This is a genomic window from Komagataeibacter sp. SM21 (assembly GCF_041402665.1).
Taxonomy (GTDB): Bacteria; Pseudomonadota; Alphaproteobacteria; order Acetobacterales; family Acetobacteraceae; genus Komagataeibacter; species Komagataeibacter saccharivorans.
Window position 1 is genome coordinate 226,175 of the sequence record NZ_JBGLOV010000003.1, and the last position, 55,857, is coordinate 282,031.

A 55,857-nucleotide genomic window follows, 5' to 3' on the forward strand; every position below is an offset into this window, starting at 1 on the left:
CCGTTGTCCTGTCGGCGGCGACGGGGCGTGTGGGCTGGCTGGAAGGGCGGGACCCTGTCGTGCCCCATACCGGCGACCTGCTGGCGCGTGACCGGGCATGGATGCGCACCGGAAAGGGCGTGCAGACCGGCGATGTGATACTGATCGAGCCACAGGCGGATGGCGGCGGCGTCGCCGTGCGGCAGATACCGCATGTGGAAGGCGCGCTGGCCACCATTGACGTGCATACCGGGCGCGTCATGGCCATGGTCGGGGGCTGGTCGTTCAAGGAATCGCAGTTCAACCGCGCGACACAGGCGGCGCGCCAGCCGGGTTCGTCATTCAAGCCCTTCGTCTATCTCGCGGCGATGGAAAACGGTATCTCGCCATCGCAGAAATTCGACGATTCCCCGGTCAGCTACGGCGAATGGCATCCCAGCAATTATGAAAAGGATTTCTGGGGCCCCACCACGCTGCATGACGCCCTGCGCGAATCCCGCAATCTTGTCACGATCCGCCTTGCCGCCCAGATCGGCATGAAGCCTGTCGCCCAGCTTGCCCAGACGCTGGGCCTTGCCCATTCCATGCCGCTGGTACTGCCTGCGGCACTCGGGGCCGTGGAAACCACCGTGATGCGGGAGGCCGGGGCCTACGCCACCATCGCCAATGGCGGCAGGCTGGTTACGCCCACCCTGATTGACGACATCAAGGACCGCAACGGCAATGTCATGTGGCGGCCCGACGGGATCGCGTGGCAGCCCAACGCAACGCCCGCAACCGGCCCGCAGATGGCCGATACCCGCCCGCAGGTCGTTTCCGCCGCCAGCGCCAGCCAGATCGTGGCGATGATGCAGGATGTCATACGCCGTGGCACCGGCGTGCGTGCGGGTGCCGGTATCGACCGGCCCATCGCGGGCAAGACCGGCACCAGCCAGGATTTCAACGATGCCTGGTTCGCGGGCTTTTCCCCTGATCTGGTGACCGTAGTCTGGATCGGCTTCGACACCCCGCAGTCACTGGGCAAGAACGAGACGGGCGGCGTCATCGCGGGGCCGATCTGGAATCAGGTGATGAAGACGGCGCTCGCCAGCCGCCCGCGTCTGGATTTCCCGGTGCCTGATGGCGTAAGGCTGGCCCGCTACGATACGGGCATGGGCATGGCGATCGACGCCTTCAAGCCCGGTCAGGAACCGGGTATGAGCGTGGATCTGGGCGCCGGGTCCGGTACGGGCCTGACGGCTGCGGATACGGGGGCCGAGAACATGCCTGATTCTGAAAACGATATGGCCGCAACCCCGGGTAACCCCACCACCCCGGCGGAGGGCACGGCCCCGGTCGCGCACCCGGCGGCCCCTGCCGATACCGGTCCGGCTCCGTCTTCCGGGGGTGACATTGGCATGGGCGGCCTGTATTGACGCCCCTTATCGCCGGGCATGGCGGCGCGCATGCCCGCACAGTTTACTGTTGACCAAGGAGCAAGCCCATGTCTGCCGAGACAGAGGCCCTGAACGACCAGATCAAGCAGTCGGTGGCACTGCTGAGGAGGCATCTTTGACTGGGATGTCGCAATTGACCGCCTCGCGGAACTGAACAACCGGGCGGAAGACCCGGAGTTGTGGAACGACTCCGACGCCGCCCAGAAGCTCATGCGTGAACGCACGCTGCTGGCCAACCAGATCGAGGGCGTGCAGCGACTTGAGGCCGATGTGCGCGATACGATCGAACTGGCCGAGCTTGCCGAAATGGAAGGCGATTCGGCCGTTGTGGGCGAAGCGCTGGGCGTGCTGCGCGCACTGGCCGATGAAGCCAAGCGGCGCGAGACCGAAAGCCTGCTTTCGGGCGAGGCTGACAGCAATGACTGCTACCTTGAAGTCAATGCCGGCGCAGGCGGGACGGAGGCGCAGGACTGGGCGGAAATGCTGCTGCGCATGTACACCCGCTGGGCCGAGCAGCATGGCTACAAGGTCACGATGATGGAAAGCTCGGAAGGGGAACAGGCCGGGCTGAAATCCGCGACCATCCAGGTCAGCGGACCCAACGCCTATGGCTGGCTCAAGACCGAGGCCGGTGTCCATCGCCTTGTCCGTATCTCCCCCTTCGATGCGGCGGCACGGCGGCAGACATCCTTTGCGTCCGTCTGGGTCTATCCCGTGGTGGATGATTCGATCGAGATCGAGATCAATGAAGCCGACCTGCGTGTGGATACGTTCCGCGCGTCCGGCGCTGGCGGGCAGCACGTCAACAAGACGGAATCGGCCATCCGTATCACCCACATCCCCACCGGGATCGTGGTGGCGTGCCAGACCGACCGTTCCCAGCATCGTAACCGTGCCACGGCCATGACCATGCTGAAGGCGCGCATGTACGAGCAGGAACTGCAACGGCGTGAAGCCGCCGCCGCCCAGACCGAGGCGAGCAAGACCGATATCGGCTGGGGGCACCAGATTCGTTCCTACGTGCTGGCGCCCTACCAGTTGGTCAAGGATCTGCGCACCAACGTCGAGAAAACCAATCCGGGTGCCATTCTCGATGGCGATCTGGATGACTTCATGGCCGCAGCCCTTGCCGCCCGCGTGGGGGCCACCCGATCGGAAGCAAGCGCGCAGGCGCAGTAACGATCCGGCACGGCCGTCGTGTTCCAGCCCCGCGACCCCCGGTCGCGGGGTTTTTGCGTATTCGGGGCTGGAGCCTTGTTACGTAATAATAAATTTGTTTCGCCCCTGCTGCATATCCTGCTTGACACACACGCCCCGACCACGCCCAATTCATGATCTGGCAACAAATGGCGGTAAGGGCCGCGCGGGGTATGCGCGCGGTGGCCTCTGGACAGGAATGGCATGTGGTCTGACGAAGTCATGGGACTGGATTACGCTGCGCGGCAGCGGCGACGCACGCCGTACCTGCGCATCATCGGCGTGATCGTGCTTGTGCATGTCGTTGTCGTGGGCGTGCTGGCCTACGGGCTGCGGCCCAAGGCCAAACCCATGTTCCCCGAGCCATACCGCCCGCTTCCCCCCCTTACGATAAAGATCATCCGTGAGCCGCCGCCCTTCCTTGCGGCGCCACCCCCCATGCCGCTGCCGGTCATGGTCCAGCCGGAGGTGCCGGTCATTCCGGCCCCCGTCATCGGGCGGGACAGGCGGGTGCGTCAGCCGGAAATTGTTCCGAAAACGTTACAGGTGGATTGATTTTCAGTGCCCGGACTGGTCAGATAACAGTCGTGAAATGTGTTGCAGGCCAGAACCATGGCCCTATTCGTCAGAGGATTTCAGGTAAATGACCCGACACCATCGTAATATAGCCGTCGCAGCCGCGCTGCTGACCGCACTGCCGGCGTTTGCGTACGCAAAGGGCGCTGCGGCTGAAGCCAACCCGTACGGGTTGGAAGCATTGTGGACGAACGGTGATTTCATCGCCCGCACCGTGCTGCTGATCATGGTCGTGATGTCTGTCGGGACATGGTACATCATGCTGTCCAAGTTCGTGGAACAGGCCCGCATGATGAAGGCCGCCAAGGAAGTGAAGGCAAAGTTCTGGCAGGCCTCCGATCTCCGTCAGGGCGCGGCCCTGCTCGATACGGCGTCCCCGTTCCGCTATATCGCCGATACCGGCATCAAGGCCGCCGAGCACCATGAAGGCACGATGCAGGAATCCATCGACCTGTATTCCTGGACGACCATGTCCATCCAGCGTTCCGTCGATTTCATCCAGAACCGCCTGCAGGGTGGCCTGGCCTTCCTCGGCACGGTGGGTTCGACTTCCCCGTTCGTGGGTCTGTTCGGTACCGTGTGGGGTATCTACCACGCGCTGACCGCCATCGGCATCGCGGGTCAGGCTTCGATTGACAAGGTCGCGGGCCCGGTTGGTGAATCACTGATCATGACGGCCATCGGCCTTGGCACCGCGGTACCTGCGGTTCTGGGCTACAACATGCTGGTCCGCCGCAACAAGGGCGCGCTGGACGAAGTGCGCGATTTCGCGGCTGACGTGCAGTCCATCCTGATCGGTGGCTACCGCCATGAGTCGCATACCCCCGCCGAATAAAAACCATCCACACGTGACCTGATTTCAAGTCAGGCACGGCAGGCGCCTGTCGGGAGCCTGCCGTGCCTCCGGTCAGAGCCGATTGATTGATGGACCGTGTGGGTCCATCGTGATGCCCTGGCCGATCATTCGGGCCATGACCCGTTCATGGAAGGACATCCAGTTGAAAAACATCACATCCAAATCGCTGTTCCGGTTGCGCGGCCGCCTGCTGGCCGGTGCCATGATGGTGCTGCCTGTCGCCATGACGGTCGTGCCGCTGCACGGCGTCCATGCGGCTGATGTGCTGGGGCAGAAGGTGGGCACGTCCCTCCAGCAGGCGCAGACGGCGCTGGCTGCCCATAAATACCCGCAGGCCATGGCGGCGATTGATGCGGCGGATGCGGTTACGGGCAAGACCGAATACGAATCCTATACCATCGAACAGATGCGCGCCGCCGTTGCCGCGCAGTCGGGCAATGTGCCCGCGGCGATTTCCGCCTATGACAAGCTGATCGCATCGTCCCGCACACCTGCGGCGACGAAGGAACAGATGGCGCTGGCCGAGGGCAGCATGGCCTTCACCGCCAAGGACTACCCGCAGGCGATTGCCGTAACGGAAAAATACATCAAGGCGGGTGGCAAGAACCCGCAGATGCTCACGATCCTGATTCAGGCGTACTACCTGCAGCATGACTACGCCAATGCGGCGCGCGTGCAGCAGGGCCAGATCGACGCCACGATCAAGGCGGGCGCCAGGCCGACCGAAAACCAGCTTCAGCTTCTGGCCGCCTGCCAGTCGCAGCTTCATGACACGACGGGTCTGACCAGGACCTATGTCCAGCTCGCCACCTATTATCCCAAGCCCGATTACTGGGCGCAGGTGGTCCATTCCGTGCTGAGCAATCCCAACATGGCGCCGGGACTGCGGCTGGATATCGACCGCGTGCGGCTGGAAGCCGGGCTGGTCAAGACTTCGGCTGAATACATGGACATCACCGAACTGGCCATGCAGGCGGGCCTGCCGCAGCTTGCGCTGGATATAATCAACCAGGGTTATTCCAGTGGCGTGCTGGGGCATGACGCCACCGCGCCGCGCACGGAGAAGCTGAAGGCGCTGGTGACGCAGGGCGTGGCCGAACGCAAGGCGGGTCTTGATGCCGCGACGGCGCAGGCCACCACGGGTAACGCGCTGCTGACGGCGGGTTACAACTACGTGCTGTTCGGTCAGGCCGACAAGGGGCTGGCCGTGATGAAGCAGGGCATTGCCAAGGGGCCGACGGACATCAACATCGCCCGCCTGCATCTGGGTCTGGCACAGGCTGCTGCGGGCCAGAAGGATGCCGCCATCGCCACGCTGAACAGCGTGGAGGGGACCAATGGCGCGCGTGATATCGCGCAGTTCTGGGTGCTCAAGCTGAACGCGGCGCCTGCCGCGCACTGACCGGGCTGTTCTTCCGGGCATGCGGGGCGCTGGGTATCCAGCGCCCCGTTTCTGTTTGCGGTCCCTGTCGTGCAGACACTTTATGATAAGAATGAGAGTCTTATCCCGCCCCGGTGCGTTGGATATGGTACGGATTGTCGAAATGGCATCGTAACTGCCCTCAACCGAGACATGGCCGAGAGAATGACACAGATACCTGCCACTGCCGATCTGCCCGCCCGCATCCTTGTGGTGGAAGATGACCCTGGCATGCGCACCCTGATCGTCCGTGCCCTTCAGGGTGACGGTTATCGGGTGCGCGGCGTGCAGGGCGGACCGGAAATGTGGGACGCGCTGAAGGTGCAGTCCGCCGATCTCATCATCCTTGATGTCATGCTGCCCGGAACCAACGGGCTGGATCTGTGTCGCGGCCTGCGCGCGCATGCGGAACCCCTTGCGCCGGACGAACAGCCGCTGCGTGAGGTTCCGGTCATTATCGTTTCCGCCCGGGGGGAGGAGCTTGATCGCGTGCAGGGGCTTGAACTGGGCGCGGATGATTACGTGCCCAAACCTTTTGGCCAGAAGGAACTGCTGGCCCGCGTGCGCGCGGTGCTGCGGCGGCGTGGCGGCGGGGTCACCACCCCCATTGCCGGACGGCCACGTAAGGAAACCGTGCGCTTTTCGGGCTGGACGCTGGATCTGCGGCGGCGCGAACTGAGTGACCCGTCCGGCATGGCGGTCGAGATTTCGGGCGCGGAACACGATCTGCTCACCAGTTTTCTGGATAATCCCCAGCGCGTGATCGGGCGCGACCGCCTGCTGGAACTGTCGCGCACCCGTCTGGGCGACGTGTCGGACCGTAGCGTGGATGTGCTGGTCAGTCGCCTGCGCCGCAAGCTGGGACCGGATTCGGACGGGCTGATCCGTACCGTGCGCGGCATGGGATATATCTTCACATCAGAGGTCGAACGGGTCTGAACCCGACCATGATGCCGGGGCCAGCCCAGCCCGCACGCCAGCCAGCACCGGTCACGCGCCGCATCACGCTATGGCCGCGCGGTCTGGTCGGGCGCGTCATGTTCGTGCTGCTGGTGGCGGTCGCGCTCGTTTTTGTCGGCAGTTCCGCTTTTTATGAGGAAGCCGAGACCTACACCATAGATGACGCCCAACTGGAGCAGGTGGGCGAGCGACTGGTGATCGACGCCCGCGTGCTGGCCGCCACCCCCACCTCCCAGCGCATGGTGCTGGCGGCCATGCTGTCCACGGGCGATCTGACGGTGGACTGGCGCACACCGGCACAGATGGGCGTGATGAAGGTGCAGCCTGCATCCCTGCGGAAGCTGCACGACCGGATGGCAGGCACGCTGAGTGCGCTGCAGGGCGACGCGCTGAACCTGTCGGGCACAATCGCGGAAACGACGGATGTGCGTGGCACGCTGCGTCTGCCCGATGGCAGCTATATGGGGTTTCTGGCCCCGGACATCCTTCAGCCCCACCACATGCGGCGCGGCATCGTCTCGGCGGCGATACTGGCGGGTGCGGTGCTGCTGGCCGCTGGCATGCTGGTGCGTGCGCTGAGCATGCCGCTGCGCGCTCTGGCCGATGTGGCGGATACGGTCGGTTCGGGCCGCTGGGTGCCGCTGGCGGACAAGGGACCAAGGGAAGTGCGCTACCTTGCCCAGGCCATCAACAAGATGCAGGACCGCATCAACCGCCTGATCGCGGACCGGACCGAGGCGCTGGCCGCCGTATCGCATGACCTGCGCACGCCGCTGGCCCGGTTGCGGTTACGCGCGGGCTTTCTGGACGATCCGGACGCGCAGAAGGAAATCGAGGCCGACGTAAGTGAAATGGAGGCCATGATCGCAGGCGTGCTGGCCTACTTGTCGGGAGAGAAAGACCCCGAACCGGCGCGGTCGGTCAACCTCGCCTCCATTCTGGCGACAAGGGTGGATGATGAGGCGGATCAGGGCCGCGATGTCACCTATGACGGGCCGGACCAGGTGCAGGCGGTCGTGCGTCCGCTGGCCATGAAGCGTGTGGTGGGCAATCTGATCGACAATGCCCTGAACTACGGGGGCAATGCGCATGTAAGCCTGAAGGTCAGTGACCAGACGCTGTGCATCCGCGTGGAGGATAATGGTCCCGGCCTGCCGGAGGCCGAAATCAGCCGTGTGACCACCCCGTTTTACCGGGTGGAAAGCTCGCGTTCGCGCAGTACGGGCGGGCTGGGGCTGGGCCTTGCGATCGTCAGCCGCGAGGTGGCGCGTGATGGCGGCGCGTTCAATCTGTTCAATCGCCCCGAGGGCGGCCTGTGTGCCGAGATTGTCCTGCCCCGCAGGGCCGTGATACGGCAGGCTGGCTAAAAGCGGGCTTTGCGCCCGCATGGGGTTGGATTCGCGCTCAGGTCGATCATATAACAGGACTTGGGAAGTACTTTTGCATCTCTCCCTTTCCCGTCATGTCTGGAAGACCGAGCAATGTTCATTGAAACAGAAGACACACCCAATCCCGCCACGCTGAAATTCCTGCCGGGACGTGAAATCATGGCCGATGGGGCCACGGCCGATTTCATCAACCCCGATTCGGTAGCGGGACGTTCGCGTCTGGCGGAACTGCTGTTCGATCTGGAAGGGGTGGCGCGCGTCTTTTTTGGCAACGATTTTGTCGCCGTGACCCGTAGCGACGCAACCGGCTGGGATGAACTGCGCCCGCAGGTCCTGTCCGTTCTGGCGGATTATCTGGCCACCGGTCAGGCCGTGGTGGAAACCGATGCCCAGGTGGTCGAGGATACGGTCGCGCCGGGGGATGAGGAAATCGTGCAGCAGATCAAGGAACTGCTCGATACCCGCGTGCGTCCGGCCGTGGCGGGGGACGGGGGCGACATCGTGTTCCGTGGCTATCGGGACGGGGTGGTGCGGCTGACCATGCAGGGCGCATGCTCGGGCTGCCCGTCATCGGGGGCGACGCTGAAGCACGGGGTGGAGAACATGCTGCGCCATTACGTACCGGAAGTGGTATCGGTGGAGCAGGTGGAGGCCTGATCGGCAGGCCGGTGTGTAATTCGGGAATGTTTCATGGCGCTTGATGACGCTGGGCTTGATCTTCTGTTTCGCAAGGCGCGCACGCCGGTTGCATGGAATGACCGGCCCGTAGGGGCCGATACGCTGCGGCAGTTGTACGAACTGGTCAGTCTGGGGCCGACTTCAGGCAACTGCTGTCCGGGGCGGTTCGTGTTCATCACCACGGAAAGCTGTCGTGAGCGGCTGCGCCCCGCCCTGTCGGCGGGGAACGTGCAGCGTGTTATGACAGCGCCCGTTACCGTGATCGTGGCGCATGATCCGCTGTTCTTCGATCATATGGAAACGCTCAGCCCCATTCCCGACATACGCCAGTGGTTCGCCGCCGATGTGGGACTGGCGGAAGAAACGGCCTTTCGCAACGGCACGCTTGAGGGCGGGTACCTGATCATGGCGGCGCGGGCGCTTGGCCTGTCCGCGCTGCCCCTGTCGGGTTTTGACGCGGCCATGGTGGAGGATGCCTTCCTTGCGCAGCAGGGATGGCAGGCCAATTTCCTGATCAGTCTTGGCTATACGGATGGGCCACCCCCCACGCCGCGCGCGTCCCGTCCCGCTTTCGATGATGCCTGCGTGGTCATATAGGCCATGCGGATTCTGGTAATGGATGGCGCGGCGACCGGCGCGCAGGCGCAGGCTGTCATCGCCTGCATCGTGCTGCACGGGGACAGCCTGTCCGTTCTGGCCACCCGCGTGGCGGAAGGGCGTGGTGCCGCGGAGCAGTTTCCGCTTCTGGCGACCGAACTCTTTGCCGAATGTGGCTGGACACACGGCATGCCCGAACTGGTGAGTGTTATCGTCGGGCCGGGATCGTTTACCGGGCTGCGGGCTTCGCTGGCGTTCGCGCATGGACTTGCCGCCGGTTCTGGCTGCGCCGTGGTGGGTGTAACGGCGGGAGAGGCGATGGCGGCGGCGCTGCAGGAAGCGGCCCGTCCGCTCGGGGCTTCCCCCCTGTGCTGCACCATTGCCCGGCGCGAACGCGTGTTTATCGAGACGCTGGAGGCCAGTGGCGCATCGGGCACGGTATCGGCCCATATGCGCGATACGCTTGACCTGCCCGATGGTCCGCTGATGCTGGCGGGCAACGGTGCGCAATGGGTGGCGGGCGTACTGCCGCAGCGGCACGATATCCATCAGGCCGACCTGCCTGCATCCGATCCGCTGGCCATTGCTACGGTTGCCCTGCGTCGCCTGCGCGGTGAACTGCCACCGCGTGCGGCCCAGCCGCTTTATGTCGATGCACCGGAAGCCAAACTGCCAGCGGCAGGGCTGCGACCGCCCCCGGTCATGGCCACCCCATGACGCAGGCTGGCATGGACGTGCCGCCCGCACATGCAGGGCTGGCGGCCATGCTGGCGCGTATCCACGCCCTGTCCTTTCCGCCTGCCCATCGGTGGGACGTGGCGGCAATGACGACCTTGCTGGGCATGGCGGGTGTGTCGGTGCTGGTCGCTGACGCGGCGGAGGGGCAGGACAGCGCCGGGTTCATCATGGCCCGGACCCTGTTTGACGAAGCCGAGATCCTGACATTCGCGGTTGTGCCAGCCGCCCGGCGGCAGGGGTTGGGGCGCGACCTGCTGGAACGCTGCGTGCGACAGGTGGCTGGGACCGGTGCGACAACGCTGTTTCTGGAAGTGGCGGACGATAACCGGCCTGCCATGACGTTATATCACGCGGCAGGATTTACGCAGGTGGGCCTGCGTCGCAACTATTATCCCGATGGCGCGGATGCGTGTGTCATGCAGCGGAAGCTTTAAGCACCGTCAGCCGGTGTGTCACGCCATCCGGTTCCGTGTGCATTTCTTCCACGGTATGACCAAGCAACTTCAGGCTACGTGAAACATTCTCCAGCGGAGTGGAACCACGCAGACGTACACACAGTCTTGCACCCGCCGAAAGTCTGTCCAGCGCCAGACGGGTGCGTACGAAAGTCATCGGGCATACTTCATTGGTGATATCTATTTCTGTCATATCAATATCAGACATATTACCATGGAACCTTTGTTGTAGCCGGTTGCGATCTGTCTGGAATTATTTATATAGGATGGGTCTTTATTCCAGAGTGACAGGATCAGTTTGATGGCGGATGCAGCGGCAGAAGTTGAATTGCGGGAACTGACTGCCGAAGTCGTTTCGGCATACGTATCTCGTAATGAGATTAATGCGGATACCCTTCCCGACCTGATTCACCGGGTATACGAGGCCTTTGCCTCCGTCGGGCGTGTGGAACCCGTGCCGGAAAAGCCGGTCCCGGCCGTCCCGCTCAAGAAGTCCGTCTTCCCCGATTATATCGTCTGTCTGGAAGATGGTAAGAAGCTCAAGATGCTCAAGCGCCATCTCAAGACCGCGTACAACATGACGCCGGAAGAATATCGGGAGCGCTGGGGCCTGCCGCATGACTACCCCATGGTCGCCCCCAATTACGCCAGCCATCGGTCCACCCTGGCCCGCAAGATCGGGCTTGGCACAAAACGTGAGGACTGACGCCCCTGGCGTATGGTAACGTGGACAGGCATCTGCATGATCGGCTACGCCCGTAAACATGGCAACAGACAGTAACGGACTGCAATCGCGCATCGAGCGCATGTGTATGGAACGTGGCCTGAAGATGACGGGGCAGCGGCGCGTCATCGCGCGCGTCCTGTCTGAATCCCACGATCATCCGGATGTGGAGGAACTCTACCGTCGCGCTTCGGTGCTGGATGACCGCATTTCCGTTGCCACGGTGTACCGTACCGTGCGGCTGCTGGAAGAAAACGGCATCCTTGAGCGGCGCGATTTCGGTGGGGGACGGGCCCGTTACGAAACAGCCGATGAAGGCGACCACTACCACCTGATCGATGTGGAAAGCGGGCAGGTGGTTGAATTCACCCATGCCGACCATGCGGAACTGCTGCGCCGGATCACGGCGGAACTGGGGTTTGAACTGGTGTCGCACCGGCTGGAACTGTTTGCGCGCAGGTTGCCTGACGTGTCACAAGAACAGACTGACCAGCAGGCACAAACAGAGCGGAAAGGCAGATCACGGCCTTGAGTATCGAGAAAACCATACAGTCCCTTTCTACTCTGGACCTGGAACGCAACGGTTTTCCTGAACTGCGGGGGGGCAATCTTGGTGTCAGGATCGCCGCGACCGAGGAAGAGCGTGAGGCCGCCCAGGCCCTGCGTTATCGCGTTTTTTATGAGGAAATGGGTGCCCGCCCCGATTCCCGCACCGCCCGCCTGCGGCGCGATGTGGATGAATTCGATGACTATGCCGATCACCTTCTGGTGATCGATCATGCCATTTCATCGGGTGCGAAAGGCGTGGTGGGCACGTACCGCCTCATGCAGGGGGATGCGGCGAAAAAGCTGGGCCGCTTCTATACGTCCAGTGAATACGATATCTCTCCACTGACGGATTTTCCGGGGCGGCTGCTGGAAGTCGGCCGTTCCTGCGTGGACCAGCGTTATCGGGGCCGGTCGGCCATGCAGCTTCTGTGGCGCGGCATTGCCTCCTATATTTTCCTGCACCGGATCGATGTGCTGTTCGGCTGCGCCAGCCTGCCCGGTACCGATCCCGATGCGGTGTCCGATGAACTGACCTATCTGTATCATAACCATCTGGCCCCGCCCGCGCTGCGCGTGCGCGCCGTGCCGGAGCGGCGGGTGGAAATGCTGCGTTCCGATCCGCAACTGCTGGATCACCGGCGTTCGCTGGCCCGCCTGCCCCCGCTGATAAAGGGGTATCTGCGGCTGGGTGGATATGTGGGCGATGGCGCGGTGATTGATGAGCAGTTCAACACCACGGATGTTGCGGTGCTGGTCAAAAGCGAACTGCTGGCCGATAAATATTATCGCCATTACGAACGCCGCCTGCGTGACGCGCTGGACTGATCCCGCAACAGACCGCAGGGGAGCGGATTTCGGCGCTCCATGATGTTTCTGTACGACAAGTATATCAGCCTGTCCCGCCTGCACGGGTGGCGGGCGGATCTGGCCATGGTGCTGGCAGGTGGCGTGTATGCGCTGGGCTTTCCGCCCGTGCATGCGGTCATCGTGCTGCCCGTCGCTTTCTGCCTGCTGGCGCTGGCGATTGACAGCGCCCGGAGCTGGCGGGAAGCCGCGCGGCGCGGATTCATGTTCGCGATGGGGCTCCATACCGTCGGCCTTTACTGGCTGATGTATGCCATCCTGCTCCGCGCCGATGATTTCTGGTGGCTGGTGCCGCTGGCATCACCGGGCTGCGCACTGATCCTTGCCCCCCTGAGTGCGCTGACGGCGGCCCTGAGCCGACTTGTGCCCGCAGGCATGGGAAGGCTGCTGGCATTCTGTGCCCTGTGGACCATTACGGACATGGCGCGTGTGTTCGTATTCAGCGGTTTTCCATGGAATCCGCCCGGGAGCGTATGGGAGTTTCCCGGTCTGGCCGGGGATGTCATGATCCAGCCCGCCGCATGGATCGGCGTGGATGGCCTGACCCTGCTGACCTGTATTCTCTCCCTTGCGCCATTATATGGCCGCAGGGGCAGGCTGGCCTGCGCTGCACTGCTGGTGGCATGGGTGACAGGCGGGGCGCTGCGTCTGACCGGCACGCACGATACCTATGGGCATAATCCCGAGATTGTTCTGGTGCAGGGCAATGTGCCGGAAACGGAAAAGATTTCGCGTAATGCGGATATCGCGGTCTTCCGCCGCTATCTTGCCCTGACCCGGCAGGGCGTCACGCAGGGACTGCAGCAGGCGGATGGACGGCCCGTTGTGTTTGCATGGCCTGAATCCGCCTTTCCGGGGCTGCTGCTGGAAGATGATATCGCCCGCCCCATGATCATGCAGGCCGGGCAGGGGGCGGCTGCTGGCATTATCGGTACCCTGCGCTGGATGGAAGACCAGCACTGGCGTAACAGCATGGCCGCCTTACTGCCGCCAGACGGGCAGGCCGCTGCCATTTATGACAAGGCGCATCTGGTGCCCTTTGGTGAATACCAGCCTGCTTTCCTGCCGTTTCATGTCGTGCCGGGTGAGGGCATGACGCCCGGCCCCCGGGTGCAGACATGGCATCTGCCCGGTATTGCCCCGGTGGGGCCGCTGATCTGCTACGAGGTGATTTTTTCCGGGCAGGTGACCGATCCGCATGACCGGCCTGACTGGCTCATGAACAGCACCAACGATGCCTGGTACGGAAACAGCGCAGGCCCGCGTCAGCATCTGGCTGCCGTGCGGATCCGCGCGGTGGAGGAAGGGCTTCCCGTCGCCCGTGCCGCCAATACGGGCATATCGGCCATTTTTGACGGGCGTGGGCATGAAGTGACCCGGCTTGGCTGGGATCGGCAGGGGGTGATCGTCCATGCGCTGCCCGATGCGTTGCCGCCCACGCTTTTCGGGCGTTACGGGCGTACGATTCCGCTGCTTCTGGCGGTATTGACGGGGCTGGCCGGATTGTGGTGCGGCCATAAACGCAGCCGTTTCGTCTAGAAACCTGCTATTTTATCGACATGGACTTTAATTCATGTATTTAAAATGCATGAATCTTTTCCTAATCTCCTCGCGCCCGAACGGGCGCGGGGGTCTTTCTTGCCGTCCACATCCCGTGGAAAGCGAAGGGCAGATAATTACAGGTGTATCGTAGCAGACATTCCTTTAAAAAGGATTAACATCCGCGGCAGCTACCGCCTCTTGCTTCCATTTTTTAAGTTGGTCTGGGAATATCCATCCAGAAAGGTAAGGCCATCACTGTGACCGGGAAAATGTCTGTTACGTCCAATCCGATAGATGTGCATGTGGGCAATCGCATCCGCCTGCGTCGCACATTGCTGGGTATGTCCCAGGAACGGTTGGGCAACGCCCTGGGCCTGACATTTCAACAGGTCCAGAAATATGAGCGGGGACGCAATCGTGTCGGGGCATCGCGGCTGTACGATCTCGCGCGCGTACTGGACGTGCCGGTGGCTTTCTTTTTCGAAGGTCTGACCGGCCACGACACCATCCCCCCGCAGCCCGAAACGGGAAATGTCGCGGGCATGGCTGCGCCGGATGACCCGCTGGATGTCGGGGATATGGAAAAAAGCGTTCTGCCCGCAGCGCAGCCCGATGACATGTCCCTGCTGTCGCGGCGCGAAACCATTGATCTGGTGCGCGCCTATTACGGTATCGAGGATAGCGGTACGCGCCGCCGGGTGCTGGACCTTGTCCGCTCCATGGCGGCGGACTGAGCCAGACCATCATTCCCGCCGCAGGACCTTGTCGGTCATGAACGCGGCAATCCTGCCCGCGCGGAAGTCGGCACGCAGGCGGTCTTCATCATATTCGTCGCGTACCCAGTCCATGAAGGGAATGCGTCCTTCCGCTTCCGCCTGATAGCGCAGGAAGAAAGCGTCCAGCACGCCGGTGCGCGAGGTATTGAAATGCCCGTTCTTCCACGAAAGCTGGCGTAACGCCTGCCGTGCCGTGCCCCCCTCGAACAGGATGACAAGACCCGCTGCCAGTCCCGTACGGTCGGCGCCGGACTTGCAGTGCATGAGCATGGGAAAACGGATATCGCGGTAAATCCGCTCGAAGCGTTCGATGCGGTCCCTGTGCGGGGCATTACGGCTTTCGAACGCCATGTCGATATGGATCAGACCGATCCGGTGCGCGGCTTCACGCGACAGGGCATCGGACCCGCATTTGCGGTGGCCGCGCAGGTTGACCAGCGTCTGAAGCCCGTAGCGACGCGCGGCCAGACGCAGGCGCCATGGCGTGGGATGGTTGCAGCGATAGACGCGGCCGGGAATGACAGTGCGGAAATTGGTCCATGTCTGCCGCAGGATGGCATGGTCCACAAACAGGCTATCGATCCATGCCCGGCTTCGGCCAGCGGGGGTAGACAGGTTTCCCTCAAACACCAGCCATGTCCTTTCAGATGGAGCGGATATGAAAAAGGCGCCGGATTTTTCACATCCGGCGCCTTATCCGTCAATCATGAAAGCTTACGGCAGGGCTTTATGCCTTGCGTTCAAGCTGCAGTTCCTTGATCCGGCCAATGGCGCGGGCCGGGTTCAGACCCTTGGGGCAGGTCTGGGTGCAGTTCATGATCGTGCGGCAGGCATAGAGCTTGAGCGGATCTTCCAGTGCATCCAGCCGGTCGCCCGCATGTTCGTCACGGCTGTCCGCGATCCAGCGATAGGCGGCCAGCAGCGTTGCCGGTCCGAGGTAGCGATCACCATTCCACCAGTAGGACGGGCACGAGGTGGAGCAGCAGAAGCACAGGATGCACTCCCACATGCCATCCAGTTCGGCACGTTCCTCAATGCTCTGGCGGCGTTCGGCGTCCGGCGGCGGCAGCGTGTCGGATTTCAGCCACGGCTCGATGGAACGGAGCTGGGCATACGCCCCGTCCAGATCGGGCACCAGATCCTTGATGACCGGCATGTGCGGCAGCGGGTAGATCGCGACATCGCCCTGAATATCCCGGATGGGCTTGAGGCAGGCCAGCGTATTCTCGCCCGCGATGTTCATGGCGCAGGACCCGCAGATCCCCTCGCGGCACGAACGCCGGAATGTCAGGGTGGAATCGACATCGTTCTTGATATGGATCAGGGCGTCGAGCACCATCGGCCCGATCTTGTCCAGATCGATTTCATACGTGTCGACCACGGGGTTTTTGTCATCGTCCGGGCTCCAGCGATAGATCCGGAAGTTCTTGACATTGGTGGCGCCGGTGGGGGCCGTGAAAATGCGGCCTTTGCCCACCGTGCTGTTCTTTGGCAGTCTGAATTCGACCATCGTCTCGTTCCTTTTCCGCCGTTACGTCAGTAGACGCGCTTCTTGGGGGGGAAGACCTGCACATCGTCGGTAAGCGTTTTCATGTGCACGGGGCGGTAGCTTAGCGTGACATCGCCCGCATCGGTCATGTGGGCGACGGTGTGCTTCATCCAGTTCTTGTCGTCACGGTCGGGATAGTCGTCATGTGCCTGGGCACCCCGGCTTTCGTGGCGGGCATCCGCGCCTGCCATGGTGACGGTGGCATTGGCCAGCAGGTTCTCGAACTCCAGCGCTTCCATAAGGTCGCTGTTCCAGATCAGTGAGCGGTCATTGATCGAGATATCAGGCAGTTCGCCCCAGATTTCCTTGATCTTCTCCACACCCTGGGCCAGGCTTTCGGTGTTGCGGAACACGGCGGCATGCTTCTGCATGGTGCGCTGCAGCTTGCTGCGCATGTCGGCCACATGGGTCTTGCCCTTGGCGTAACGCAGGCGGTCGAAACGCGCGATCGCGGCTTCACCAGCGCCGGCGGGCAGCGGCGGGATCGTCTCCTCGCTCTTGATGGTGGCGGCAGCGCGTTGGGCTGCGGCACGGCCGAACACCACAAGGTCAAGCAGGGAGTTGGTGCCAAGACGGTTCGCGCCATGCACGGACACGCAGGCCGCTTCACCCACCGCCATCAGGCCGGGCACCACCGCATCGACATCATCAGCCGTGGGGCGGATGACCTCGCCATGGTAGTTGGTGGGGATGCCACCCATGTTGTAATGCACCGTCGGCAGGACCGGCACGGGTTCCTTGGTCACGTCGATACCCGCGAAGATACGCGCCGTTTCCAGAATGCCGGGCAGGCGTTCATGCAGGATTTCCGCGCCCAGATGCTCCAGATGGAGCATGATGTAGTTCTTTTCGGGGCCACAGCCGCGACCTTCGTTGATCTCGATGGTCATGGCGCGCGAAACCACGTCACGCGATGCCAGATCCTTGGCCGTGGGGGCATAGCGTTCCATGAAGCGCTCGCCCTCGGAATTGGTCAGGTAGCCACCTTCACCACGGCAGCCTTCCGTCAGCAGGCAGCCTGCGGGGAAAATGCCGGTGGGATGGAACTGCACGAATTCCATGTCCTGCATGGGAATGCCGGCACGGATCGCCATGCCGCCACCATCGCCCGTGCAGGTATGGGCGGACGTGCATGAATGATAGGCGCGGCCATACCCGCCCGTCGCCAGCACCACCTTCTGGGCGCGGAAACGGTGCAGCGTGCCGTCTTCCAGACACCATGCCATGACACCACGGCAGGCGCCGTCTTCATCCATGATCAGGTCGATGGCGAAGTATTCGACAAAGAATTCGACGTTATGCTTCAGGCACTGCTGGTACAGCGTGTGCAGGATGGCATGGCCCGTACGGTCGGCAGCAGCGCAGGCGCGGGGCACGGGGGCTTCGCCATAGTTGCGCATGTGGCCGCCGAAGGGGCGCTGGTAGATCTTGCCCTCTTCCGTGCGGGAGAAGGGCACACCCATGTGCTCCAGTTCCTGCACGGCGGGCACCGCTTCGCGGCACATGTATTCGATGGCGTCCTGATCGCCCAGCCAGTCCGATCCCTTGACGGTATCGTACATGTGCCACCGCCAGTTATCCTCGGCCATGTTGCCAAGCGATGCGCCGATGCCGCCCTGGGCTGCGACGGTATGGCTGCGGGTGGGGAAAACCTTGGTCACGCAGGCGGTCTTGAGGCCGGCAGCCCCCATGCCCAGCGTGGCCCGGAGGCCGGAGCCACCGGCGCCGACAACAACCACGTCATATGCGTGGTCGACAACCCGGTAGGAGCCGGTGAGTGGTGAAGTGGTCGCGTTCATTTCTTGGACGTGTCCCGATGCTCGTTCGGAGCGGCCGGGCAGCATTGCGGCCCGGCCGGTCCGCGAATGTCATGTTCTGTGCGGGCTGGGCGCGAAGGCTCAGCCGGCAGCGATCCGGCCACGGCTGCTGCCGGCCAGCGCCAGCTTCAGCACGGAAACCGTGCCGAACAGCCCCAGAAGGAAGACAATGCCCTTCATCAGCAGCCCGGCAGGCAGGTGCGCCTTGCCATGCACGTAGTCATCGATGATGACCTGCAGCCCAAGCTGGGTGTGATAGAAGGTCAGGATCACCAGTGACAGCATCAGGGTCGTGTTCAGGGGGCGTGCGCCCCATTTCGCGACTTCCGGCTGCGATGCGCCAGCAAGGCGGAAGACCTGAATCACGAACCAGCCCGACAGCGGCACAAGGGCCACGGCCGAAGCGCGTTCCGCCCACCAGTGGGCGACGCCGGTCTGTCCCGATCCCAGCCCGCGTGCGCGCGAAAGCTGGGACCGCATGACCGTGACATGGGGCTTGTTTGGATTGCTCATGATCAGGACGCCTTCCTGCGGGAACGACAGATCGCAACGCCAAGGATACCGGCCACGAGCGCCAGCGTGGTTCCCACCGTCACGCCTACGGCCACGGGGCCATCCTCGTTTATTTCCTTCTTGTCGAAGCGGTAGCCGCTATCCCACGCAAGGTGACGGAGTCCCGCCACGAAATGGTAGACCAGCGCAAGCGCCCACCCGGCCAGCAGAAGCTGCCCCAGCGGGTTGCCGGTCACCTTCTGGACCTTGCTGAAAGATTTGGGTCCCTTGGCAGCCGCGTTGATCCAGCACAGGCCGAGTGCTGAGCCGCCAGCGGCTGCAACGCCGGCGGCGCGGTTCGCGATTGAAAGGAACATGGAAAGACGGAAGCGGTAGACCTGGAGATGCGGGGACATAGGCCGCCTGGTCAGAGTTCCGTCGCTTCGCTGCCCTACATAGAGCGCTTCACGGACATCCTGCATGGTCGTCTCGTCAATTTCCCTGTTATGGCTTCGGTTTGTTCCGTCGCCTTGTCTGAATTCGGTCCTACGCCGCGTGGGAGGCCGGGTCAACGCAGGCCCGGAACACGAGGTTGAGAGACCCCGCGCCACCCGGATGGCGGAGCAGGGGCTCCGCCATGCCGTGGGGGGCCTTACGCCCCGGTGGCCGTCAGTGACCCAGCAGGTCGAGCGCCACCATGGTTTCGGCAATCTGGACCGCGTTCAGCGCGGCGCCCTTGCGCAGGTTGTCGGCAACGCACCAGAAGCCGAGTCCGTTGGGTACAGTCGGGTCGATGCGCAGGCGCGAGACATAGGTCGCGTCCTCCCCCACCACTTCCAGCGGGGTGACGTAGCCGCCATCCTCGCGCTTGTCGTGCAGCACCACGCCCGGTGCCTCACGCAGGGCTTCGCGGGCGCGTTCAATATCAACAGGTTCCTCGAATTCCACGGTGACGGCCTCGGCATGGCCGATGAACACGGGAACGCGCACGCAGGTGGCGAAGACGGCGATGTCGGGATCGAGGATCTTGCGGGTCTCGACCGTCATTTTCCACTCTTCCTTGGTCGCGCCGTCATCCATGAAACGGTCGATATGGGGAATGCAGTTGAACGCGATCTGCTTGGTGAACTGTTCCGCCTTCAGCGGGTCGCCAACCAGGCTGCCGCGCGACTGGTTGAACAGTTCGTCCATGCCGCTTTTCCCGGCACCGGCCACGGCCTGATAGGTGGCCACCACAACGCGCTTGATTGTGAACAGGTCATGCAGCGGCTTCAGCGCCACGACCATCTGGATGGTGGAGCAGTTGGGATTGGCGATGATGCCGCGTCTGGCTTTCTTCACATCATTGGGATTGACCTCGGGCACCACCAGCGGCACGTCCGGCTCCATGCGGAAGTGGGAGGTGTTGTCGATCACGATGCAGCCCGCCTTCGCCGCGCGCGGCGCATGCACGGCCGAAACCGCCCCGCCGGGCGAAAAGAGGGCGACATCCCAGCCGGTGAAGTCGAAAGTCTCAAGGTTCTGCACCTTCAGCACCTTTTTATCGCCGAAGGAGACTTCCTTGCCCGCCGAGCGGGCGGACGCCAGAGCCACGATTTCATCCACAGGGAACTGGCGTTCGGCCAGAGTCTTGAGGATTTCGCGCCCCACAGCGCCGGTGGCACCCACCACCGCAACGCGGTAACCCATAATCTTCTTTCCTGTCCTGCCCGACCGTTCAGTGGAACGCTCGGTTCTGCTTGCGTAACTGTAGCGACACCTAGAGCCTGCGCCCGAAAGGTGCAAGCAGCACGGACCGCGCAAAACCGCGAATCGAATCGGGTACGGGCCTTTGTGTGGCATGTCCCATGCGGTGATAGCCCTTGTCGCTGCCATGTGCCGGGTGCACGCTCCCTCCGGCGCGCGATCAGGCAGGGGCGTCCACGTTCCTGCCCCGGTGCCGCGCGCAGGCAAGAACGGTTAGAGAGATCATGGCCTTATCAGCTGATATTCCCGCAACGCCAGTCGCCGCAGCCCCGCGGCCGGTTTCCCCCGCAGGCGCCCGTACGGCCCCACCGTGCACGCTGGTCATCTTCGGTGCGCACGGGGACCTGACCAAGCGGCTGCTCATGCCGGCGCTGTATAATCTTGTGGGGAGTCATCTTCTGGACGATGGCTTCCGCATCATCGGGGTGGACCGGGTGGACAGCACCGCGGCGCAGTGGCGCGACGGGCTGCGCGCCATGATGGAGTCCTTCACGCACGATCCGAACGCCGAATTCCATCCCGCCACCATCAACGCCGATCAGTGGGACTGGCTGGCCGGGCGGCTGGATTACGTGCAGGCCGACTTTACCGATGTCGACGCCATCCGTGCGCTGGGTGCGAAGATACCGGGCAACGCCATCTTCTACCTTGCCATTCCCTCGCGCTTTTTCGCCCCCGTGGTGGAAACGCTGGGCAAGGCGGGCGTGGTGACGCAGAAGGAAGGCGTCTTCCGCCGGGTGGTGATTGAAAAGCCGTTTGGTTCGGACCTTGCCAGTGCGCAGACGCTCAACCGGCAGGTGCTTTCTGTTCTGGATGAGTCGCAGGTTTTCCGCATCGACCATTTCCTTGGCAAGGAAACGGTGCAGAACATCCTCGCCATGCGGTTTGGCAACCTGATATTCGAACCGCTGTGGCGCAACGAATATGTCGATCATATCGAGATCACGGCCGCCGAGACCATCGGTGTCGAACAGCGTGGCGCGTTTTACGAACCCACCGGCGCGCTGCGTGACATGGTGCCCAATCACCTGTTCCAGCTTTTCGCAATGGTGGCGATGGAACCGCCCAACACGTTCTGCGCCGAAAGCGTGCGCAACGCCAAGGAACAGCTTTTCGAGGCCGTAACCCCCATCAGCCCGTCCGATGCGGTGCGGGGGCAGTACGCGGCCGGTACCGTCGATGGCAGGCCGATGGTCGGTTACCGTGAAAGTCCGGGTGTTTCCCCCCATAGCAATACGGAAACCTATGTGGCGCTGAAACTGCATGTGGATAACTGGCGCTGGGCTGGCGTGCCGTTCTACCTGCGTACCGGCAAGGGGCTGGGGGGACGGCGTACGGAGGTTGTCGTCCAGTTCCGCAAGCCGCCGATGCTCATGTTCAGCGGGACCGAAACGGAAGACCTGCCGCCCAACCGCATCATCCTCAACATCCAGCCCGCCCAGGGGCTGACGGTGGAACTGGGTGCCAAGAAGCCGGGGCCGGAAATGGACCTGACCGACGTGCAGGCCCGTTTCCGCTACGAGGATGTGTTCACCAGATCCCCCAATGTCGGCTACGAAACCCTGCTCTATGACTGCCTGATGGGGGATCAGACCCTGTTCCAGCGCGCTGATAACATCGAAGCGGCATGGAAGGCGGTTGATCCGGTGCTTCAGGCATGGGCGAAGGATGAAACCGGGCCGGAAATCTACGAAGCCGGTTCATCGGGGCCGAAGGGGGCAGAAGAACTGCTCCGGCGTGACGGGCGGACCTGGTACCCGCTCAACGGGGCCTGAAGGCCCGCTGACAGTCAGGGGGCAGGCAGCCGCTCCTCCCCGCATGGCAATACGCAAACAAAAACCCGCACCGGATTGCCCGGTGCGGGTTTTTTCTTCGCGTCTGGCAGGTGCCGCTGCGTTACTGGGCGGCAGCGCCACCCGTAGCCGGGGTGGAGGTGGTGGATGTCGCCTGTTCGGCGGCTTCAGGGGCCTGCCCCTTTTCAGCGTGTTCGCTGTCACCCTGCTGGAACAGGGCATCGGCATGCTTGCGCTGCTTTTTGGAGAAGCTTTCATACAGCGGCGCGAAGGCGGAATTCAGCGTCTGCATATCCTGCGCGCGCTCGACCGTCAGTTCGGCATAGGACTGCATGTTCTCCAGCGCATTCATGCCCGGCAGCTTCTCGCGCCGGTTTTCGATGGAGTCGTGCAGGCGCTGCGCATTATCGCGCATGTCCTGCGCGAAGGGTGTCCACAGGGCTTCCTGCTTCTTGGTGATGGCCAACTGGTCGTGCAGCGCCTTGATATGGGCTTCCACCTGTTCGGGTGCCGGCGCATGGGGCGTATGGGCCAGCGATGCGGTGGGGCTGCGCTGGGTGGCCGACTGCGCGGCGGGTGCGGCGGCGGGCTGCTGGTCGGCGGCCATGGCCATGCCCGGAAGCAGCACGAACGCGGCGGCGGGCAGTAAGCGGCGGAACATCATGTTGTCTCTTTTCCTTCGCAATGGTGCTTGTCAGATGCGTGGGATGTGTCAGGCGCTATGCGCTCAGTAACCACCGCCGTACGGATAATAGGCCGGAGGGGGCGGTGACGGCGGCTGGGCGGGATAATAGGCCGGTGGCGGCGGGGCGGCGTTCCGTTCCGCAAGGGCGCTGCCAAGCATGGCGCCGACCGCCAGTCCGGCAATGCCGCTACCTACGGCCAGTCCCGCACCCCCTCCACGGCCACCACCATGCCAGCCGCGCCCCGGCGGCGGACCACGGTGCCAGCCTGGTCCCCCTGGTCCACCCGGCCCGCGCCACGGCTGGGCCTGCGCAGCCGGTACGGCCGATATCAGGATTCCCAGTGCAAGGCTGCCGGACAGCAGGGATGTAGCAAATTTACGCAGATACATGGACTTGGAAAACCTCGACATATCATGAAGTCGGAAGACTGCGGTTTTATGACCCCCACTCGTGTCGAAACAATGGCCGGAAATTGCCATGGTCCCGGTTCGGGGGACACATCTCAGGCAACCCATGGCAGACGCTTTGTCAGGGCAGATAACCGATGGCGGCGCAATTCGTTGCGCGCGCTGGCGTCATTGGCCATGTAATTAAGCTGGATGGTATGGCGCGGACCCACATACTGACGGTGGCCGTGCCATGTGTCCGGCCCGTTGGGAAAGATGACCAGCGTGCCGTTGACTGGGGCGATCTCGGCGGCGAAATCCTCCAGATCATGCCCGTTGCGCAGCAGCCGCAGGCATCCTTCGTGCCGTGACCATGCCGCGTTATCGGCGGCGTTGAGATAGAGCAGGACCGTCACCCGCTTGCATGCGGAGTCGCGGTGGATGCGGCCATCCTTTGCGCGCGTGCGCCCGCGCAGGGTCAGCATGGTGGGCGCGTCATCCAGATCCAGCCCGAATTTCGTGGCGATGATGCCGCGCAGGCGGGGCTGCTGCAGTTCATCGACCAGTTGTGCCATAAGGGGCGTAAGGCCCAGCGCCTGCGGCGGGAAGGACCCGCCGGAGCGGATGACGGGCAGGCTTGCCGCAAGGGCGCGCAGGTCGTCGGCCCGGATGAAGTCCGGCACCACCGCATGCGCGAACGGTTCGGTCGAGACCGTTGCGGCCTCCAGCGCGGCATAGTCGGGAATAACGGGTTGGATCATGCCATCCTGCATGTTGTCTGGGTGAACCGGGCCAAGATTAGGCCCGGTTTCCTCCCGTCGCAAGCAGCGACCCCGGCGGGCTTACGTCTTCACGGTATCCACCGCATCCAGCACGCGGCTGGAATAGACCAGCGCCGCACCCGCGTTCAGCGCGATGGCGACGCCCAGGGCTTCGGCTATTTCCTCCTTCGTTGCACCCGCTTTCACCGCGGCTTCGGAATGGACGGATATGCAGCCGTCGCACCGTGTGGTCACCGCCACGGCCAGCGCGATCAGTTCGCGCGTCTTGGCATCCAGCCTGCCGGTGCGTGCGGCGGCGTGGTCCAGTGTCTGGATTCCCTTCATCGTGTCGGGAGCAAGGGTGGCGAATGCCGTTACGGACTGGCCCAGATGGGCGCGGTAGGCGTTCCAGTCGGTCATCACAAGTTCTCCATTTGGCCGGGTTTCAGTTCACCAGATGGAGAGAACGCCTGTCATGACACAGTTTGGCGAGATTGTGCCCTTGAAGGCCGTATTTTTACGGACTATCGGCGGAATATCATGGACACAGACATCGCCCCCGCCCGCCCGTCCGCTGCGGCGCTGCCCGCAGGCACAGGCCCCTTCGCCGCCTATGAGGCCCGCGTGGCTTCAGGCTGTCTTGATCGCGACCCCGAGCAGGAAAAGGCTGCCCGCAGGCTTGACCGCCTGTGGCGGGAACTGCGCGACTACCATCCGGTCATTCCGTCCTCCACGCCGTCGTCCGGCGGCTGGCTCGGGGGGCTCAAGGCGCGCCTTGGCCTGTCGGGCCGCGCCGCCCAGACCCCGGACCGCCCGCGCGGCGTGTACATGGTGGGACAGGTAGGGCGTGGGAAGACCATGCTCATGGACCTGTTCTTCAGTCTGGCCCCGGTGGAACACAAGCGCCGGGTGCATTTTCACCGTTTCATGCAGGACGTGCACCAGCGCCTGCATGACATGAAGGCGGCCGATCCCGACCTGACCGACCCCATTCCCCCCCTGGCGCGCCAGATCACGCAGGAAGCGTGGCTGCTCTGTTTCGATGAATTCCAGGTCAATGACATTGCCGATGCGATGATCCTCGGCCGCCTGTTCGACTACCTGTTCGCCGATGGGGTGGTGGTGGTCGCCACGTCCAACACCCGGCCCGAGGACCTGTTTCAGGACCGTCCCGGCGCGGATGCCTTCCGTCCCTTCATCGCCGTGATGCTGAAGGAGGTCGATACCGTCATCCTCGATTCCCCGCGCGATTACCGCCGTGGCAACGCGCCGGGCATGCAGACATGGATCACGCCTGCGGATCATGCCGCGCGCTGCGCGCTCGACTCGATCTTTACACGGCTGGCCGATGGCGCGCCGGTGCGGGCGGTCACGCTGGATGTCATGGGCCGCAGCCTGAAGGTGGAACAGGCGGCAGGCCCCGTCGCACGCTTCAGCTTTGCCGATCTGTGCGGCAGGCCGCTGGGGGCGGGTGACTATCTGGCGCTGGCCACGCGCTTTCCAAACCTTGTGCTGGATGACGTGCCCTGCATGGGGCCGGACAATTTTGACGAAGCGCGGCGTTTTATCGTGCTGATCGACACATTGTACGAACAGAACGTCAAGCTGTTCGCCTCCGCTGCGGTGGGGCCGGACGCCCTGTATGCGAAAGGGCAGGGGGCGACCGCGTTCGAGCGCACCGCCTCCCGTCTGGAGGAGATGCAGAGTGCGGCGTACATGCTGCTGCCGCATCTCAACGCATAAGGAGCGGAATGGCCGCAGGGTCACGCCATCGTGACGGTTATGGCGGTGGTGTGACTGATGGGGCGGTAGGCAAGCGGCACCGTCTTTGCTTGGGTATGGACCAGATCGCATCAGCAGGAACGCGGCCGTGAAACGGGATGTTTTCCTGCCCCTCAGTCCCCGGAAGCAGGGGCGGGCACGAAAATGTCAGTATGCGCGGCAAGCAGACCTGATCCTGATGATTGATGGCGGCATCCGGGCAAGGGTGCGGCTAGGGTAGCGATACAAATCGGGCCGGTGACACACCAAGCGCCGGACCTGAAAATAGCGCGGCCACAAAGGCCGCCAGCGAGGAGATGTCTTCAATATGGCGGGCGTAGATATTCTTTCGACCGCATTCAGCGGTGCCAATACGGCCTATCTGGCTGAATTGTATGCACGCTGGGCGGCCGATCCCAACAGCGTCGATCCTTCCTTTGCCTCCCTGTTCGCGGAGATGCATGAACAGGACGCGGAAATCGTTCAGGATGCGGAAGGCGCATCATGGGCGCCGCGCCCGCCCATGATCACGGGCGACGAACCCGCTCCCCTGCCCAACGGCAAGGCGGCTGGCGTCACGGCCGAAAGCCTGCGCGCGGCAGCGGATGACAGCCTGCGGGCGACCCAGCTTATCCGGGCGTTCCGCGTTCGTGGCCATCTTGAGGCCCGGCTGGACCCGCTGGGCCTGCAGGTGCCCAAGCCGCATGCGGATCTGGACCCGGCCACCTACGGTTTCGGCCCGAAGGATCTGGACCGTCCGATCTATCTGGGTCGCGTGGTCGCCCGCCTGATCGGGTCCGATACCGGCACGATCAACCAGGTGCTCGATGCGCTGCGTTCGGTTTATTGCGGGCCGATCGGTGCTGAATTCATGCATATTCAGGACCCCGAGCAGCGCATGTGGGTGCAGGCGCGGCTGGAAGGCGACAACTGGCGCAAGGGTGCAAGCCCCGAGCAGAAGAAGGTCATCCTGCAGCAGCTGACCGAGGCGGAAGGCTTCGAATCCTTCTGTCAGAAGCGCTATGTCGGCACCAAGCGCTTCGGCCTTGAGGGCGAGGATGTCACCATCCCGGCCCTGCATGCGATCATCGATCAGGCGGCGCTGGGTGGTGTGCGCTCGGTGGCGATCGGCATGCCGCATCGCGGGCGTCTGAACACGCTCGTCAACATCGTGCGCAAGCCCTACACCGCGATCTTCAGCGAATTCGCGGGCGCGTCCTTCAAGCCGGACGACGTGCAGGGTTCGGGCGATGTGAAATACCATCTGGGCACCTCCACCGATGTGGAGATCGGCGGCACGCCGGTCCATATCTCGCTCCAGCCCAACCCCTCGCATCTGGAAGCGGTTGATCCGGTCGTGATCGGCAAGGTCCGCGCGACGCAGGATGACGACGATCCCACCCAGCGGGGCCGCCATATGGGCGTCCTGCTGCATGGTGACGCGGCCTTTGCCGGTCAGGGCATCGTGTATGAAACGCTGGCGATGTCGCAGCTCATCGGTTACCGCACGGGCGGCACGATCCATGTGGTCGTCAATAACCAGATCGGCTTCACCACCGTATCCGTCCATTCCTTTTCCGGGCTGTACTGCACGGACGTGGCCAAGGCGGTGCAGGCCCCGATCCTGCATGTGAATGGCGACGAGCCGGAAGCGGTGATCTACTGTTCGCGTCTGGCTGCCGAGTTCCGCCAGAAATTCGCGGCGGATGTGGTGCTGGACATCGTGGGCTACCGTCGCCACGGACATAACGAGTCCGATGAGCCGTCCTTCACCCAGCCGATCATGTACAAGGCGATCGCGGCCCGCCCGACGGTGCGCAAGCTGTATTCCGACCGTCTGGTGCGCGAAGGCGTCGTGACCGAAGATCAGGTCACCAGTGAATGGGACGGCTTCCACAACAGGCTGGAACAGGCCTATCAGGCGGCGCAGGGCTACAAGCCCAACAAGGCCGACTGGCTGGAAGGCGCGTGGAAGGGCCTCAAGCCGCCGCCGGTGGATACGACCCGCCCCGCGCCGGAAACCGGCGTTTCCATCGAACGGCTCAAGGAAGTGGGCACGGCGCTTGCGCGTGTGCCTGACGATTTCAACGTCAATTCCAAGATCGCCCGCCAGCTCAAGGCCAAGGCCGCGATGTTTGAAAGTGGCGAGGGGATCGACTGGGCCACGGGTGAAGCCCTTGGTTTCGGCACGCTGCTGCTGGACAAGCACAAGGTCCGTCTGTCGGGTGAGGACTGCCAGCGTGGGACGTTCAGCCAGCGTCATGCGGTGCTGATCGATCAGGTGAACCAGAACACCTATATCCCGCTGAACAATATCGCTCCCGAACAGGCGGCGATCGAGATCTACAACTCGCTCCTGTCAGAATTCGGCGTGCTGGGCTTTGAATACGGCTACTCGCTGGCGGACCCCAACGCGCTGGTGCTGTGGGAAGCGCAGTTCGGTGACTTCGCCAACGGCGCGCAGGTCATCATCGATCAGTTCATCGCATCGGGTGAGACCAAGTGGCTGCGTATGTCCGGTCTCGTGATGCTGCTGCCACACGGGTATGAGGGGCAGGGGCCGGAACATTCTTCCGCCCGTCTGGAACGCTATCTCCAGCTCTGCGCCGAAAACAACATGCGCGTGTGCAACCTGACCACGCCGGCGAACTACTTCCATGCGCTGCGTCGCCAGCTTTTCCTTGATTACCGCAAGCCGCTCATCATCATGACGCCGAAATCCCTGCTGCGTCACAAGCTGGCGGTGTCGGAAGTGAAGGATTTCGGGCCGGGCACCCGCTTCCTGCCGGTGATTGGTGAAATCGACCCGATCGTCGATCCGGGGAAAGTCGAACGCGTGGTGATCTGCTCGGGCAAGGTCTATTATGACCTGCTGGCCGAACGGCGCGAGCGCAAGCTGGACAATGTCGCCATCCTGCGCCTTGAGCAGTTCTATCCCTTCCCGGACAAGATGCTGGCCGAGGAACTGGCCCGTTACCCGCAGGCCAAGGTCATCTGGTGCCAGGAAGAACCCGAAAACATGGGTGGCTGGAACTTTGTCGATCGCCTGATCGAAGGCGTGCTGGCTTCCGTTGGCCACAAGAGTACCCGCCCGGAATATGTCGGGCGCATCGCTGCCGCCAGCCCCGCGACCGGTCTGGCCAAGGTCCATATTGCCGAACAGACCGCGCTGGTGAACAAGGCGCTGGGTGTCGGGGCCTGACGGAACGGGTTGGAATACGCGTAATCGGGGGCGGCAGGCTGGTCGCCCCCATAAATAATGATAAGGCCCGACCGGTGTCGCGCTGACGCGCCGGACGGGCAAGGGATTGGGAAATAAAAAATGTCTGCCGAGATCAAGGTACCGACTCTGGGTGAAAGTGTTACCACCGCAACCGTTGCAAAATGGCTGAAACAGCCGGGCGATGCCGTGAACGCGGATGACCCGGTGGCCGAACTGGAAACCGACAAGGTCAGCGTGGAAGTCCCCGCCCCGCAGGCAGGCGTGCTTGGCCCGCTTCTGGTGCCCGAAGGTTCTGAAGTGGAAGTCGGCACCGTGCTGTCCACGGTCGAAGCCGGCAGCGGCGCCGCCCCCAAGCCTGCGGCACCCGCCCCGGTGACCGCGCCCGCTGGCGTGCAGGCCCAGCCCGTGGCCAGCGGCCCGGTTGCCCGTCCCGCCACCCCGCCGTCCGATGTGGTGGCGCAGGGTGCGGCTGCGGTGGCGTTCCCCGCCGCGCGCAAGATCATGGCGGAACAGGGCGTATCGGCCGCGCAGGTTGGCACCGGCACGGGCAAGGATGGCCGGATCACCAAGGGTGACGTGCAGACATTCCTGTCCCAGCCGCGCGTGGCCCAGCCCGCGGCGGCGCCCCGCCCGCCCCGTCAGGATGATCCGCGTGAAGAACGCGTGAAGATGACCCGCCTGCGCCGCACCATCGCGCGTCGCCTGAAGGATGCGCAGAACACCGCCGCCCTGCTGACCACCTTCAACGAGGTGGACATGTCGGCCGTGATGCAGATGCGCACGGAATACAAGGACCTGTTCATCAAGAAGCATAACGGCGTGAAGCTGGGCTTCATGTCCATCTTCAGTCGCGCGGTCATCGCGGCGTTGCAGGAATTCCCCGCCATCAATGCCGAAATCGACGGCGATGACGTGATCTACCGCGAATTCGTCAATCTCGGCATTGCCGTGGGCGGTCCGAACGGTCTGGTCGTGCCGGTGATCCGCGATGCGGACAAGATGAACTTCGCCCAGATCGAAGGGGCGATCGCGGGCTTTGGCAAGAAGGCGCGCGAAGGCACGCTGAAGATTGATGAACTGTCGGGTGGCACGTTCTCCATCACCAATGGCGGCATCTATGGTTCGCTCATGTCCACGCCCATCATCAATGCTCCGCAGTCGGCCATTCTGGGCATGCATGCCATTCAGGACCGTCCGGTCGCGGTGAACGGTCAGGTCGTGATCCGTCCCATGATGTATATCGCGCTGACCTATGACCACCGTATCGTGGATGGCAAGGAAGCGGTCAGCTTCCTTGTGCGGGTCAAGCAGAACGTGGAAGATCCGCGCCGTCTGCTGCTGCAGGTCTGACGCCTGCCGGGGCCGCGTGCAGGCGCGGCCCGTACGCGCAACCGCTGTATCGCAAGCAGGACTGAAGAGACATGACAATCGACATCAAGGTGCCCACGCTGGGCGAAAGTGTGACCACGGCTACGGTCAGCAAATGGCTGAAACAGCCGGGGGATGCCGTAAACGCGGATGACCCGATAGCCGAACTGGAAACCGACAAGGTCAGCGTGGAAGTGCCCGCGCCGCAGGCGGGCGTGCTGGGCGCGCATGCCGTAAAGGAAGGCGATGAAGTTGAGGTCGGCACCGTTCTGACCACGCTTACCCCCGGCGCGGGTGGCCAGAAGGCTGCCCCGGCTGCCACCAGCCCGGCAAAGCCCGCACCGGCCGCCGCTGCCCCTGCCGCCGCACCCGCACCCAAGGCTGCCGCTGAAGCCCCGGCCGAGACGGATTACGATGTGATCGTGATCGGTGCGGGACCGGGTGGTTATGTCTGCGCCATTCGCGCCGCCCAGCTTGGTTTCAAGGTGGCGTGCGTGGAAAAGCGCGCGACCCTTGGCGGCACCTGCCTCAATGTGGGCTGTATCCCGTCCAAGGCGCTGTTGCAGCAGTCCGAAAACTTTCATGCCGCCAAGGATGAATATGCCGATATGGGCATCATCATCGACAGCGTGAAGCTGGACCTGGCGAAGATGATGGCGCGCAAGCAGTCCGTTGTCGAAGCCAACGTGAAGGGCGTGGAGTTCCTGTTCAAGAAGAACAAGGTCACCTGGCTCAAGGGCACCGGCAAGGTCGAAGGCACGGGCCGCATCACGGTCGATGGCAAGCCGGTCACGGCAAAGCACATCGTCATTGCCAGTGGCAGTGATAGCGCGGGCCTGCCGGGCGTTGAAGTGGACGAGAAGCAGATCGTCACCTCCACCGGCGCGCTGGAGCTGTCTGCCGTGCCCAGGAAGCTGGTCGTGATCGGCGGTGGCGTGATCGGGCTGGAACTGGGTAGCGTATGGCACCGGCTGGGCGCGGATGTGACGGTGATCGAATATCTCGACCGTCTGGTTCCGGGCACGGATAACGAGGTCGCCAAGACCTTCCAGCGCATCCTGACCAAGCAGGGCCTGAAGATGAAGCTGGGCCACAAGGTGACCCGGGCGGAAAAGAACGCCAAGGGTGTCACCCTGACCGTGGAACCCGCCAAAGGCGGTGCTGCGGAGACGCTGGAAGCCGATGTGGTGCTGCTGGCCATTGGCCGTACGGCGGCGAGCAAGGGCTTCGGGCTGGAAGAAGCGGGCATTGAACTGGACAAGCGCGGCCGCATCGTGACCGATGCGCATTACGCGACCAGCGTGCCGGGCATCTACGCCATTGGCGATGTGATCGCAGGCCCGATGCTGGCCCACAAGGCCGAGGAAGAAGGCGTTGCCGTAGCCGAACTTCTGGCAGGGCAGGCGGGTCATGTGAATTACGGCGCGATCCCCGCCGTGGTCTATACATGGCCGGAGGTCGCGACAGTCGGCAAGACCGAAGAAAACCTGAAGGAAGAAGGTGTCAGCTACAAGGTTGGCAAATTCCCCTTCACCGCCAACGGTCGCGCGCGCGCCATCGGCATGACCGACGGGTTCGTCAAGGTTCTGGCGGATGCCTCCACCGATCAGGTGCTGGGCGTTCACATCATTGGCCCGATGGCGGGCGAACTGATTGCCGAATGCACCATGGCGATCGAGTTCGGGGCATCGTCCGAAGACATCGCCCGCACCTGCCATGCCCATCCCACGCTGAGCGAAGCGGTGAAGGAAGCCGCACTTGATGTGGACAAGCGCGCCATCCACATCTGACACGCCGGAATGAAAAAACCCACACGGCAGTATCCCTGTCGTGTGGGTTTTTCGTATCCTTCTGCCGGGTGTGAGATCAGGCGGGCAGCGGGCTCCATACCTTCTGGTGCGTAAGGTGGATCAGTTCCGCGGCGGAGACAGCCGGCGCGATGTAGAAGCCCTGCACGTAATCCACGCCCAGATCACGCACGGCATCGAACTCCTCGTGCGTTTCCACCCCTTCCACCGTTACGGTCAGGCCATAGCCATGACCGATATTGATGAGGGAGGCGAGCAGGCTGCGGGCTTTCTCATCGGTTGCCATGTTGCGCACGACGCAGCGGTCGATCTTGAGTGACTGCCACGGCAGTTCTCCCAGCGTGGACAGGCGCACCGTGCCATAACCGAAATTGTCCACGGCCAGCCCGAATCCTTCCTGTGCCAGTTCCCGCAGGCGCAGGGCACTTTTTTCCGCGCGGCGGCCCTGCAGCATCTGCTCGGTCACTTCCAGAATGAAACTGCGCGGATCAAGGCTATGCCGCTGGATTTCGCTGAACAGGTTGGTCTGCTGTTCAAGGTTCAGCAGGTCCAGATGGGACAGGTTGACCGCCAGTCGCAGACTGGACAGACCCGCTGCGTGCCATTTGCGGATATCGTCGTGAAAGGACTGGACCAGATGCGCTTCCATGATCTGCGCCAGTGCTGAATCCGTAAAGACATCCGCGAACACACCCGCGGACAGCAGCCCACGCACCGGGTGATGCCAGCGCATCAGGGCTTCCGCCTGTTCGATACGGCCCGTGCGCGTGTTCACGATGGGCTGGTAGTAAACCTCGAACTGGTTTTCCTGTACGCCCAGCCGGGCTTCGGCCAGAAGCTTTGCGCGCTTTATCGTGCTCTTGTGCAGGCCCGGTGTGAACATGCGCACCTGTTTCCCGCCTGCCTGCTTGGCGGCATAAACCGCGACATCGGCGTTTTTCTGCAACCCTTCCAGCGTTTCGTCGCCGGTGATGCGGGTGGTGCCGATACTGCCGGAAATGCGCACTGTCGCGCTGTCCAGCATGATGGGTTCTTCCAGCAGGTTCTGCAGTTTCTTCAGTATCGTCTCAAGCGGGGACGTTTTCAGGCTTTTATGCAGGATCAGGGCGAATTCATCCCCGCCCAGACGGCTGACGGGATCTTCGCCACCCACCAGTTCGATCAGGCGCGTGGCAATGGTCCTGAGAACTTCATCCCCCGCATGGTGCCCGTGGATGTCATTGACGGGTTTGAATCCGTCAAGGTCGAACATGACCAGAACCCTGGGTTCGGCATTGCGGCGCTTGCTGGCTTCCAGTGCGGCGATAAGGTGGGTATTGAAGCCCCCGCGATTGAGCAGGCCGGTCAGTATATCGGTCGCCGCCTGCTTTCTCAGCCGCATCTTGGCGTTCATAAGCTCGGTAATTTCAAAGCGCGCGGCGACGAAACCGTTGATTTTCCCATCGTTGTTACGGTGGGGAATGATGGTGGTTGCGACCCAGTAATGACTGCCATCCTTGGCACGGTTACACAGGTTGCCATGCCATGTACGACCGGTAAAAAGCGTTCTGTACATGCTGCGGAAGAATGCCCGGTCATGCTGGCCGGAATTCAGCATGCTGTGGGTCCGGCCCAGAAGTTCCTCGCGGGAATACTGGCTGATTTCGCAAAATTTGTCGTTTACGTACGTAATCGTCCCGTTTCGGTCCGTTACGGCTACAATCAGGACATTATCGACAACATCAGCCCAGAAGTCGGCATCGTCATGCGTAAGGGCGCGAAGCCTGTTATCATGTTGTGCGGCCATGCTGGTACCTCGAATACGGGCTGAACCGGGGGTGTGGCGTAAATTGATTTAGGACGGCTTCCCGCTTGGTGGAACATCTCTGGCGGTCTGCAATGTTGTTACCGCATCCCCCACTGTCCTGTGCTGGCGTACCCACTGCGCCAGTTCCCCCGGGGCCTGCGGACGTGCAAACAGGTAACCCTGCATCACGTCACAGTCCAGTTCTTCCAGCAGCGCGCGCTGTTCCGCCGTCTCGACCCCTTCGCCAACCACGGTCATGCCCAGCCGCCGCCCGATGCCGATGACCGCCATGGTCACGGCCTGCACGTTGGTATCATGTTCAAAATTATGGATGAAGCTGCGGTCCATCTTGATTTCGGTAAGCGGCAGCCGTGTCAGGCGCGACAGCGACGAATATCCCGTGCCGAAATCATCCATCGACAGCCCGCAGCCCAGCGCGCGCACGGCATGCAGCACGCTTTCGGTCTCGTGGCTGCTGTCCATCGTCACACTTTCGGTAATTTCCACCGTCAGCCGCGGGGGGCTGAGGCCGTGGTCCTTCAGCAGCGCGTCGATATAGGCGGGCAGCGTCTGGTTGCGGAAATGCACGGCGGACAGGTTCACGGCCACCGTGGGCACATGGATGCCGTCGCGGTCCCATTTCACGATCTGGCGGCATGCTTCAAGCAGCGCCCACTGGCCGATGGCCTCGATCTGGCCGGTTTCCTCCGCCACCGCGATGAAGCGGGAGGGAAAGATGTTGCCAAGGCGCGGATGATGCCATCGCGCCAGTGCCTCCACCCCCGTCAGTTCCAGCGTATGGATGCGGACCTGTGGCTGGTAATGCAGCTTCAGCATGCCTTCGGCCAGCGAGTCCCGTAGCGCCGAACCAAGGACAAGCCGGTCCTGCGCAAGCTGGCTTTTTGCCGGGCTGGCGAAGCGGAATGCCCCGCGCCGGTCCGTGCGGGCCCGCCGCATGGCGGCATTGGCGGTGCTGAGCAGCGATTCACTGTCCGGCCCGTTGGTGGGGAAGATGCTGATGCCGATACTGCATGAAATGGTCAGGGTATTCTGGCCAACCCGCATCGGCCGCGCGATGGTGTCCAGCAGCAGACGGGCGAAATCGGTGGCGTCCTCGTTCGTGCAGTCGGGTGCGATCACCACGAATTCGTTGCCGTTCGAACGGCTGATGATGTCGCCGTCTTTTACGATCGAGCGCAGGCGCTGGGCGATTTCCACCAGGAACTGGTCGGCGTAGATATGGCCCAGCGCATCGTTGATGTCGCGGAAGCGGTCGATATCAAGCATGAAGACCGCAAGCTGCCGGTTGCCTTCCTGCCTGGCGATCAGTTTCTCGATTTCACGGTGTACGGCGGTGCGGTTGAGCAGGCCGGTCAGCGGGTCAAAATTGGCGAGGTGGGAAATATGTTCCTGCGCCGCGTTCTTTTCAAAGGCCAGCGCGCAGAACGGCACGCAGGCATCGACCACGCGCTGCGCCCATGTATTGGCGCCCTGTTCCACGCGGGTATAAAGGGCAAAAATGCCTTTTACCTGCCCTTCGCCACAATGCACGGGCATGCTGAAACACTGCTGAAGCCCCAGTGAAATGCCAAGGGAGCGGTAGCTGTCCCATACCATATGCGTGGCATGGCGGGCGTCCGCGCGCAGCTTTTCCATTTCCGGGCCGGAAACCGGCAGGCTTTCCAGTGCGCTCCGGTAACGGTTGGGCAGGGTGGGGCTGGCCAGCACGAGCAATGACCCGTCCGGCTCGATCAGCAGGAAGGCCGCCACCGCGTCGGGCACAAAACTTTCCACCCGGCGGCACATGAGGTCGGCCACATCCTGCATGAGCGTGTTGCTGGCCAGGGCGCGTAACACGTCATTCTGTAAAATCAGGATCTTGTGCTGCTGGCACGCGCTGGTGACATTCTTCATCACCCCCGTGTAAAAACAGCGCCCCGTATCCGCATTGACGCGCGACAGGGAAAGTTCACCGCAGATGTTCATCCCGTCGCTGCGGGTAAAGGCCACTTCATGTGTGGCGTCGCCCTCGGCTACCGTGCTGTCACTGCTGCGATTGATGAAAGCTTCATAGCGGCTGCGATGCGGTTGCGGCAGCAGCGTGTCCATCGACTGGCCCAGCACGTCCTGCCTGTCGAGGCCCCACAGTTTTTCCGCAGCCCTGTTGAACAGGATCACCCGGCCTGCGTCATCAATGATAATGGTTGCATCAGCGGCCTGCTCCAGTGCCAAAATCAGGACTTCGGCACTCAGTTTAGGCTTTGGCATTGATCTACCTCGCACAAGGGGTAAGGGCGATCCGCCATCACGCGCCAACGCACGGGGTCGCGCAGTCTCAAATGGTCAGGACGGGTATGGTCCCGTCCCATATTCTCAATATGGCCAGTATACAGGATTGGCGGCAATGGTGCATGGGTATCACATGTGGATGGCACAGACATCACATACCAGTTTAGATAATACTTATTCTATACTTGTATAATTTATCGCCATATCCTGCTCGCAATGGCACTGTAGCTGTCAGTTGGATCAGCAGTGAACCGGATTACCTGTCAGGTCCGGCGCCGGGCGTGCAGTTTCTGTCCGCACAACCCGAACAGCCGCCACATCCTGTCCGGTTGCGGGGCTGGCTGCGGCGGTCGGCATAATGGATCATGGCCACCGGTGCATGCACCCCGCGCAGGATGGCTGTCATGCTGCTCCATCCCCTGCGGCTGGCGGCAGGAAACAGTCGCCCGGCCCAGTACAGCCCGCAGGCCAGCACCATCGCGCAGGCCAGCACTGTCTGGATGATGTGGTGGGGCCCCATCAGAACATCCGGGCGATGTGATACGTCAGGAACGATGCGGCGTAGGCAAGGGCGAACAGGTAACCCGCGGCGATGGCGACCACCCGCCACGATGCGGTTTCGCGCCGGATGACGGCCAGTGTCGCGACACATTGCGGTGCGTAGACATACCATGCCAGCAGGGACAGGGCGGTTGGCACGCCCCAGTGCGTGGGCAGCATCTGGCCAAGCTGAAGTGCCGCCTGATCCGTATCGGTGCCCGAGCCAAGGGAATAGACGGTGGCCAGCGCGCCTACCGCCACCTCACGCGCGGCGAGACCGGGGATCAGCGCGACGCAGATCTGCCAGTTGAAACCCAGCGGGGCGAAAACCGGCAGCATAAGATGGCCGATCCTGCCCGCGAAGCTCCAGTCGATTGCCGGACCCTGCGCGCCTGCGGGTGGGGCGGGAAAGCTGGAAAGCCCCCACAGCATGACGGTAAGCGAGACAATGGTCGTGCCCACGCGCAAAAGGAATATGCGCGCCCGTTCCCACAGCCCCAGCGCCAGATCGCGGGGGTTGGGTACCCGGTAGGCGGGCAGTTCCATAAGCAGCGTGGCTTCCTGCCGGTCGGCATTGCGCCAGCGCAGTACGCGCGCGACCACCAGGGCGGAAGCAATGGCCACTGCGTACAGGCCGAACAGGACCAGCCCCTGAAGGTTCAGGAAATGGGCGATGTTACGATGCGGTATGAAGGCCCCGATCAGCAGCGTATAGACCGGCAGGCGCGCCGAACACGTCATGAGCGGGGCGATCAGGATCGTGACCAGCCGGTCGCGCGGGTTCTGGATCGTGCGCGTGGACATGATGCCCGGCACCGCGCAGGCGAAGCTGGACAGCAGCGGAATGAAGGATCGCCCGCTCAGCCCGGCAAAGGACATGAGCCGGTCGAGCAGGAAGGCCGCGCGGGGCAGGTACCCCGATTCCTCCAGCACCAGTATCCATGCGAACAGGATCAGGATCTGTGGCAGGAACGTCACCACGCTGCCCGCGCCCGCGATCACGCCATCCACGATCAGGCTGCGCAGGACGCCATCGGGCATGAGCGTGCCGATCTTCTGCCCCAGCATCCCCATGCCCGCATCGATTGCATCCATAAGGGGCTGTGCCCAGGCAAATACCGCCTGAAACATGAAGAACAGCAGCACGATCAGGATGACCGGCCCCCACACCGGATGCAGCACCCAGCGGTCAAGCCGTTCCTCGATCCGGTCGGACAGGGGGGAAGACTGCGTCACGCAGTCCGACAGGATCTGGCGCACCAGCGCGTGCAGGTCCGTGCCTTCGGGCAGTGGGGCGGGTACGGGGGGTGGCGTCCCGTCCAGTTCCGCCAGCAGTTCGCGCGCGCCGTCGCGCCGGACGCCGATCGTGGGGATCACCACCATGCCCAGTTCCGCCTGCAGGCGCGGCAGGTCGATTTCCATGCCGTTGAGTCTGGCGGCGTCGATCATGTTCAGCGCCAGCACAAGGGGACGGCCCATGGCCCGCATTTCCAGCACGAAACGCAGGTGCAGCCGCAGGTTGGTGGCGTCCGCCACGCAGACCAGCAGGTCAGGTGCCGCTTCCCCGCGATAGGTCCCAGCACAGACATCGCGCGTTACCGCTTCATCGGGGCTGGTGGCGTTCAGGCTGTACGCGCCAGGCAGGTCCAGCAGCCGGATACGGCGGCCCCCGGGTGTGGTAAACCAGCCTTCCTTGCGTTCGACCGTCGCGCCGGCATAGTTCGCCACTTTCTGCCGGCTGCCGGTCAGCAGGTTGAACAGGGCGGTCTTGCCACAGTTCGGATTGCCGACCAGCGCGATGTTCAGGGTGGTCATGCCAGTTCTTTCACCGGGTGGATAATCACGCGGTCCGCTTCCGTGCGACGCAGGGCGAAGCGGGTAAACCCGATGCGCACCGCCAGCGGATCGCCCCCCAGCGGGGCGGTTGCGACCACACGCACCGGTTCACCCGGCACGAATCCCAGTTCCCGCAGGCGCCGCGCGACGGGGTCGGTTTCGGCATGATCGTCCACGTGGTCGATTATGGCATCGGTGCCACGTGGCAGGTCGCTCAGTCGCATTGGCGGGTTTAATCCGGACAATATAAGTAAGTAATAATAATTATTATTAAATATGAACCGTAATGGTGTCCATCATCTTTGTCCCGATCCCTGTGCTGCCACCATTACGGGTATGTTTACCCTGCATGCGCCGCCATGTTCATGATGGACACGCCGCCAGCACGTGAAAGAACGTGCCCGATACATAACCACGTCGTCCACCACCCGCGCCGCGTTCCACACCATAGCCATCGCGCATGTCGGCCAGTGCCTCGTCATGGCCGGGGTCAGTCACCGTGGCATAGTGGAATTCGTGCCCGCGCAGCGTATCTCCCGCCCGGCCTATGGCGCAGTCATGGCGCAGGGTGGCGGCACGGTAGCCAAGGTTCATGCGACGGGTGGCGAAGGATGTGGCATGACCCAGCAGGCCGGTCATGCGATGGGTCTGGCCGGTTTTATCGGTCAGACTCTGGCCCAGCACCATGAAGCCCCCGCATTCCCCATGCACGGGCCGGCTGGCGGCGAAACGGGACAGCGCACCCCGGAAGTTTTCCGCTGCCGCCAGTTGGCCCGCATGCAGTTCGGGATAGCCACCGGGCAGCCAGCAGGCATCGCAGTCATCCGCCGGACCTTCGTCATTCAGGGGGGAAAAGGAATGCAGTTCCGCCCCCGCCGCGCGCCAGCCTACGGCGATATGGCCATACAGGAAGGAAAAGGCGGCATCATCCGCCACCGCAATCCGCTGGCCCGGCGGGGATAGCGCGACGGTGGCGTCTCCCATCGGGGCGATGCGCGGGGGTGCTGCGCATGCGATGATGGCGTCAAGGTCCAGATCGCGCCGGGCCTGCGCGGCCAGACGTGCGGCCAGTTGATGCAGCCCGTCATGTTCGCGCGCCTGTACCAGTCCCAGATGCCGTTCGGGCATCTGTAACTGCGCATCCCGCCCGAACGCGCCCAGAACGGGGATGCCGGTTGCGGTAATGGCCTGTGTCGCCATCGCGGCATGACGGGGGGAACCAACACGGTTCAGGATGACGCCCGCCACCCGCACCGCCGGGTCCAGCGTTGCAAAACCCAGCGCCGCCGCCGCCGCCGACTGGCCCTGACCGGAAATGTCCAGCACCAGCACCACCGGCAGGCCGTAGCGTGCGGCGATGTCCGCGGGCGCTCCCCGCGCGCCATCCGGCCCCAGCAGCCCGTCAAACAGCCCCATGGAGGCTTCCGTTACCAGCATGTCGCAGCCGGACAGGCTGCGCGCCATCACATTGTCCAGCAGGGCAGGCGGCATGGCCCAGCTATCGAGATTGAGGCTGGCATGACCTGTCAGGGCCTCATGGAACGCAGGGTCGATATAGTCCGGTCCCGTCTTTGCCCCGCGCACGGCCACGCCGCGGTCCCGCAGGGCGGCAAGCAGGGCCAGCGTCAGGGTCGTCTTGCCACCGCCCGAACGTGGGGCGGCTATCATCAGGCCTCGTGTCATCATGTCCGTTCCTGCTAGACCGTGGCGACGGAACCCATGCCGTTGCCTGCCATCCTGGTTATCCGTATCGGAAAAGAAGGTCATCCCGATGGAGCGTTCCCATACCAGCCTGCGTCGGGGCTGGACTACAGGCAGTTGCGCCACCGCTGCCGCCCGTGCCGCGTGGGGCGGCCTGTGCGGGCCCGGTTTTCCAGACCCCGTAACCATAACGCTTCCGGGCGGCCAGCATGTCGCCTTTGCCCTTGCCGCCCATGGATATGAGGGGGATAGCGCATGGGCGGAGGTGGTCAAGGACGCGGGCGACGATCCGGACGTGACCCATGGCGCACATGTGCGCGCTACCGTCCGTCATGCGCCACCGGGCAGCGGGGTGGTATTTCGCGCGGGCGAGGGGGTGGGCACCGTCACCCTGCCGGGCCTGCCGCTACCGCCGGGGGAGCCTGCCATCAATCCCGTCCCGCGCCACATGATCCGCACGGCATTGAGTGCCGTGAGCGGGTATGAGCCGGATGTGGAGGTCACCGTCTCCATCCCCGGCGGGCAGGATATGGCGCGGCATACGCTTAATGGCCGTCTGGGCATTGTGGGGGGACTGTCGGTCCTGGGCACGACGGGCATCGTGGTGCCATTTTCCTGCGCCGCGTGGATTGACAGCATCCATCGTGGCGTGGACGTGGCGCGCGCGCTCGGGCTGCGGCATGTGGCGGGCTGCACGGGCGATGTGTCGGAACGGGCGACACAGGCGCTGTATGGCCTGCCGCCCGAAGCCATGCTGGAAATGGGTGATTTTGCCGGGGGGCTGCTCAAATACCTGCGCCGCCACCCCGTGGACCACATTACGGTGGCGGGGGGCGTGGCCAAGATGACCAAGCTGGCGCAGGGTTTTCTGGACCTGCATTCCCGCCGGGGACAGGCCGATATGGGACGTGTGGCGGATCTTGCCCGCGCGCAGGGTGCGACGGCAGGTGTAGTGGCGGACATTGCGCGCTCCCATTCCGTCGCGGCGGCCTTTGCCCTTGCGATCGAAGCGGGGGTGCCCCTTGGCCCGGCCGTGGCGCGGGCTGCGTGGCAGACTGCATGCGATGTGCTGGCGGGCGCGGACTGCATGCTGGATGTGCTGTTGTTCGATCGCGCGGGCCAGATGGTGGCCCGCCATGGCCCGCATCCCGTTACGCGGTAACCGGCCTGCTGGCTCAGGAACGGAAGCGGCGGTGATAGTCGGGGTTGTAGAGCGCGCTTTCGCGGAAATCATGCGTGCCCAGCGCGCGTCCGACCAGAACCAGCGCCGTGCGCTCGATGGGATTTTCGGCGAGCTGTTCGCTTATGTCGCCCAATGTGCCGCGTAACACCAACTGGTCCGGCCATGTCGCCCGCGCCACGATGGCGACGGGACAGTCCGCGCCATAAAACGGGATCAGGTCGGCTACGATCTGGTCCAGCACATGGATGGCCAGATGGATCGCAAGCGTTGCTCCCGTTGCGCCAAAGGCGGCCAGTTTTTCACGTTCCGGCATGGCGGAGGCCCGGCCGCTGACACGCGTCAGCACCACGCTCTGCGCGACTTCCGGCACGGTCAGTTCACGTCCCAGCACGGAGGCGGCGGCGGCAAACGCCGGTACGCCCGGCGTCATGGTCCACGGGATGTTATTGCGGTCCAGCCTGCGGATCTGTTCGGCCACGGCGCTATAGACCGACAGGTCGCCCGAATGCAGGCGCGCCACGTCCTGTCCCGCCGCATGGGCGCGGATATATTCCTGCTCGATCAGGTCCAGCGTCAGCGGGGCGGTATCCACCAGCCGCGCATCGTCCGGGCAGTGTTCCAGCATTTCCACGGGTACGATCGAACCCGCGTACAGGCAGACCGGGCATTTCGCCAGAAGGTCGCGCCCGCGCAGGGTCAGCAGGTCGGCAGCGCCCGGCCCGGCGCCGATGAAGTGTACGGTCATGCATCCTCTCCCTGTGCCATGGCACATGTTGCGTGGGTGCCGGTCAGGCGCGGCACGACAAGTCTCGATCGCGGTCCCGCCACCGCAAGGGCGCACCCTTCCGCAACGGAAGCTACGCCAGTAGCCGCCAGCGCCCGGGCGGAATGGCTGATGCAGCGGGGCTGCGCGGCCAGCAACTGCGTCCGTGTCACCCCGCGCAGCATCAGGCCCAGATGGGCGACGGCGGCCCGCAGGCCGGGCTCGTCGTACCGGAAGGCTGGCACGGCCACAAGGTCCGCCTGCCTGCCGCAGCACTCCTGCGCCGCATGGAGCAGGTCAAGGATCGCCTGCATGTCACACCCGCTGCGCAGGCCCAGTCCGGCCACGATCATGCGCGCGCGCCATCAGGACGCTGCGCGGCATATAGCGTGACGGTCATGCCGGGCCGGAAACCGTGGAAACGTCCGATCTGCTCCAGCCGTTCGACCTGCATGCGCGTCAGCGTGCCGCCCCAACGTGCATGGGCGGCGGCCAGTGCCGTCTCGCTTTCCAGCGTTACGGCATTGGCGACCAGCCTGCCACCGGGGCGCAGCGCCTGCCACGCCGCCTCCAGCATGCCCGGATTGCTGGTGCCGCCACCGATGAAAATGGCGTCAGGCGCGTCCACACCGTCGGCCAGCATCTGTGCGAGGACAGCCGGGGCCTCGCCTGCAACGACGCGCAGGGCGGGCACGCCCAGGCTGAGCGCGTTGCGTGCGATGCGCGCGCCGCGCGTGGCCGATTTTTCAATGGCGATGGCCCGGTTGGCGGGGTGGCGCAGCATCCATTCGATGCCGATCGAACCCGATCCACCGCCAATATCCCACAGCATTTCCCCCCGCCGGGGTGCAAGGGCGGACAGGGTGGCGGCACGGATTTCACGCTTCGTGATCTGCCCGTCATGCTCGAACAGTTCATCCGGCAGCCCGCAGGCCAGCGGAATGACATGCGCGTCCCGCTCCGCCACGATTTCCAGCGCCATAAGGTTCAGCCGGGGGATGGATGCTGCCCTGTCGCCTGCCAGCGCGGCAACCGTCAGGACCTCATGCGTCTGCTCCGCCCCGCCCAGCGCGCCAAGGATATGAAGCGTGGAAGCCCCAAAACCGCGCTGGTCCAGCCACCGTGCGAAGGCAGCGGGCGTATGTTCATCGGCGGACAGGACAACCAGCCGCGCGCCGGGCTGGAGGGAGGGCGCGCAGGCTTCCATCGGGCGACCGCATAGCGACAGCACGGCCACGTCCTGTTCCGCCCAGCCCAGCAGGTTGCACGCCAGCGCGACCGAGGACGGGGCAGGCAGGCAGACCATTTCCCCCATCGGGACATGGCGGCGCAGCGTGGCCCCGACGCCGAACAAGAACGGATCGCCCGATGCCAGCACACAGACCGTCCTGCCGCGCCATGTCAGCAGTTCCGCTACACCCGCGGCAAAGGGATGCGGCCACGGCAGCATGCGTCCCGTAATAAGGGATTCGGCCAGTTCCAGATGACGCGCGCCGCCCGCCACCAGTTCCGCACCGGCGATCAGCGCACGGCTGGCGGCGGACAGCCCCTCGACACCGTCTTCCCCAATGCCGATAACGTGCAGCCATGGCGTGTTCATGCGGCACCCATCGCGCATGCAGGAGGATAGGGATGCGGGTTCTGGTTCTGGGCGGCACTACGGAGGCACGTGCGCTTTACGGCCTGCTGGAAGCACGGACCGGGTGCTTTCAGGCTACCGTTTCCCTTGCCGGGGCGACGCGCGCGCCGGTGCTGCCCGCGCTGGATGTACGCATCGGCGGGTTCGGCGGTGTGGCGGGACTGCGGGCATGGCTGGAAACCCATGGTATCGAGGCGGTCATTGACGCCACCCATCCCTTTGCCGCGCAGATCAGTGGCAATGCGGTACAGGCCTGTACGCAGGCGGGCGTGCCGCTGCTGCGGGTGGAGCGGCCCGGCTGGACACCCGGTGCGGGCGATGACTGGACCCTCGTGCCCGACATGCAGGCCGCAGCCTGTGCGCTGGGCACGGTGCCCCGGCGCGTGCTGCTGACGGTCGGGCGCAAGGATCTGCTGCCCTTTGCCACGATGGACCGGCATGACTGGCTGCTGCGTAGCGTGGACCGGCCCGATTCCGCCCTGCTGCCGCCGGGCGCGCGGGTGCTGCAGGCGCGTGGTCCCTTTGATGAGGCGGCGGAGGAAACCCTGCTGCGCACCGAACGGATTGACGTGATCGTCACCAAGAATTCCGGTGGCATGGCCACGGCGGGCAAACTTGTCGCCGCGCGCAGGCTGGGGGTGGCGGTAATCATGGTCGCCCGGCCCGTTCTTGCCCCGGCCCCGGTCGTGCCCGACGCCACGGCCGCCATGGCATGGCTGGACGCCCTGCATGATCACGGCGCGTCCACCCTGCGCGACGTGTAAAGCCACTGGCCCCCATCCGCCCGGTCGATGACATGGGTCAGCGGGCAGCCGATCAGCACCAGCGTGCTCATGTCCACCTGTTCGGGGTCGGCACTGGCGATGTCGGTCAGGATAACGCGTTCATCGGGCCTGCCGATGGCACGGGCGAAGGCGACCGGCACGGTGGGGGGCAGGATGGTGCGCAGCAGGTCCAGTGCTTCGCCGAGCTGGTCGGGCCGCGCGCGGGAGCGGGGATTATAGAGCGCGATGACCAGTCCCGCCTGTGCCGCCGCCGCCAGCCTGCGATGGACGATCTCACGCGGCTTGAGGTTGTCGGACAGGGAAATGACGCAGAAATCCCCCCCCAGCGGCGCACCCAGCCGTGCCGCCGCCGCCAGTACGGCGGAAATGCCGGGAATGACGGTTACCTCAACCCCGCGCCATGCGGCGGGGCCGTGGTCGATGGCCTCGAACACGGCGCTGGCCATGCCGAATACGCCCGCATCGCCACCCGATACGACCGCCACGACCCGTCCCGTCAGCGCCAGTTCCACGGCATGGCGGGCACGATCCAGTTCCACGCGGTTGTCGCTTGCGTGCCGTATCACTTCCGGCCCGGCCTGAACGCGGGCGACGTAGGGTGCGTAACCGATCAGGTCGGTTGCCTGCGCCAGCGCCGCATCGGCCTGCGGCGTGCGCTGTGCCAGTGCCCCGGGTCCCAGCCCGATGACAAGGATGCGACCCCGGTTTTCCGTCATCGTGCGTCCTCCCGACCGGGAACGAGGATAATGGAGAAATAGGGGGCAGGCCCCTGCATTTCGGTCAGCTTCATGCAGCGTTGCTGCGGCTGGGTGGCGCGTTCCACGTAGATCGCCCGTTCCTCCCGCCCGGTCTGGCGCAGGGCGGTGCGGATCTTTTCAAGATTGCGGCCCAGCTTCATGATGACGGCGGCATCGGCCTGTTCCAGCCGCGTGGTCAGGGATACGGCATCCAGCGTGCCGGGAATGACGCACAGCACGTCATCGCCATGTACCATCGGGGCCTGCGCCACCGACCAGCATCCGGCCATGGCGGTGATGCCCGGCACGATGGTGCAGGGGAAACGGTCATGCAGGCGGTCGAATACATACATGGCCGATCCGAACAGGAACGGATCGCCCTCGCACAGCAGGGCGACATCCTGCCCGTCACGCAGGCAGGTTGCGATCCGCCCGGCGCAGTCATCGTAGAATCGTGCCATGCGCACCAGATAGGCGGGATCGCTGACCGGGATTTCCGTGGTGAAGGGATAGGCGAAGCGCAGCGTCGTGGCGGTGGGGGAGACCAGATCCCCCGCGATCTCACGGGCATGGCCGGGGCGGTCATGGCGGCAGAACCATGCGACGACCGGGCTTTCGCGCAGCAGGCGCGCGGCCTTCAGGGTCATGAGTTCGGGATCACCCGGTCCCATGCCCAGAATGGACAGGTGGCCAGTGGTCATTCCGCCTCGCTCGCCAGTGCGTTGACGGTCGCCGCCGCCATGGCGCTGCCGCCCAGACGACCACGCACGATGATGAAGGGCAGGTCGCCGAATTCGGCCAGCGCCTCTTTCGATTCGGCGGCCCCGACGAAGCCGACCGGCATGCCGATCACCGCCGCGGGCCGTGGCGCGCCCGCCCGGATCATTTCCAGCAGGTGGAACAGTGCTGTCGGTGCATTGCCGATGGCGACGACTGCCCCCGCCAGATCATCGCCCCACAGGTCCATCGCGGCGGCGGAACGGGTATTGCCGATCGCCCGGGCCAGTTCGGGTGTGCGCGGATCGCGCAGCGTGCAGATGACCGGGTTATCGGCGGGCAGGCGCGCGCGGGTCACGCCATGGGCGACCATGTTCGCATCACACAGGACCGGCCTGCCCGCCAGCAGGGCGGCGCGTGCGCTGCTGACGAAATCGGGTGACATGCGGACGGCCTGCGCCACGTCCACCATGCCGCAGGCGTGGATGATGCGTACGACCACGCGGGCTTCCGCCTCATTCAGGCCGCTGAGGTCCGCTTCGGACCGGATGATGGCAAAGGAACGGGCATAGATCGCCGCCCCGTCATGGATGTAGTCGTACGGTTCCGTTTGCGCGGTCATGCCGGTCCAGTTCTCCCGTTCTGTGGCGAGGCATCGCCCTGTCGCGGGGACCAGCCCCGCACGATGGGATGTATCTGTGCCAGCGAAAGCCCGATGTCTACAGGCGTATCGTCCGCCCGGCCATGCGGACACAGGGCATAGCCATCCTGTCCGGCGACCAGCGTGATGTCGGCGGGGGCCGGATGGGCGCATCCCTTGGTGCAGCCCGATACGTGCAGGCTCACGCCCGGTGGCAGGTCGGGGGCCAGACAGGCCGCATCCGCAATGACGTCGCGCGGCGCACAGCCACAGCCGCGCATGCCGATACAGGCCGATATGCGCAGGCGCGGATCATCGGGTGTGGCGATCAGGCCGGGCACTGGCGGTGGCGCAGCACAGTCTTCCAGTATGATCGCGCGCCACGGGGCAATGCGCATATGGCCGTTGCCTGCGGTTTCGGACCAGTCCGCCACGGCTTCCAGTATGTCGGCGTCAATCGGGCCGGAGGGCAGGACCGCGCCCATGGCATTGCCGGGCAGCGGCCCGGCCAGTTGCGGTGTCGCCCCGGTTGCGGCTGGGATTTCCACCGTATCGGCCAGCAGGCCAGACTGCGCAAAGGCCGCGCGTCCCAGTCCCGCATCACGCAGGGGACGGCTACGTGCGCCGGTGGCAGCCAGCGCATGGGCCAGTGCAAGAACCGTGGCGGGAACCCGTGCGCCGGTACAGGGCAGGCCCCGCGCGCCGCATATGACCAGCCAGCCGGTGGGGCAGACGCGGACAACGATATCGGCGCGCAATGTGCCCGCCGGGATATGGCCGCCGCAGTCAACGGCGATCAGGAATTTGGCAGGCAGTCCGCACAGGGTATCGGCGGTGGCCAGCGCGGCATCAAGCGCACGTATGACGGCAGGCGCGTCAGCCGCTGCGTGCGGGTCCAGCCCCGCCAGTGGGGAGAGCAGCAGCCCGCGCCGGGCCTCCGTCGCCGCATCCGCGCTGGCCAGACCGGCGGCGTGCATGTCACGGGCGAAAGCACGCGTGCTGTCGGGTGTCAGGCCGCGCAGTTGCAGGTTGCCCCGGCTGGTCAGTTCGATCAGGCCATTGCCATGCCGCCGCGCCGCCTGCGCGATCTGGCGTGCCTGAAGCGCGGACAGGCGGCCAAGGGGCGGGCGCACGCGTACCAGCCAGCCATCGGCGGCTTCCATGGGGGTATGCAGGCCGGGGCACCAGCCGCGCACGCTGGGGGCGATGGTCATGAAGCATCATCCAGCAGCAGCCCGGCGCTGTTGCTGCGCGGTCGCCACAGGTCGCGCCGCATCGCATCGGCCAGCAGCCGACGGATGGCGGCATGGGCATCGGGATTGGCTTCGCGCAGGAAAGCCTCCATTTCCGGATCGTCCAGCAGCGCGCCGAAAGTCAGGTCGAACTGCCGGTCGAAGCGTGTGGGCAAAGTCGCGGCAAAGCCATGCAGGGCTTCCATGCCGCGCGCGATTTCGGCTGCGCCCCGGTAGCCATGGCGGCGCATGCCCGCAAGCCAGGCCGGGTTGACCAGACGACCGCGCGTCACGCGGGCCACTTCCTGCGCCGTGGCGCGCAGGCGGGGCGTATCCGGGCGGGACGTATCGCCATGCAGCAGGCGCGGCGCATTGCCCAGCATGCCTGCCGCGGCCGCCATGCCGCCTTCATGTGTGGCGATGTCCACGCTTTCCAGAATATCGGTTTCCGCGTTGTCCTGTACATGCAGCATGACCGCCGCCTGCGCCATGCGCTGCGCCAGTGCGGCCGGGTCCTGCCCGCCTTCACGCTGGCCGCCATAGGTCCATGCCGAACCCGCCAGCCATGCCTGCCCCAGTTCATCGCGTCCGGTCCATGCCCCCCCGGCCAGCAGGTCTTCCACCCCGCTGCCATAGGAACCGGGCGCGGCGCCGAACATGCGCGCGGTGGCGGCGTGGCGGGCCGGGCCGTCCAGTCCGGTGACACTGGCGGCCAGCGGGTTAAGGTCCGGGGCTTCGAAATCGCGCCCCGCAATGGCCTGTACCGCCTGTTCAAACAGGGCGATCTGACCCGGAAAGGCATCGCGGAACAGGCCCGACAGCCGTAGCGTGACATCCACGCGCGGACGGCCCAGTTCGGCCATGGGGACGATCTCGATCCCGCTGATACGGCCCGATGCGTCATCCCATACCGGCCTGACCCCCATAAGCAGCAGCGCAAGGGCCAGATCCTCGCCCCCCGTGCGCAGGCTGGCCGAACCCCACAGGTCGATCACAAGGCTGCGCAGCGGTTCGCCCTGATCCTGAAGATGCCCTTCAAGCAGTATGGCGGCGGTGCGTTCGGCCAGCACCAGCGCCGAACGGGTGGGGATGGCGCGCGGGTCCATGGCATACAGGTTGCGTCCCGTGGGCAGCACATCGGCACGCCCGCGCGTGGGCGCGCCAGCCGGGCCTGCGGGAACGAACCGGCCATCCAGCGCGGCCAGCAGCGCATTGCTTTCCGCCTGTCCGCATGCGTGCAGACGGGTGGCGATTTCCTCGTCATCGGTCATGTTGCATGAATGCGCGATGGCCCGCGCTAGTTCATCCGCCCGTGGCGGCGGGTGGCCAAAGACATGCAGCCCGTCGCGGATCTGCAGGTCCTTCACATCGCACAGATAGGCATCCAGCCGGGCGAGGGCTTCATCCTCATCCCCGTCACGGGCCGCGCCGCTTTCTCCCAGCAGGCCCAGACTGTCCGCGCGTTGCAGGATTTCCCCGCGCAGTATGGCCCCGCGCCTGCGGTCCAGACCGTCAGCCGCCGCATATTCATCGATCAGGCGTTCCAGTTCGCCCGTATCGGTCCCGCTGGTGCCGACCGGCACGATGGGGGGCGTCATGTGGCCGATGGTGACGGCCCCCAGCCTGCGCCGGGCGGCGGCGGCCTCGCCGGGGTTATTGACAATGAAGGGATAGATCACCGGCAGCCCGCCCACCAGTAATGACGGCCAGCAGGTGGCGCTGGGCGCAGCAGCCTTGCCCGGCAGCCATTCCAGCGTGCCATGCGTGCCCAGATGCACCATGGCGTCCAGCCCTGCTTCATGGCGCAGCCACAGATAGAAGGCGACATAGGCATGCCGGGGCGGAGTATCGGGATCATGATAGCCCCCGTGCCGGTCGCCCGGTGCGCCCCGGTCGGGCTGCAGCGCCATCAGGATGTTTCCCGCCCGCATGTGGCGCAGGTGAAACATCCCGTCCCGGCAGGCCGGGTCTTCTTCCGGCGTGCCCCAGCAGGTCGTGAGCGCTGCGCGTGATTCCGCAGGCAGGCCGTCAAACCAGCGTTGGTAGGTGGCGACGGAGACAAAGGGCCGCACGGATGCATGGGCCAGTGCATCCGTAAGCTGCCGTGCGGTAGGCAGCGGGGCCGCACCCGTATCGTATCCGGCGGCGTGCAGCAGGTACATGATGTGTTCGAGGCTTGCGAAACTGTCCAGTCCCACGGCGTGGGCAGCCTGTCCCGTGGGCGCGCCCTGCGCGCCGGGATAGTCGGACAGGATGATGCCCACGTGCCGCGCGTCGGGCCGCGTGTGTCCCAGCCGCGCCCACCCGGCGGCGCGGGCGCATGTCAGCGCGATGCCATCGGGGTAGGGCACATGACGCGCGGGCAGCCCGGGCGCGGCTTCTTCCTTGAAGGAAATGGGACAGGCGGGAATCCGCCCGTCGAGTTCCGGCAGCACCACCTGCATGGCAAGGTCCGCCTGTGACAGGCCGCGCACGCTGTCGCGCCATGTGGCGTAGGGTATACCCGGCTGCTGCACCTGCAGAACCGGCACGCCCGCCATATCCAGCGGACTGTGGCCATCATCGCTGCCCCGCGTGGAAAAGAAGGTGGCGTTGACGATGATGTCGGGCGGGGCTGCGGCAATCCGGTCTGTCACCACCCGCGCCGACGCGGCATCTTTCAGGGAGGTGACATAAAGCAGGTCAGCCCCGATGCCGTGTCCGGCCAGAGCGGAGGCCAGTTCCATGATGGGGGCGATATCCGCCGCCAGCAGATGCGTGCGGTAGAACACCACCATTGCACGTAGCGGCAGGGCAGGGTCGGCTGCGTGCAGCAGTTCCGCCGGGGGCAGGGGAATGGTGGGCGTATCCACATCTGGCCCGCATCCGGCCAGATGCGCCATGACCCGCAGGGCGGTTGCCATGTTGGCGCTGCCGCCCGTGCGCATGAGGGCATCAAGCCGCGCGCGCGTGGCGTCCCCGACGGTGGAAAGCCGCGCCAGACGCGGATCATCGCGCCCATCCCCGGACAGGAAGGCTAGCGGGATATCCGCCTGACCGCATGCGCGCGCCAGTTCTTCCGCCCCGTAACGCCAGTAATCCAGACCCCCCAGCAGCCGCACCACCACGCAGCGCGAATCCATGATGGTATCGGCTACATACAGATCGATCGACATCGGGTGCAGCAGCCGCGACAGGGTGACGGTGCGCAGGCTGGCAGCCGGAGCGCCCGCCGCCGCATGGGCGGCGTTCAGGCACAGCAGGTCACTGTCCGAAAAGGACAGGAACACGATATCCGCCGGGGCATGCCCCAGATCTTCCGCCTGATCGCCATCGTCGAGCGTGCGGACCTCGCGTGCCAGCAGATGCATGGTGCCTGTCCCGTCGTGCTGCCGTTGTCCCCTAGACCTGCGCCAGCGCGTGCGCGATGGCGGACTGATCCATGCCCTTCTGCCCGATCACCACCAGATCGCCCGTGCGCGGCGCATCACTGGCAAGGGGGCGGTCGAACTGGTGGCGGAAGCGGCTGCCGACGCCCTGCACCGCAAGGCGCATGGGTTTGCCCTGCACGCAGGCATAGCCTTTCATGCGCAGGATGTCGTGCTGTTCGGCCAGTGTTTTCAGCCGGTCGATGAAACCGTCCACGCTGCCCTGTTCGGGAATGGCCAGCACGAAGCTTTCAAAATCATCATGCTCGTGCTCGCCGCCTTCCGCATCGTGGTGGGACGGGCGCGCTGCAAGGTCGTCTTCCGCCGCCGCGTCCAGACCAAGCAGCACCGCCGGGTCAACCTGCCCGTCTGTTGCGCGCACCACCTTGACCGCGCGGGGGATTTCGGCGCGGATTGCGGCTTCCACCGCATCGGCCTGCTGCGCCGTCATCAGGTCAGACTTGTTCAGCACCACCAGATCGGCCGACAGGAGCTGGTCTTCGTAGACTTCGGCCAGCGGGTTGTCATGATCGAGCGACGGGTCGGCAGCCTGCTGGCGGGCGACTTCCTCCGGGTCGTCGGCGAAGCGGCCAGCGGCGACGGCGGGACCGTCCACCACCGTAACCACGCCGTCCACCGTCATGCGGGTGCGGATGGTGGGCCAGCCAAAGGCCTTGAGCAGCGGCTTGGGCAGCGCCAGACCGGAGGTCTCGATCACGATATGGTCCGGCGGGCTTGCGCGGTCGAGCAGGGCTTCCATGGTCGGCAGGAAATCATCCGCAACCGTGCAGCACAGGCATCCATTGGTCAGTTCGACAATATCCTCGTCACGGCATCCTTCCACGCCGCAGGCGCGCAGCGTGTCGCCATCAATGCCCAGCGTGCCGAATTCATTGACCACGATGGCAATGCGCCTGCCCTTTGCATTGGCCAGCACATGGCGCAGCAGCGTGGTCTTGCCCGCGCCCAGAAAGCCGGTGATGACGGTAACGGGTACCCTGGCACGTGCCGTGGTGGTGGGGGTCATGGCGATCAGGCTCCAGAAAAAAGGGATGCGGGAAAACGGCCACGCACCATGTCCGACAGGCTGGCGGGCCTGCGCGATGGCATGACGGTGCCGCTGCGCGATGCGGCGTAGGCCGTAAGATAGGTCATCAGGTCCTGTGCCTTCTCCGGGCCGAGCCGGGCGAGGAGCCAGCCCCATTTGCCCGGCGTGGCCACCACGGCGGCACAGCCGCTGTCACATGCGGCAAGGCAGGAGACCTCATGAATGACAAGGCCGGGCGTGTCCGCCGCCAGCGACACCATGGCGTCATGAAGCTGGCGTCCCTGCGGATTGTCGGATGCGGGCAGGCCCCGGCGGCAGGTCACGCATACATGCAGATGCACGGGGGGCGTATTTCCGGATTCCGGCTGCAGCTGTGCGGTCATGTCGGTCCGTGCCCTTTCGCGGCATGGCTGCGCGGCGCAGCCTGAAGGCGGGGTGCACGGTTACGACCCCGCACCCGCGCGGGGCGGGGACGGTGGCCCATCGCGTGCCGGGCACCCCGCCGGCCATGCGATTGAAATCGATCTCATCCGGGTCGCATGGCTGCGGCGCGGCATATGATGGCAGGTCTCCTGACTTGTGGCGGAGGGGTGATCCCTCCCTTCCGGCTGCCTTCCCGGTCCCGCTGGTAAGGGACCAGTGACAATGCCGCGTTCCCTGACAGGTCACGCGGGCCGGAAACAGCCACCTACAGTTGCGGGGGCAGCGACGGCCTTGCCCATGGGCGCACCGTCTTCCCTATTCTCCCCAATGGGGAACCATCAGGACCGGATTTAGACGATTGCGGACCGCGCTGTCAAAGAAACCACGGCAATGCTGGATATGTCCCGCCTTCATGACAGCGGCGCGCCGGTCATGCGCACGCGCCATGCCGTATGCCGCGTCAGCACCGTGTGGCTGCATGGTGCGATATCCAGCCGCGACAGCATGCCCGCATCCCCGCCAAGGGCTGCGATGACGATGGCCTTTATGACCGTGGCATCGGCCATCACCCGGATGCGCGGCGGTGTTGTGGGCAGGGCCGTCAGCCAGGGGGTGATGCGGTGCAGGAGGTCCGCGCGGCTTTCCCCGCCGGGTGGGGCGAACGTGGCATCCGCAGTCCAGCGGGCCAGACCGGCAGGGGGCAGATCCTTCAGTGCAGCGCCCTGCCATGCGCCCATTTCCACCATGCGCAGCGCGGGCACATGGTGGCAGGCACAATCTGGCGGCGGTTCCACTGACGGCGGGATCAGGGTCAGGTCGGCATCATCGGACAGGCTGCCTGGAAAATGCGGGGGCAGGGCGATGGCATCGTCTATGCGGGGGATCATGCCCCGGCGCAGGCTGTCCGCCGGGGGCAGGGCAATGCAGGTCAGGATCTGGTTCATGGGTCACTGTCCCGCGCATGGAGAAAGGGTGGGTCAAGCAATGGATGATTGACCTTCCATGCCAATTTTGGAAACATGCGGCCAGATCCGGTTATGGAACGGGCGGCAGATCAGGCCGTGTTTCATGCATACTGCTCCGGGTCGTGCGTGATCCATGGAGTTTCCCAGTATGAGCCAAGGTACAACTGTCCTGTCCACCGGTAGCGTTGCCGCGCCGCAGGTTTCCATCCCGGTCCGCGACCTGCTGCCGTGGGGTGTGTTCGGGCTGGTACTGGCATCATTGCTGCTGTATTTCGTCGGGGCGGAGCAGGGGGCGACCGCGCTCATTTCCGGTCACTACGTGCATGAATTCGTGCATGACGGACGCCATCTGCTGGGCTTCCCCTGCCACTGATCCAGTAGGGGCGCGGGTTCGTCCCGCCTGTTCCGGTCCCGTGACCGGGTATGTGCTGAACGGCATTTCCATCGGGAATGCCGTTTTTGCGTTCAGGCCATGCTGATGACCGTCCGGCCCCGGACGTGACCCGCCAGAATGCGCGGCGCGATGGTGATGGCATCGGCCAGCGGTGCATCGTGCAGCATGCTTTCCAGAAGCGTATGGTCGATGTCGCGCGCCAGACGCGCCCATGCCGCCATCCGGCGCGGGCGGGGACACATGACGCTGTCCACGCCCTGCAGGCGCACGTTGCGCAGGATGAAGGGCGCGACCGTCAGGGGCAGGGCCATGCTTTCCGCCAGTCCGCAGGCCGCCACCGTGCCACCGTACTGGATGGATGCGCACATCGTGGCCAGTGTGTCCCCGCCCACCACATCGATACCCCCGGCCCACCGGATTTTTTCCAGTGGCCTGCCCGTGGGGGCCAGCGCCTCACGCGGCACGATTTCGCTCGCGCCCAGACGGGTCAGATAGGCATGAAGCTGCGGGCGGCCGGTTACGGCTGTGACCTGATAGCCCAGTTGCGCCAGAAGCATGATGGCCATGCCACCCACGCCACCGCCCGACCCGGTTATGATGACCGGTCCGCTGGCGGGGGTCAGTCCCCCTTCTTCAAGGCTCATGATGCACAGCATGGCGGTAAAGCCCGCCGTGCCGATTCCCATCACCTGCCGCGAGGACAGGCCCGCAGGCTGTGGCAGCAGCCACCGTCCCGACAGGCGGGCCATGCGTGACAGGCCGCCCCAGTGCGTCTCCCCCAGTCCCCAGCCGGTGGCGAGCACCCGGTCGCCTGCGCGATAGAGTGGGTCTTCCGATTCGATGACGCGACCGGCAAGGTCGATGCCCGGTACCATCGGAAACCGCCGCACCACCGGCGCGCCACGGGTAATGGCCAGTGCGTCCTTGTAATTGAGGCTGGAATGATCCACCGCGACCGTTACATCGCCTTCGGGCAGGGATGCGGGATCGACCTGTTCCACGCGGGTCGTGACCGCATCGTCGGTGCGGGAGATCATCAGGGCCTCGAACATGCTGGCGGACTTCCTTTATGGGCAGGGGAAACGCGTGGCCGGAGCGGCGTGACTGTAACTTTCATGCAGGATTCAGGTATGGTTTCCTATTTACAGCCCTGTGACATCGCAGCAACGTGAAGAAAAGTGCATCCTGAAAAATACAAGATTTTCAAAGGATCTTTTTAAAGACCATCCGGTCGGTCCATGACCGGATGGTGGCGCATGGCCGTCCTGCGCCATGATGCGAAAATGTGCAGGGCAGGTGTGATTTTCCCACGCTTCCCGCCAGACAGGCAGTGTGGTGTGCTTATTATCCAGCCACCATTGCACAGGCAGGAGGCATTTCATGTCCGACAGTCTTGTTTCGTCCTTTCCGGCCCTTTCTTCCATGACCGCGCTGTGGCGGGCGCGGTACGGCACCCAGCCGCCCGCAGCCCCCGCATTGCCCGAAAGCCCGGTGGCGCGCGGTCTCATGACGCACCGCTCCGTGCGGGGATTCAGTGCCAGCGCCCTGCCTGATGGGGTGCTGGAGGCCGCCGTGGCCGCGGCGCAGTCGGCCTCCACGTCATCCAACCTGCAGGGATGGAGCGTCATTGCCGTGCGCGACGCCGAC

55 protein-coding genes and 1 riboswitch (2 of these 56 only partly in view) are annotated in these 55,857 nt (G+C 64.3%); of the genes, 26 read left to right on the forward strand and 29 right to left on the reverse strand.

The features are described from left to right. The 11 genes from ACBR42_RS04990 to rimI all read left to right on the forward strand — a co-directional run. Positions 1 to 1,394 carry the 3' portion of a penicillin-binding protein 1A gene (locus ACBR42_RS04990; RefSeq protein ID WP_132305297.1) on the forward strand. 1,171 nt of this gene lie to the left of the window's left edge, so 1,394 of the gene's 2,565 nt are visible here — the last part of the coding sequence; its start codon lies off the left edge, out of view; its stop codon occupies positions 1,392 to 1,394. A gap of 68 nt (positions 1,395 to 1,462) precedes the next feature. Next, positions 1,463 to 2,594, forward strand: a protein-coding gene (prfB, locus tag ACBR42_RS04995; RefSeq protein ID WP_102325056.1) for a peptide chain release factor 2 whose coding sequence is annotated in 2 segments (ribosomal slippage) — positions 1,463 to 1,531 and positions 1,533 to 2,594 — 1,131 coding nt in all. Because the reading frame shifts where the segments join, the coding sequence is not laid out codon by codon here. A 222-nt stretch (positions 2,595 to 2,816) separates the two neighbouring features. Beyond that, positions 2,817 to 3,167 carry a hypothetical protein gene (locus ACBR42_RS05000; protein WP_371207397.1) on the forward strand — a complete coding sequence of 117 codons (351 nt, stop codon included), beginning with the start codon at positions 2,817 to 2,819 and terminating at the stop codon, positions 3,165 to 3,167. A gap of 88 nt (positions 3,168 to 3,255) precedes the next feature. Further along, positions 3,256 to 4,023: a MotA/TolQ/ExbB proton channel family protein gene (locus tag ACBR42_RS05005; protein WP_102325057.1), complete on the forward strand. Its 768-nt coding sequence runs from the start codon at positions 3,256 to 3,258 to the stop codon at positions 4,021 to 4,023. Between the two features lie 112 nt (positions 4,024 to 4,135). Beyond that, positions 4,136 to 5,446, forward strand: coding sequence for a lipopolysaccharide assembly protein LapB (locus ACBR42_RS05010; protein ID WP_110546866.1), 1,311 nt, complete (start codon positions 4,136 to 4,138; stop codon positions 5,444 to 5,446). Between the two features lie 183 nt (positions 5,447 to 5,629). Next, on the forward strand, positions 5,630 to 6,403 hold the full coding sequence (locus ACBR42_RS05015; RefSeq protein WP_102325059.1) for a response regulator transcription factor: 774 nt from the start codon (positions 5,630 to 5,632) through the stop codon (positions 6,401 to 6,403). An 8-nt stretch (positions 6,404 to 6,411) separates the two neighbouring features. After that, entirely contained in the window at positions 6,412 to 7,791 is a 1,380-nt protein-coding gene (locus ACBR42_RS05020; RefSeq protein WP_282757980.1) for an ATP-binding protein, read from the forward strand. 114 nt (positions 7,792 to 7,905) lie between these two features. After that, positions 7,906 to 8,469: a NifU family protein gene (locus ACBR42_RS05025; RefSeq protein ID WP_102325061.1), complete on the forward strand. Its 564-nt coding sequence runs from the start codon at positions 7,906 to 7,908 to the stop codon at positions 8,467 to 8,469. Between the two features lie 33 nt (positions 8,470 to 8,502). Next, positions 8,503 to 9,087 (forward strand): malonic semialdehyde reductase, encoded by a 585-nt coding sequence (locus ACBR42_RS05030; protein WP_371207398.1) that lies wholly within the window; start codon positions 8,503 to 8,505, stop codon positions 9,085 to 9,087. A 3-nt stretch (positions 9,088 to 9,090) separates the two neighbouring features. Further along, the gene (gene tsaB / locus ACBR42_RS05035; RefSeq protein WP_371207399.1) at positions 9,091 to 9,804 is read left to right on the forward strand and encodes a tRNA (adenosine(37)-N6)-threonylcarbamoyltransferase complex dimerization subunit type 1 TsaB; all 714 of its coding nucleotides are present in this window, start codon (positions 9,091 to 9,093) and stop codon (positions 9,802 to 9,804) included. Further along, positions 9,801 to 10,259, forward strand: coding sequence for a ribosomal protein S18-alanine N-acetyltransferase (gene rimI / locus ACBR42_RS05040; protein ID WP_257997623.1), 459 nt, complete (start codon positions 9,801 to 9,803; stop codon positions 10,257 to 10,259). The genes tsaB and rimI overlap by 4 nt, the downstream gene beginning before the upstream one ends. Here rimI and ACBR42_RS05045 read toward each other — a convergent pair. Continuing rightward, positions 10,240 to 10,488: a sulfurtransferase TusA family protein gene (locus ACBR42_RS05045; RefSeq protein WP_102325064.1), complete on the reverse strand. Its 249-nt coding sequence runs from the start codon at positions 10,486 to 10,488 to the stop codon at positions 10,240 to 10,242. The two genes, rimI and ACBR42_RS05045, sit on opposite strands and share 20 nt — an antisense overlap. Before the next feature lie 93 nt (positions 10,489 to 10,581). Here ACBR42_RS05045 and ACBR42_RS05050 point away from each other — a divergent pair, with 93 nt between their 5' ends. The 5 genes from ACBR42_RS05050 (at position 10,582) to ACBR42_RS05070 (ending at position 14,693) form a co-directional block, all read left to right on the forward strand. Beyond that, complete coding sequence (locus ACBR42_RS05050) at positions 10,582 to 10,986, forward strand: MucR family transcriptional regulator (RefSeq protein WP_102325065.1); 405 nt, start codon at positions 10,582 to 10,584, stop codon at positions 10,984 to 10,986. 58 nt (positions 10,987 to 11,044) lie between these two features. Further along, positions 11,045 to 11,536: a Fur family transcriptional regulator gene (locus ACBR42_RS05055; protein WP_102325066.1), complete on the forward strand. Its 492-nt coding sequence runs from the start codon at positions 11,045 to 11,047 to the stop codon at positions 11,534 to 11,536. Continuing rightward, positions 11,533 to 12,378, forward strand: a complete 846-nt coding sequence (locus tag ACBR42_RS05060) for a GNAT family N-acetyltransferase (RefSeq protein WP_102325067.1) — start codon at positions 11,533 to 11,535, stop codon at positions 12,376 to 12,378. The genes ACBR42_RS05055 and ACBR42_RS05060 overlap by 4 nt, the downstream gene beginning before the upstream one ends. Positions 12,379 to 12,417: 39 nt before the next feature. After that, positions 12,418 to 13,956, forward strand: coding sequence for an apolipoprotein N-acyltransferase (lnt, locus tag ACBR42_RS05065; protein WP_282757995.1), 1,539 nt, complete (start codon positions 12,418 to 12,420; stop codon positions 13,954 to 13,956). Positions 13,957 to 14,228: 272 nt separating this feature from the next. After that, positions 14,229 to 14,693, forward strand: a complete 465-nt coding sequence (locus ACBR42_RS05070) for a helix-turn-helix domain-containing protein (protein ID WP_371207400.1) — start codon at positions 14,229 to 14,231, stop codon at positions 14,691 to 14,693. A gap of 9 nt (positions 14,694 to 14,702) precedes the next feature. Here the strand turns inward: ACBR42_RS05070 and ACBR42_RS05075 are convergent, their stop codons facing one another. From ACBR42_RS05075 to ACBR42_RS05100, 6 genes are all read right to left on the reverse strand, one after another. Further along, complete coding sequence (locus tag ACBR42_RS05075) at positions 14,703 to 15,365, reverse strand: tyrosine-protein phosphatase (protein WP_371207401.1); 663 nt, start codon at positions 15,363 to 15,365, stop codon at positions 14,703 to 14,705. Positions 15,366 to 15,462: 97 nt separating this feature from the next. Beyond that, entirely contained in the window at positions 15,463 to 16,245 is a 783-nt protein-coding gene (locus tag ACBR42_RS05080; protein ID WP_102325071.1) for a succinate dehydrogenase iron-sulfur subunit, read from the reverse strand. 26 nt (positions 16,246 to 16,271) lie between these two features. Beyond that, a complete protein-coding gene (sdhA, locus tag ACBR42_RS05085; protein WP_102325288.1) occupies positions 16,272 to 18,083 on the reverse strand; it encodes a succinate dehydrogenase flavoprotein subunit in 1,812 nt (603 codons plus the stop codon). Positions 18,084 to 18,182: 99 nt separating this feature from the next. Next, positions 18,183 to 18,614 carry a succinate dehydrogenase, hydrophobic membrane anchor protein gene (gene sdhD / locus ACBR42_RS05090; protein WP_102325072.1) on the reverse strand — a complete coding sequence of 144 codons (432 nt, stop codon included), beginning with the start codon at positions 18,612 to 18,614 and terminating at the stop codon, positions 18,183 to 18,185. Positions 18,615 to 18,616: 2 nt separating this feature from the next. After that, positions 18,617 to 19,009, reverse strand: coding sequence for a succinate dehydrogenase, cytochrome b556 subunit (gene sdhC / locus ACBR42_RS05095; protein ID WP_102325073.1), 393 nt, complete (start codon positions 19,007 to 19,009; stop codon positions 18,617 to 18,619). A 253-nt stretch (positions 19,010 to 19,262) separates the two neighbouring features. Continuing rightward, entirely contained in the window at positions 19,263 to 20,282 is a 1,020-nt protein-coding gene (locus ACBR42_RS05100) for an aspartate-semialdehyde dehydrogenase (RefSeq protein WP_102325074.1), read from the reverse strand. A gap of 281 nt (positions 20,283 to 20,563) precedes the next feature. Here ACBR42_RS05100 and zwf point away from each other — a divergent pair, with 281 nt between their 5' ends. Further along, on the forward strand, positions 20,564 to 22,114 hold the full coding sequence (gene zwf / locus ACBR42_RS05105) for a glucose-6-phosphate dehydrogenase (protein ID WP_162900407.1): 1,551 nt from the start codon (positions 20,564 to 20,566) through the stop codon (positions 22,112 to 22,114). 121 nt (positions 22,115 to 22,235) lie between these two features. Here zwf and ACBR42_RS05110 read toward each other — a convergent pair whose 3' ends face one another. The 4 genes from ACBR42_RS05110 to ACBR42_RS05125 all read right to left on the reverse strand — a co-directional run bounded on the left by ACBR42_RS05110 (position 22,236) and on the right by ACBR42_RS05125 (position 24,385). Further along, a complete protein-coding gene (locus ACBR42_RS05110) occupies positions 22,236 to 22,796 on the reverse strand; it encodes a Spy/CpxP family protein refolding chaperone (RefSeq protein ID WP_371207402.1) in 561 nt (186 codons plus the stop codon). 63 nt (positions 22,797 to 22,859) lie between these two features. Next, entirely contained in the window at positions 22,860 to 23,207 is a 348-nt protein-coding gene (locus ACBR42_RS05115; RefSeq protein ID WP_102325076.1) for a hypothetical protein, read from the reverse strand. Positions 23,208 to 23,320: 113 nt separating this feature from the next. Then, entirely contained in the window at positions 23,321 to 23,965 is a 645-nt protein-coding gene (locus ACBR42_RS05120) for a 2OG-Fe(II) oxygenase (RefSeq protein ID WP_102325290.1), read from the reverse strand. An 81-nt stretch (positions 23,966 to 24,046) separates the two neighbouring features. Beyond that, positions 24,047 to 24,385 (reverse strand): carboxymuconolactone decarboxylase family protein, encoded by a 339-nt coding sequence (locus tag ACBR42_RS05125; protein WP_102325077.1) that lies wholly within the window; start codon positions 24,383 to 24,385, stop codon positions 24,047 to 24,049. A 120-nt stretch (positions 24,386 to 24,505) separates the two neighbouring features. Here ACBR42_RS05125 and zapE point away from each other — a divergent pair, with 120 nt between their 5' ends. The 4 genes from zapE to lpdA all read left to right on the forward strand — a co-directional run bounded on the left by zapE (position 24,506) and on the right by lpdA (position 32,107). Then, complete coding sequence (zapE, locus tag ACBR42_RS05130) at positions 24,506 to 25,708, forward strand: cell division protein ZapE (protein ID WP_371207403.1); 1,203 nt, start codon at positions 24,506 to 24,508, stop codon at positions 25,706 to 25,708. Between the two features lie 346 nt (positions 25,709 to 26,054). Beyond that, complete coding sequence (locus tag ACBR42_RS05135) at positions 26,055 to 28,928, forward strand: 2-oxoglutarate dehydrogenase E1 component (RefSeq protein ID WP_102325079.1); 2,874 nt, start codon at positions 26,055 to 26,057, stop codon at positions 28,926 to 28,928. A gap of 120 nt (positions 28,929 to 29,048) precedes the next feature. Beyond that, positions 29,049 to 30,299, forward strand: coding sequence for a 2-oxoglutarate dehydrogenase complex dihydrolipoyllysine-residue succinyltransferase (gene odhB / locus ACBR42_RS05140; RefSeq protein ID WP_102325080.1), 1,251 nt, complete (start codon positions 29,049 to 29,051; stop codon positions 30,297 to 30,299). Positions 30,300 to 30,370: 71 nt separating this feature from the next. Then, the gene (lpdA, locus tag ACBR42_RS05145) at positions 30,371 to 32,107 is read left to right on the forward strand and encodes a dihydrolipoyl dehydrogenase (protein ID WP_118962611.1); all 1,737 of its coding nucleotides are present in this window, start codon (positions 30,371 to 30,373) and stop codon (positions 32,105 to 32,107) included. Between the two features lie 76 nt (positions 32,108 to 32,183). Here lpdA and ACBR42_RS05150 read toward each other — a convergent pair whose 3' ends face one another. The 6 genes from ACBR42_RS05150 to ACBR42_RS05175 form a co-directional block, all read right to left on the reverse strand. Then, positions 32,184 to 33,911: a bifunctional diguanylate cyclase/phosphodiesterase gene (locus ACBR42_RS05150; RefSeq protein ID WP_118962610.1), complete on the reverse strand. Its 1,728-nt coding sequence runs from the start codon at positions 33,909 to 33,911 to the stop codon at positions 32,184 to 32,186. A 48-nt stretch (positions 33,912 to 33,959) separates the two neighbouring features. Beyond that, positions 33,960 to 36,179, reverse strand: a complete 2,220-nt coding sequence (locus ACBR42_RS05155; RefSeq protein ID WP_371207404.1) for an EAL domain-containing protein — start codon at positions 36,177 to 36,179, stop codon at positions 33,960 to 33,962. Between the two features lie 277 nt (positions 36,180 to 36,456). Further along, positions 36,457 to 36,720 (reverse strand): DUF6587 family protein, encoded by a 264-nt coding sequence (locus tag ACBR42_RS05160; RefSeq protein WP_371207405.1) that lies wholly within the window; start codon positions 36,718 to 36,720, stop codon positions 36,457 to 36,459. Further along, on the reverse strand, positions 36,720 to 38,555 hold the full coding sequence (gene feoB / locus ACBR42_RS05165) for a ferrous iron transport protein B (RefSeq protein WP_371207406.1): 1,836 nt from the start codon (positions 38,553 to 38,555) through the stop codon (positions 36,720 to 36,722). Before feoB ends, ACBR42_RS05160 begins: the two co-directional genes overlap by 1 nt. Next, positions 38,552 to 38,800 (reverse strand): ferrous iron transport protein A, encoded by a 249-nt coding sequence (locus tag ACBR42_RS05170; protein WP_371207407.1) that lies wholly within the window; start codon positions 38,798 to 38,800, stop codon positions 38,552 to 38,554. Before ACBR42_RS05170 ends, feoB begins: the two co-directional genes overlap by 4 nt. A gap of 139 nt (positions 38,801 to 38,939) precedes the next feature. After that, entirely contained in the window at positions 38,940 to 40,259 is a 1,320-nt protein-coding gene (locus ACBR42_RS05175; RefSeq protein ID WP_371207439.1) for a cobyrinate a,c-diamide synthase, read from the reverse strand. A gap of 88 nt (positions 40,260 to 40,347) precedes the next feature. On the opposite strand from ACBR42_RS05175, the gene ACBR42_RS05180 reads away from it, so the two are divergent. Beyond that, on the forward strand, positions 40,348 to 41,439 hold the full coding sequence (locus tag ACBR42_RS05180) for a cobalt-precorrin-5B (C(1))-methyltransferase (RefSeq protein WP_102325087.1): 1,092 nt from the start codon (positions 40,348 to 40,350) through the stop codon (positions 41,437 to 41,439). A gap of 13 nt (positions 41,440 to 41,452) precedes the next feature. Here the strand turns inward: ACBR42_RS05180 and cobM are convergent, their stop codons facing one another. From cobM to cbiE, 3 genes are read right to left on the reverse strand one after another with little or no spacing between them, the layout of a single operon-like run. Beyond that, positions 41,453 to 42,205 carry a precorrin-4 C(11)-methyltransferase gene (cobM, locus tag ACBR42_RS05185; RefSeq protein WP_110548018.1) on the reverse strand — a complete coding sequence of 251 codons (753 nt, stop codon included), beginning with the start codon at positions 42,203 to 42,205 and terminating at the stop codon, positions 41,453 to 41,455. After that, a complete protein-coding gene (locus ACBR42_RS05190; protein WP_371207408.1) occupies positions 42,202 to 42,576 on the reverse strand; it encodes a cobalamin biosynthesis protein in 375 nt (124 codons plus the stop codon). Before ACBR42_RS05190 ends, cobM begins: the two co-directional genes overlap by 4 nt. After that, the gene (gene cbiE, locus ACBR42_RS05195) at positions 42,573 to 43,823 is read right to left on the reverse strand and encodes a precorrin-6y C5,15-methyltransferase (decarboxylating) subunit CbiE (RefSeq protein WP_371207409.1); all 1,251 of its coding nucleotides are present in this window, start codon (positions 43,821 to 43,823) and stop codon (positions 42,573 to 42,575) included. The genes ACBR42_RS05190 and cbiE overlap by 4 nt, the downstream gene beginning before the upstream one ends. 32 nt (positions 43,824 to 43,855) lie before the next feature. Here cbiE and ACBR42_RS05200 point away from each other — a divergent pair, with 32 nt between their 5' ends. Then, entirely contained in the window at positions 43,856 to 44,626 is a 771-nt protein-coding gene (locus tag ACBR42_RS05200; RefSeq protein ID WP_371207410.1) for a cobalt-precorrin-6A reductase, read from the forward strand. On the opposite strand, the gene cobJ is transcribed toward ACBR42_RS05200, so the two are convergent. The 7 genes from cobJ to ACBR42_RS05235 are packed head-to-tail and all read right to left on the reverse strand — an operon-like array spanning position 44,596 to position 52,811. Beyond that, positions 44,596 to 45,363 carry a precorrin-3B C(17)-methyltransferase gene (gene cobJ, locus ACBR42_RS05205; RefSeq protein ID WP_371207411.1) on the reverse strand — a complete coding sequence of 256 codons (768 nt, stop codon included), beginning with the start codon at positions 45,361 to 45,363 and terminating at the stop codon, positions 44,596 to 44,598. The two genes, ACBR42_RS05200 and cobJ, sit on opposite strands and share 31 nt — an antisense overlap. After that, the gene (locus ACBR42_RS05210) at positions 45,360 to 46,085 is read right to left on the reverse strand and encodes a precorrin-2 C(20)-methyltransferase (RefSeq protein WP_102325092.1); all 726 of its coding nucleotides are present in this window, start codon (positions 46,083 to 46,085) and stop codon (positions 45,360 to 45,362) included. The genes cobJ and ACBR42_RS05210 overlap by 4 nt, the downstream gene beginning before the upstream one ends. Continuing rightward, positions 46,082 to 46,723, reverse strand: coding sequence for a precorrin-8X methylmutase (locus ACBR42_RS05215; RefSeq protein WP_118962600.1), 642 nt, complete (start codon positions 46,721 to 46,723; stop codon positions 46,082 to 46,084). The genes ACBR42_RS05210 and ACBR42_RS05215 overlap by 4 nt, the downstream gene beginning before the upstream one ends. Then, entirely contained in the window at positions 46,720 to 47,955 is a 1,236-nt protein-coding gene (gene cobG / locus ACBR42_RS05220) for a precorrin-3B synthase (protein ID WP_371207412.1), read from the reverse strand. Before cobG ends, ACBR42_RS05215 begins: the two co-directional genes overlap by 4 nt. Then, a complete protein-coding gene (gene cobN, locus ACBR42_RS05225) occupies positions 47,952 to 51,323 on the reverse strand; it encodes a cobaltochelatase subunit CobN (protein ID WP_371207413.1) in 3,372 nt (1,123 codons plus the stop codon). Before cobN ends, cobG begins: the two co-directional genes overlap by 4 nt. Before the next feature lie 31 nt (positions 51,324 to 51,354). Continuing rightward, entirely contained in the window at positions 51,355 to 52,407 is a 1,053-nt protein-coding gene (gene cobW / locus ACBR42_RS05230; RefSeq protein ID WP_102325096.1) for a cobalamin biosynthesis protein CobW, read from the reverse strand. A 5-nt stretch (positions 52,408 to 52,412) separates the two neighbouring features. Continuing rightward, complete coding sequence (locus tag ACBR42_RS05235) at positions 52,413 to 52,811, reverse strand: DUF1636 family protein (RefSeq protein ID WP_371207414.1); 399 nt, start codon at positions 52,809 to 52,811, stop codon at positions 52,413 to 52,415. Between ACBR42_RS05235 and ACBR42_RS05240 the strand changes: the two genes are divergently transcribed. Continuing rightward, the gene (locus tag ACBR42_RS05240; protein ID WP_371207415.1) at positions 52,810 to 52,989 is read left to right on the forward strand and encodes a hypothetical protein; all 180 of its coding nucleotides are present in this window, start codon (positions 52,810 to 52,812) and stop codon (positions 52,987 to 52,989) included. The two genes, ACBR42_RS05235 and ACBR42_RS05240, sit on opposite strands and share 2 nt — an antisense overlap. Further along, a riboswitch (cobalamin riboswitch) is annotated at positions 52,973 to 53,206 on the reverse strand. (Overlaps the previous gene by 17 nt.) A gap of 55 nt (positions 53,207 to 53,261) precedes the next feature. Here the strand turns inward: ACBR42_RS05240 and ACBR42_RS05245 are convergent. Further along, positions 53,262 to 53,795, reverse strand: a complete 534-nt coding sequence (locus ACBR42_RS05245; RefSeq protein WP_371207416.1) for a histidine phosphatase family protein — start codon at positions 53,793 to 53,795, stop codon at positions 53,262 to 53,264. 169 nt (positions 53,796 to 53,964) lie between these two features. Here ACBR42_RS05245 and ACBR42_RS05250 point away from each other — a divergent pair, with 169 nt between their 5' ends. Continuing rightward, positions 53,965 to 54,189, forward strand: coding sequence for a CbtB domain-containing protein (locus ACBR42_RS05250; protein WP_102325294.1), 225 nt, complete (start codon positions 53,965 to 53,967; stop codon positions 54,187 to 54,189). 92 nt (positions 54,190 to 54,281) lie between these two features. On the opposite strand, the gene ACBR42_RS05255 is transcribed toward ACBR42_RS05250, so the two are convergent. After that, complete coding sequence (locus tag ACBR42_RS05255) at positions 54,282 to 55,262, reverse strand: MDR family oxidoreductase (protein ID WP_102325098.1); 981 nt, start codon at positions 55,260 to 55,262, stop codon at positions 54,282 to 54,284. Positions 55,263 to 55,590: 328 nt separating this feature from the next. On the opposite strand from ACBR42_RS05255, the gene ACBR42_RS05260 reads away from it, so the two are divergent. Next, positions 55,591 to 55,857, forward strand: the beginning of a protein-coding gene (locus ACBR42_RS05260; protein WP_371207417.1) for a nitroreductase family protein. The gene runs 600 nt beyond the window's last position; 267 of the gene's 867 nt are visible here — the first part of the coding sequence; it begins with the start codon at positions 55,591 to 55,593; its stop codon lies beyond the right edge, outside the window.

Coding starts and splice junctions, on each gene's coding strand:
- ACBR42_RS05240 (WP_371207415.1), top strand. CDS start 52,810: ATGTCGGTCCGTGCCCTTTCGCGGCATGGCTGCGCGGCGCAGCCTGAA.
- sdhC (WP_102325073.1), bottom strand. CDS start 19,009: ATGTCCCCGCATCTCCAGGTCTACCGCTTCCGTCTTTCCATGTTCCTT.
- ACBR42_RS05015 (WP_102325059.1), top strand. CDS start 5,630: ATGACACAGATACCTGCCACTGCCGATCTGCCCGCCCGCATCCTTGTG.
- ACBR42_RS05180 (WP_102325087.1), top strand. CDS start 40,348: ATGGAGCGTTCCCATACCAGCCTGCGTCGGGGCTGGACTACAGGCAGT.
- ACBR42_RS05215 (WP_118962600.1), bottom strand. CDS start 46,723: ATGACCGCGCAAACGGAACCGTACGACTACATCCATGACGGGGCGGCG.
- zwf (WP_162900407.1), top strand. CDS start 20,564: ATGGCCTTATCAGCTGATATTCCCGCAACGCCAGTCGCCGCAGCCCCG.
- tsaB (WP_371207399.1), top strand. CDS start 9,091: ATGCGGATTCTGGTAATGGATGGCGCGGCGACCGGCGCGCAGGCGCAG.
- cbiE (WP_371207409.1), bottom strand. CDS start 43,823: ATGAACACGCCATGGCTGCACGTTATCGGCATTGGGGAAGACGGTGTC.
- rimI (WP_257997623.1), top strand. CDS start 9,801: ATGACGCAGGCTGGCATGGACGTGCCGCCCGCACATGCAGGGCTGGCG.
- ACBR42_RS05125 (WP_102325077.1), bottom strand. CDS start 24,385: ATGACCGACTGGAACGCCTACCGCGCCCATCTGGGCCAGTCCGTAACG.
- ACBR42_RS05045 (WP_102325064.1), bottom strand. CDS start 10,488: ATGTCTGATATTGATATGACAGAAATAGATATCACCAATGAAGTATGC.
- odhB (WP_102325080.1), top strand. CDS start 29,049: ATGTCTGCCGAGATCAAGGTACCGACTCTGGGTGAAAGTGTTACCACC.
- ACBR42_RS05115 (WP_102325076.1), bottom strand. CDS start 23,207: ATGTATCTGCGTAAATTTGCTACATCCCTGCTGTCCGGCAGCCTTGCA.
- cobJ (WP_371207411.1), bottom strand. CDS start 45,363: ATGACGGAAAACCGGGGTCGCATCCTTGTCATCGGGCTGGGACCCGGG.
- lpdA (WP_118962611.1), top strand. CDS start 30,371: ATGACAATCGACATCAAGGTGCCCACGCTGGGCGAAAGTGTGACCACG.
- ACBR42_RS05190 (WP_371207408.1), bottom strand. CDS start 42,576: ATGATCGTGGCCGGACTGGGCCTGCGCAGCGGGTGTGACATGCAGGCG.
- ACBR42_RS05030 (WP_371207398.1), top strand. CDS start 8,503: ATGGCGCTTGATGACGCTGGGCTTGATCTTCTGTTTCGCAAGGCGCGC.
- ACBR42_RS05210 (WP_102325092.1), bottom strand. CDS start 46,085: ATGACCACTGGCCACCTGTCCATTCTGGGCATGGGACCGGGTGATCCC.
- ACBR42_RS05000 (WP_371207397.1), top strand. CDS start 2,817: ATGTGGTCTGACGAAGTCATGGGACTGGATTACGCTGCGCGGCAGCGG.
- ACBR42_RS05050 (WP_102325065.1), top strand. CDS start 10,582: ATGGCGGATGCAGCGGCAGAAGTTGAATTGCGGGAACTGACTGCCGAA.
- ACBR42_RS05250 (WP_102325294.1), top strand. CDS start 53,965: ATGAGCCAAGGTACAACTGTCCTGTCCACCGGTAGCGTTGCCGCGCCG.
- ACBR42_RS05055 (WP_102325066.1), top strand. CDS start 11,045: ATGGCAACAGACAGTAACGGACTGCAATCGCGCATCGAGCGCATGTGT.
- ACBR42_RS05020 (WP_282757980.1), top strand. CDS start 6,412: ATGATGCCGGGGCCAGCCCAGCCCGCACGCCAGCCAGCACCGGTCACG.
- ACBR42_RS05135 (WP_102325079.1), top strand. CDS start 26,055: ATGGCGGGCGTAGATATTCTTTCGACCGCATTCAGCGGTGCCAATACG.
- ACBR42_RS05100 (WP_102325074.1), bottom strand. CDS start 20,282: ATGGGTTACCGCGTTGCGGTGGTGGGTGCCACCGGCGCTGTGGGGCGC.
- ACBR42_RS05160 (WP_371207405.1), bottom strand. CDS start 36,720: ATGGGGCCCCACCACATCATCCAGACAGTGCTGGCCTGCGCGATGGTG.
- ACBR42_RS05150 (WP_118962610.1), bottom strand. CDS start 33,911: ATGGCCGCACAACATGATAACAGGCTTCGCGCCCTTACGCATGACGAT.
- ACBR42_RS05005 (WP_102325057.1), top strand. CDS start 3,256: ATGACCCGACACCATCGTAATATAGCCGTCGCAGCCGCGCTGCTGACC.
- ACBR42_RS05170 (WP_371207407.1), bottom strand. CDS start 38,800: ATGCGACTGAGCGACCTGCCACGTGGCACCGATGCCATAATCGACCAC.
- sdhD (WP_102325072.1), bottom strand. CDS start 18,614: ATGAGCAATCCAAACAAGCCCCATGTCACGGTCATGCGGTCCCAGCTT.
- feoB (WP_371207406.1), bottom strand. CDS start 38,555: ATGACCACCCTGAACATCGCGCTGGTCGGCAATCCGAACTGTGGCAAG.
- ACBR42_RS05175 (WP_371207439.1), bottom strand. CDS start 40,259: ATGACACGAGGCCTGATGATAGCCGCCCCACGTTCGGGCGGTGGCAAG.
- ACBR42_RS05255 (WP_102325098.1), bottom strand. CDS start 55,262: ATGTTCGAGGCCCTGATGATCTCCCGCACCGACGATGCGGTCACGACC.
- lnt (WP_282757995.1), top strand. CDS start 12,418: ATGATGTTTCTGTACGACAAGTATATCAGCCTGTCCCGCCTGCACGGG.
- ACBR42_RS05110 (WP_371207402.1), bottom strand. CDS start 22,796: ATGATGTTCCGCCGCTTACTGCCCGCCGCCGCGTTCGTGCTGCTTCCG.
- ACBR42_RS05080 (WP_102325071.1), bottom strand. CDS start 16,245: ATGGTCGAATTCAGACTGCCAAAGAACAGCACGGTGGGCAAAGGCCGC.
- sdhA (WP_102325288.1), bottom strand. CDS start 18,083: ATGAACGCGACCACTTCACCACTCACCGGCTCCTACCGGGTTGTCGAC.
- zapE (WP_371207403.1), top strand. CDS start 24,506: ATGGACACAGACATCGCCCCCGCCCGCCCGTCCGCTGCGGCGCTGCCC.
- ACBR42_RS05025 (WP_102325061.1), top strand. CDS start 7,906: ATGTTCATTGAAACAGAAGACACACCCAATCCCGCCACGCTGAAATTC.
- ACBR42_RS05010 (WP_110546866.1), top strand. CDS start 4,136: ATGCCCTGGCCGATCATTCGGGCCATGACCCGTTCATGGAAGGACATC.
- cobM (WP_110548018.1), bottom strand. CDS start 42,205: ATGACCGTACACTTCATCGGCGCCGGGCCGGGCGCTGCCGACCTGCTG.
- ACBR42_RS05245 (WP_371207416.1), bottom strand. CDS start 53,795: ATGAACCAGATCCTGACCTGCATTGCCCTGCCCCCGGCGGACAGCCTG.
- ACBR42_RS05235 (WP_371207414.1), bottom strand. CDS start 52,811: ATGACCGCACAGCTGCAGCCGGAATCCGGAAATACGCCCCCCGTGCAT.
- ACBR42_RS05120 (WP_102325290.1), bottom strand. CDS start 23,965: ATGATCCAACCCGTTATTCCCGACTATGCCGCGCTGGAGGCCGCAACG.
- ACBR42_RS05200 (WP_371207410.1), top strand. CDS start 43,856: ATGCGGGTTCTGGTTCTGGGCGGCACTACGGAGGCACGTGCGCTTTAC.
- ACBR42_RS05155 (WP_371207404.1), bottom strand. CDS start 36,179: ATGCCAAAGCCTAAACTGAGTGCCGAAGTCCTGATTTTGGCACTGGAG.
- ACBR42_RS05070 (WP_371207400.1), top strand. CDS start 14,229: ATGTCTGTTACGTCCAATCCGATAGATGTGCATGTGGGCAATCGCATC.
- cobN (WP_371207413.1), bottom strand. CDS start 51,323: ATGCATCTGCTGGCACGCGAGGTCCGCACGCTCGACGATGGCGATCAG.
- cobG (WP_371207412.1), bottom strand. CDS start 47,955: ATGACCATCGCCCCCAGCGTGCGCGGCTGGTGCCCCGGCCTGCATACC.
- cobW (WP_102325096.1), bottom strand. CDS start 52,407: ATGACCCCCACCACCACGGCACGTGCCAGGGTACCCGTTACCGTCATC.